The following is a 57,671-nucleotide window of genomic DNA, read 5'->3' as shown; positions in this document are numbered from 1 at the left end:
CCTTCCAAGTAAGCTTACACGATTTAGAAAATGCAATACACTGGTTAAAACAGAAAGGTATTTCAGCAAGAAAAGACTTCGGAATGGAACCAATTGAGCCTATCGTTTTTCCAGAATTGGCGCACGCTGCCGTGTATTTTAATGATCCTGATGGAAATAGTTTAGAATTAATTGCAAAGTTACCTGTTGGACTACCCAAGGCAGAGAAAATGTATTTAAGCGAATGGAAAAAACAAGTACAAGCATCGCTAATAGATAAGGTTTAATTTCTTATGTCAGTTTCTTATTCCACACTTCTAAAAACAAATAAAAACTTTGAAAAACTATTTTATGGTCAAACTTTAAGTGTACTTGGAGATTGGTTTCATACTGTCGCTTTATTAACACTCGTCTATAGCATAACAGAATCTTCATTTATGTTAGCACTCACCTTTATGAGCAAAGGGTTACCTCAACTTCTTCTGAGCCCATTCATAGGCGGAATTGCAGACCGTTTTTCAAAAAAGCAAATTATGATTTTTACCGATATTTTACGAGGAATTATCGTCCTCACTTATTTATTAGCATTCTACAAGATTGAAATTATTTTCGTTTCTAATATATGTTTATCAGTACTCTCTTGCTTATTCGAGCCTGCTAAGCAATCAATTCTAAAAAATATCGTACATCAAAAGCATTTAGTAACCGCTAACTCTCTTTCTAGTACAATCAATGGTTTTATGTCTATTATGGGAGCCTCTTTAGGTGGGCTCATTGCACAATCTTTAAGTATCGAGATTGCCTTTTTTATTAATAGCCTATCATACTTTATTTCAGCCTATATTATTTATAAAATAAAGATCCCTTCTCGTGACACTTTTAGCACGAAAAAAGCAATTTTTACCGATATAAAAGATGGTTATACATACATATTACAAAGAAAAATTATTTTAACATTAATTCTCGTCGGAATTTCATGGGGAATTATTGGAGGTGCTTATCAACTACTCTTAACAATCTATGCCGAAAGAATTTTCCACTCTAACATTGGAATTTTATATACGGTTCAAGGGGCTGGACTTATGATTGGTAGCCTTCTCGTTAACCTATATATATCTAAAAATGAAGACAAAATGAAAAGAGCATTTGGTTGGGCCTATTTACTACAAGGAATTTTCTTTCTCGGATTCATTCTATCCGATCAACTTATTATCGGTATCATTACATTACTCTGTATGCGTATAGCAGGAGGAATCATCGTTCCACTTGATACGACATTGCTACAAATGTATACAGAAGAAAACATGATTGGTAAAGTTTTTTCATTTCATTATTCCATTTACGGATCTCTTATTCAGTTATCTATGTTTTTTACAGGATGGCTTTTAGAAATTCTTTCTCCGCAAGTTATTGGTAGCCTGTTAGCTATATGCTGTATTTGTGTTAGTTTTATATGGCTTTTCTTGTTTTATCGTGGGGAACTTAGTGAAGAATCCATTGATAATTAATAACTCACCGTTAATTTTTATTTGATCTCATTCATTAGTGTTGAGTAACAATACAATCGTTTGAAAATGTTAGTTATGTTATTTCGTTAAAGCGCCATATACTTAAACACTATTTGAGAAGAAGCTAAATATTTATGTTAAAATATTTATTGAAGTTGATTAAATAGGAGGGCCAGTTTGGAGATTACATTAATTTTCATATGTATTATATTAGTGGCTTCTATTTTGCAAGCAAGTACAGGTTTTGGCTTTTCCATAATGGCGACACCTTTCTTACTAATGTTATTCCTACCACAAGAAGCCATACAAATAAATATTATTTTATCATTAGTTATTTCAATATCACTCATTTGGAAAATAAGAATGGACATTGACTTTATTCTACTGAAAAGGTTAACTATTGGAAGTATAGTTGGTGTACCTTTTGGTATTTTACTCTTCATTTCCATTAACATAAACGCTTTTAAATTAGCAATTAGCATCCTGCTCTTACTATTAACATTGATGCTAATATGCAACTTTAAGATTAAATCAACACCATTTAGAGATTTTATAGTTGGTGGCTTATCAGGCCTTTTAACGACAAGTATCGGTATGCCAGGGCCTCCCCTGTTACTTTACTTTACAGGAACGGATACTGAAAAAGAGAAGTTGAGAGCAACTACTTTAGCTTTTTATCTGTTTATATATTTCATTAGTCTCATAACTCAAATACTCTTTACTGGAACGAACAGAACAATTTGGGAATCAAGTTTTTATGCAATTCCAATCGTATTTCTAGGTTTGTTTATAGGTCAAATTATTTTCAAATGGCTTAATCAGCGGATTTTTAAAATTTTCACATATATCCTTTTGAGTTGTACTGGTATTTATCTTCTTATTGAAAGTTTGAATTTGTTATAGAAGGTGCTTTAGATTGTACAATAACAGATAGGTTCAAACGAAATTATTGTTATATTGTTAAGTACGATGGAGTGTTTCACTTCAAAAATCAAATAATAATTCTTTCATGAGTAGATTATTTAAAAACTACAAAATCCTTAGAATACTAACTAAACGATAAAAAAGCGGCTATTATGCCGCTTTTCAATTTCACTTTAAATATTGTAGAATTATAAGACCACCCATCGCTATTACAAATACATTGAAAAAAATCATCCAACCTTTTTCTAAATCTGTATACTTCCCTACTTTTACTCCGCGTTTTTTTAACTCCATAATAATCATTGCAATTTCATGTGCATACTCAATACTCCCAAATTGTATATAATTGTTATTATATTTAATCTCAAAGACATTTTTCATTTTTTTATGTTGCGAAATGGATTGTATATCCTCTATTGGCATGCTATGTTCATTTGTTTTTTTATAATAGCAATCTAACCCTTTCATGATCACCCTTCTATTTGTTAACACGATATAATAATAAAAAGTAGCTCCTGCGTAAAGTATATTGGGTATGACTTTACTATTTACCATACATCCTTCATCTACTAATAGTTCCTTCTCAATTTCTTCACCAGTTTGTAATTCGTTCCTAATTGATTCTTCTAACATTTGTAAAGTTAATTTTTTTAGTAGCTCTCCATTTCTCACATAATACTTATCTATATTTATAGAAGCATCCGCTTCTTGCTCTAAACGTTTAATTTCTTTATCTGAATATTGGAGCTCATTTAACATCGACAATAATCTTTTATCCATATTACACACTCCCCTTCCACAGTCTTTGAAGTTTTTTCATAGCTATAATTAAATCCTCTTCAGAATCGAAAATCATAAACATCTTCCTTCCTCAGTTCCCCTTTAGCAGCTGCTTTTACTTACTATTGGCATTTCATTCTCATTTTCTATCACTTTTGTAAAAAATTATTAATTTTTATTTCTAAGTATATGATAACAAACAAAATACCTAAGTTCAGAAAGAATAGACAGCTTTCTGAACTTAGGTATTAACAATATAGCTATTAACTTATACTAAAGTTTCATCACAAAACTCTGTTATATTTTTAAAGTATTGCAAGTTTTCATTCACTTCATCTTCATTAAACAAATTAAGCTGCTTCATTATTTCAGTAGCAAATTCAACGTACGCAGACCCTACTGCTGTTATGATTTTCCCATCCACCGTTACATCTTTATTTTGTTTATATTCCCATTCATGTAAATGCGCTAAGTGTTTTTCATCTGATGTTAATGATGTTGAGAATTTCTTCTTATTAAGCACCCCGGCTGCATGTAGTAAGGCTGTTCCTGCACAAATCCCCGCTATCCATTTATTTCGCTTATGTAATTCGTTCACGATAGATAAAAGTTGTTCATTTTCTAAATGGTGAAAAATATGCCCTCCTGGTACGATAAACACTTCATAGTCCACTACTTCAACATGTTCTATAGAGACATGTGGTTGACACAAAAAACCACCTTCTCCTGTAACGTTTTTTCCATCTACAGTTGATGTTATTATTTCAAATTCCTTACTTTTCAAAAACAAACTCGCTATATTCACTTCAAATTCTGCAAATCCATCAAATAAAAAGATTAAAGCTTTCTTCATGTTATCGCCTCCCTCTATACCTATTCGAAAACAATCACATTTTCCCTTCCAAAAAAAGACAAACCTACATCTCAGGTTTGTCTTTTTACTCATTTTTTATTTAATCCTTTCCCACTTAAAAACTCTTTCATATGCATTCTCTTCTCTTTTGACATAAATGTGCTCATTGATTCCGTCCATGTTACGTTTTTTTGATTTGACGATCTTTCTTTGTAATACGCACTCATCGTTTCATCATATTCGTTTAGTAATTCATCATATTTCTTTTCATCGTATCCATTTTCATGAAGAATGGCCGCTACCGGTAAACGTGGCTTAACTCCATGATCTTCATCTGGTACGCCAACTGTCATTCCGAATACCGGATATACTTTATCCGGTAAATGAAGCAATTCACTCACTTCTTTCGGGTTATTACGAATTCCGCCAATATAACAAATGCCGTATCCTAATGATTCAGCTGCAAGTGCTAAGTTTTGTGCAAATAATGAAGCATCTACCGTCGCAACGATAAAGTCTTCCACCCCTTCATGTTTTATCTCTGTACCATGTTTTTCACATGCAACTTCTAAACGTTTTAAATCCGCACAACAAACAAAGAATGCTGCGCAGTTTTTCACGTGACGATTTCCAGATAGCTCTGCTAGTTTAGCTTTTAATGCCTCATCTGTTACATATATAACAGAATACGCCTGTACAAAATGTGAGGAAGCCGCATGTTGCGCAGCTTGCACCATTTTTTCTACTATATCTTGCGGAATTGATTCTTCTTTATATTTACGAACTGAAACGTGTTGCTCAATTTTATGTATCATCTCATTCATAAAAACCACTCCTTTTTTCTCTTCATAATGAAAAATTAACATATCTTTTTCATTATTCACAACTTATAAGCACGAAAAGAGCAATTCTTTTTGAATTGCTCTTTTTTAAATACATATTAATGTGGTAAATGAAATTATATCGACTTTACACACATAACGACAACGTTAAGCTGCTTTCAATACTTTAATACCTTTAACAATATTCCAAATGAAGTAGTAAATCCCTACAAGAATAAACACTGCATACGTTATAACCATCCCAATTCCAACGCTCTCAGACTGATTGAAACTTAAACCGTATACTCCTGATAGTGCTAATCCTCCAAATAAAATTGCGTATGGGAAAACATGTGACCAAAATGCTTTTTTTGCATGATATTTCACTTCATCTTCCGCAACGAAGTAAACGATAATTGGCAGTAAAAATGGTGCAAAAAAGATACTAAAGTAACATAGCGAAGATAAAATATTATTTCCTTTCATACGATTCACCTCTAAAGTTTTTTGTTACCTTCATTATGTCAGTAAACCACTTTAGAAACTATCGCTTTACCTTTCATGAACATGACATCTTTGTAAGATTTTCCTCAAACTAAAACCCACCTGGAATCAGGTGGGTTTTAGTTTCATTATATTCGATTTAATAGCCAATATTGTGTAATCGCTAAATATTCTCGAACGTTCGATTGAATAATAATTGGCTTCGGTGTTTTTGCCGGAAGACCTTCTAATGTCAATCCTTGTTTTTCTGCAATCTTTTTCGCTCGAAACATATGAAAATCGTTCGTTACAATCATCCCTTTTTTCATATGTTCAGGGATAAGAGGTTTTGAGAATTTAATATTTTCATCTGTGCTCGTCGAACGGTCTTCCATTATGATGCGGTCTTCTGCAATATTTTGTTTCATTAATCCTTGTTTCATCGCTAATGCTTCTGTAATATCTTCACCTTTTCCTTGGCCTCCAGATACGATAGCAATTGTTTTATCATGTGATTTTAAATACTCAGCTGCTTTATCAATACGATATTGCAATGAATAAGATGGTTTCGTTCCATTTACTTTCGATCCTAGTACAATTATATAATCCGCATCGTAGGTAGCATTCATATGCCCATGCTTATAGATGTTATATTGTAAAAACCCTGCATACACGGCGAAGATCATTATAACAACTAAAATGTACTTAATTATTTTCTTCTTTCTCATATCCATATACTCCTATTCCCTTTACTTCCTTCATCATAATATCCATTTATTTGTTTGTATACAGCCAAATTCCAATTCACCCTAATTCATCCTATAAAAGGTAATATTTATATTACTTTCGGGAATAGTAAGTACAACTTTACACGAAGGAGTGTCCCTCTTGCTTCTCTTTTTATTTAATGTATCGTTCTTTTTTATCTTATTTTTACTATCACTTAAGCTACTTGGTAAATCTGCATTAGCACAACTAACCCCTCATGATTTTGGGGCTATTATTTTTTTATCTTATTTAGCTTTTCAAGCCATACCAGTCGCTGGTGCTTTACAAGCATTTCTCGGTATGGTCGTTATTACATGTTTGCATTTACTTCTTACCAAATTAAGCTTACTCAATAAACTAAATCGTTTCATTCTCGGACACCCCATTATTTTAATTAAACATGGTGATATTATTTTTGAGAACTTACAAAAAAGTAGATATCCTATCCCCGAATTGCTTTCTAATCTTCGCGTCGCCGGATATCCAAGTGTTCATGAAATTGAATACGCTATTTTAGAAGCGAATGGAGCCATTAGCATTTTACCAAAGCGAGAACTTGTACCATTGACTCCAAAAGATATGAATATAGATGTTAAGTATGCTGGATTACCAATCGCCCTTATTGTCGATTCACAAATTCAATACGATAACTTAAAGTTGATCCATAAAGACGAAAAGTGGTTATATAAAGAGTTAAAAGAAAAAGGCGTTACAAATATTAAAAACGTTGCTTTCGCTTCTGTGCAGGAAACAGATGGATCTTTTGCTATTAGTTTAAAGGAATGAAAAAATCCCCTTAATTGTTTTCTAGGGGATTTTTTCATTATATTGCTTCTTTCTTTCCTGCCAAGTTTAATGGAACAGGATGTTTCACACGATTCATCGTAAATACAATGATCGCTGTCAACATTTCCGCTACTGGCATAACGAGCCAAATTCCATTTACACCAAATAATTTCGGCATAATCCATAACAATGGAATAATAAATAGTAAACCACGGCTCAAAATAATAAGAACTGATTTTGTCGTTTGTCGCACTGATTGGAAATACTCTCCATACACAATGTTATAGCCTAAAAATACATATTGGATAAAGAATAAACTAATACCTGTTAACGTTAACTCCAATAGTTCTAGGGATTGAACATCAAACAAACCAATTATATATTTCCCGAAGAATAAACCGACAACAATTGCTACGCCTCCGAGTACAACTGCAATTTTTACAGCTAACCGTAATCCTTCACGCAGTCTTTCTGGTAAATTTGCACCGTAATGGAAACTAGCAATAGGTTGTAATGCGGCACCAACACCGAAGAATAATAGTAATGTCATTGCATGAATACTATTGACCATCGCATAAGAAGCGACACCTACTTCTCCTGCATATTGAACAAAAGCGATATTAAAACCAACCGTTACAATCGCTACTGTAATCTCAGTTGTAAAACTTGGGAAACCAATCACCATAATTTGTTTAACCGTATCCCATTCAAAATGGAATTTCGTCCACTTTAAAACACTATTTTTTCTAAAGAAGTGAGTTAATAACACTAGAAAACCAATTGCTGCTGAAAGAATAGTTGCTGCTGCTGCACCTGTTACGCCCCATCCAAAGATGAAAATAAAGATATAATCAAAAATAATGTTCAATACAGCTGTTACGACAAGACCTGCCATTGCTAAATTAGGATTTCCATCGTTACGTATAAATGTACTTAAAATATTTTCTAAAACATATATCATTCCAAATGTTAATAACACGTGTAAATAATCTAACGCATATGGTAAAATCACTTCATTTGCACCGAACAGATATGCTAAATCTTCTATTCTCCATAAGCAAATAGCCGCTAAAACGCCTACGATAATAACTGCCACTGTCATAGATTGAGTAAAAATAGATCTTGCTCTTTCTAATTTATTTTCACCTAGTGCAATGGAATATAGCGTTGCTCCGCCCATTCCAATCCATAATGAAATGGAGAAGAAAATTGAAAACGCTGGAACAGCCACGTTTACTCCTGCTAAACCGTTCGCTCCAACTCCTCTACTAATCATGACCGCATCAATCATAATATTCACTGACATTAATACCATCCCAAGAACTGCTGGTATTAAATACGAAATAAATAAACTTTTTATCGGTTTCTCTCTTAACTTTTCTGTTGTTTCCATCATATAAATGCTCCTTTTTCAATGCTCTGTTCACAGTTTAAACCTTCAAGTTACTTGAAGGTCAATAGAGAATCGAAAAATATATAAGCCTATTTTTTAACAACAGGTATTTGAATTTCCGTTACTTGCTCCTTCGGATTTTCTGTTACAGACCAATCAATTAACGCAATCTCAAGCGCATCTCCGCATACTTCGTATCCTTCGTTGTCAATATGCTTTAATAATTTCGTATACGTTGCGTCTGTTTCTTCATATGGTCCATGGTGATAAGAACAAGCAAATATCCCTTCTTTTATTTCATCTGAAGTATGCACTTGAAAAGGCATGTAATCCAATAAAATAAACACACTGTTATATGCTTGAAACTCATTTTGAAGTAATGCTTTTTTGGAAACTGTTACACCGATATCCCCTGAAAATAGACTATTATCAATTTGCTTCATATTTTTTTGCAACGAATGGATATAATATTCAAACATATCATCCGTTGTATTCGGTGCAACCGCAATCGCTGTTATTTTTCGCTTCGGTATCTTTTTATAAATAATTTGATTCGCTTCTGATTCCGTCGCTTTCTTCATTAAATGGATTTTATGTTCCATTTTTGCCAAAGCATACTCGATTTCTCTTTGCTTTTTCAGCATCATTTCCTGTTGTTTTTCGAGTAAATTCAGCGCATAAGACGGATTTCGTTCATCAATATATTTCTTTATTTCCTTTAACGGGATATTCAATTGGCGTAAAAATTTAATCGTATCTAAAAGTGAAAACTGATCGATTGTGTAATAGCGATAATTCGTTTGTGGGTCCACAATGGACGGATGAAAAATTCCTTTTTCATCATAATACCTTAATGTAGATTCCGCTATATTATGCATTTTTGCCATTTCTCCAATTGTAAAACGTTTATTTAATAACATATGCCCTTCTCCAATTCATTAAAAATGTAGCCTTATTTCTTCTTATTATATAGTGATTCCCTCCATACCTAAATCGAATCCTATCATGAAAATCTGCTATTTTTTCATTGATTTTTAGTAAATTTTATTATATATTAATTACAGGTTCAAATTACGAGTTCAAAAGAACTTGTAATAAGACCCTTTGTTTAATGGGTTTTACATATTTTCATTAGGCAAATTCCGAGAAATCGTTTAATAAAAATACAAAGTGATAAGGAGAGGATCAAATGGAATTCGAATTTTTCTTTCAAATTGCACTTATTTTATTAAGTACAAAGCTTGCTGGCGACCTTAGTGTAAGATTAGGTCAACCTTCTGTACTCGGTAAATTAATTGTCGGTATCGTTATCGGTCCAGCTATATTAGGTTGGATTGAGAATTCAGAACTTCTAACGCAATTAAGTAATGTCGGGGTTATTCTTTTAATGTTTATGGCTGGACTTGAAACAGACTTAGAAGAATTAAATGCAAATCGTAATTCTTCTTTAGCAGTTGCACTCGGAGGTATCGTTCTTCCATTCGTAGGTGGTTATGTTTCCGGTCTTGTTATGGGAATGGAACAAGGGAACGCTGTATTTTTAGGACTACTTCTATGTGCGACAAGTGTTAGTATTTCCGTTCAAACACTTCGCGATTTAGGTAAGATGAAAACACGTGAAAGTACGACGATGCTTGGAGCGGCTGTATTTGATGACATTCTTGTTGTTATTTTATTAGCATTCGCAATGAGCTTCTTAGGTACAGATGATGTTAACTTAACAATGGTTATCTTGAAGAAAGTAGTATTCTTCGCTTCTATTATTTTAATCGGATGGAAAGGTGTTCCAGCGATTATGCGTTGGTTATCGCCACTACGCGTATCGGAGTCTATCGTTAGCGCAGCACTTATCGTCTGTTTCTCATTCGCATATTTCGGCGAATTATTAGGAATTGCTGGTATTATCGGTGCTTTCGCAGCTGGTATCGCTATTTCCCAAACGAACTACAAACATGAAGTAGAAAAGAAAGTAGAGCCAATCGCTTACGCTATGTTCGTACCAGTCTTCTTCGTTAGTATCGGTATGAATATTACATTTGACGGTATTGGTAATCAAATTTGGTTCATCTTAGCATTAACAGTTATCGCTGTATTAACGAAACTAATCGGTTGTGGATTCGGTGCACGAATGACTGGATTTGATGCAAAGTCTTCTGCAATTATCGGTGCTGGAATGGTTTCTCGTGGTGAAGTTGCACTTATCATCGCAGGAACAGGACTTTCTTCTGGCCTATTAGCACAAGATTACTTTACAGCAATCGTTATTGTCGTTATTTTAACTACGATGATTACACCACCAATGTTAAAATACACTTTTGGTGCAAAAGATAAAGCAATGAAAGCAAGTAAATAAGTTTACTATAATAAAAGGAGATTGCTATCTTATAAGATAGCAATCTCCTTTTATGTTTTATCTTTAAACAACCTCGTTCTTTTTTAACCATTTTTCAAAAATAGTTCGTGCTTCTTCATCATCGATATCATCACGAAATGAATATACTTTTATGCCATAGTCGTCTATATATTCACCTAGCTTCATTTTCTCCACCTTTTTATAAAAATCGACTGCCTCATAACGTGGAATATAAGCATCCCACACTGGTTCATTGATTCTTTTGTAAGCTGTTATTTCTAAATCATATCCGTCTTCATAATAACCAATGTGATAATGTTGACTAGGATCATACTTCTTCATTAAAATCTCCCCCTATTGAATTATGACACAAAAAAGCGAGCTTTATAAATAGCTCGCTTTTTTCTTTTTATTAATTAAATACGTTCCATTGCTGTCTTCAACGTTCCAACAACAAAAGCAATTTCTTCACCTGAAATAACGAGCGGTGGCGCTAATGTTAATACGTTATTATACCCTGCTGTTGTCATACCGTTGCGTCCAATAATAAGCCCTTTTTCTTTACAAGCATTTACAACAGTTGCGATTTTGTCGTTATCAATTGGTTCTTTCGTCGCTTTATCATTTACTAGTTCGATTCCAACTAATAGCCCTTTCCCTCGAATATTCCCAACAAGTGGATGTTCTCCGATTTCTTCTTTTAATTGATTTAATAAAAGCGAACCCATTTGTGCAGAGCGCTCAATTAAATTTTCATTTTCCATAATCTCTAAGTTTTTAAGCGCTAATGCACAAGCCGCTGGATTTCCACCAAATGTATTAATATGGCGGAAGAATTCATATTCTCCTGTTCCTTTAAATGCCTCATAAATTTCTTTTTTCACAGCTGTTGCTGATAATGGTAAGTATGCGCTCGTAATACCTTTTGCCATCGTAACGATATCAGGCTTAACGTCATAGTTCATAAACCCAAATGCTTTTCCTGTACGCCCGAAACCACAAATAACTTCATCACTTATAAGTAGTGCACCGTGTTTTTGACACGTTTCGTGAACAGCTTTCATATAGTCTTGTGGCGGCATTAAAATACCTCCGCCTGTAATAATTGGCTCCATAATAAATGCTGCTATCGTTTCACTTAATTCCCATGTCATAACACGATCTACTTCTTTTACGCATTCTACATCATAAATATTTTGTGATTCCATTTCTGGCATGCGGTAACAATCTGGAGGCGTTACGTGTAAAAAACCTGAAGCAAATGGCTCATATTGGTATCTACGCTGTGCTTGTCCAGTCGCTGCCATCGTCGCCATTGTGTTTCCGTGATAACCACGATAACGTGACATAAATTTGTAACGATGCGGTTCACCTTTTTGAGCATAATATTGTCTTGCTATTTTAAAAGCTGTTTCATTCGCTTCTGATCCACTATTAGAGAAGAAAATAACATACTCTCCACCAAGCCACTCGTTTAACTTTTCAGCGAGCTTAATTGCTGGTTCATGTGATTGTGACATCGGAAAGTATGATAATGTTTGCAATTGTTTATAAGCTGCCTCTGCGAGCTCTTTTCTTCCGTATCCACTATTCACACACCAAAGACCACTCATACCGTCTAAATATCTTTTTCCTTGTATATCTTCAACCCAGCACCCTTCTGCTTTTGCCCCTACCATTGTACTACTTGGACTAAAGGGACGCATTCCGTGCCAAACATATTGCTCATCTTTTGCTAATAATTCATCGGTTTGTTTTGTCTTCATCATTTCTTCCACCTTCCATAACAACTTATTTTTCACAAAGCTGCGCTGGTGCCATGATGAGTTAAATTTCTCCCTGCTTATTTTCATTCCACAAAATTATGACAAATCCTACTTACAATACAGTAATATTTATAAGAAAATGACAAAAGAAAAAGAGCTTTTCTTTTAATTCGAAAAGCTCCTCTATTTTAATGTGAAGATGCGTCGCTAATACCATGACCAGTATTAGATTTCACAAGAATTTCATCAAACTTCGCTACATCTTCTTTCTTACTAGAGAAAACAGTTCCTAAATATGCTGCAAGGAATCCAAGCGGAATAGAAACAATTCCAGGTGTCGTATATGGGAATATCGCCTCTCCAACAAATATAGCTTTCCCTACCACAGGATTCCAAACGTTTGGACTTAACGCAACAAGAACAATTGCTGATACAAGACCAACGATCATTCCACAAATTGCACCCGTTGTATTAAAGCGTTTCCAATATATTGTAAATAATATAACTGGTAAATTTGCACTCGCTGCAACTGCAAATGCTAGTGATACTAAAAATGCTACGTTTAATGTTTGAGCAAATAAAGCGAGTATAATAGATACTATCGCTACTCCAATAGACGCATAACGAGCCATTGACACTTGCTCTTTTTCCGTTGATTTTCCTTTTCGAATAATCTCGTTATAAAAATCATGAGCAAATGCGGAAGCTGCCGTTAATACAAGACCTGCTACTACAGCTAAAATTGTTGCAAAAGCAATCGCCGATACGAATGCGAATAAGAAATCTCCACCTAATGCTTTAGCTAATAAAGGTGCCGCCATATTACCGGCTGGATTTGCTTTAATAATCGCCTCATTTCCTACAAACGCCGCTGCTCCAAACCCTAAGAAAATTGTCATAATATAAAACGCGCCAATTAACCACGTCGCATATACAACAGATTGACGTGCAGTTTTTGCATCACGTACTGTGAAAAAGCGGACAAGAATATGTGGTAATCCTGCCGTACCGAGAACTAGTCCTAAATTTAAAGAAAGTGTATCAAGACCATCTTTATACTTTACTCCTGGATTTAAAAATGAATCTTTTAATGGAGTAGCTGTTTTCATTTGAGCGAACATTTCAGTCACACTGAAATTAAATTTGGAGAAAACGATAACAGAAATAATAAATGTCCCTGCCATAAGTAGTACAGCCTTTACAATTTGAACCCAGCTCGTAGCTGTCATTCCTCCAAAAATAACATAAACAGTCATAAGTGTACCCACGATTAATACAGATGTTGTATATTCGATACCTAATAATAATTTAATAAGTGCACCCGCACCAACTAATTGTGCAATCATATAAAAAATTGAAATCGTCATCGTATTAAGCGCTGCTATACCACGAACCTTTTTCGCATCAAAACGTGCCGCAATCATGTCAGCGAGCGTATACTTCCCTAAATTTCTAAGCGGTTCTGCAACTAGATATAATACAACTAAGTAAGCAACTAAGAAACCTATACTATAAAAGAACCCATCAAATCCTGTTAACGCTATCGCTCCAGCGATACCAAGAAATGACGCAGCAGACATGTAATCCCCGGCAATAGCTAGACCATTTTGCCAACCAGTTAATCCCCCTCCAGCCGTATAAAATTCACTCGCATTTTTCGTTTTTTTCGATGCAAAATACGTGATAATGAGCGTACCAAGGACAATAATTAAAAATAGTGCAAACGCAGTAGTATTCAATTTCAGCCCCTCCCTTTTTGCATATCTTGTAGAATTTTTTGCGAGATTTCATCAAAGGATTCCGCCTTTTTGCTATAAATCATACATAATGCCCATGTCATTATAAATTGCGCCAAAGCAAATACCCATGCCCATGTCACATCACCAAATGCTGGTGTATTGAGCACCTTTGAATACGATGTTAAAATAGGTAGTGCAATAAAAAAGCTTAAAAAGAAAATACTCATCGGAACGATAAACTTCTTTTTCGTATTTAATAGCAATTGAAATTCTTTAGACTGAACAACTTCTGTATAATTCACCTCATTTTGTAACTTACGTGCTGACGTATCATCTCGTTTCATTCTCTGGTCCCCTCTCTTACTTAAAATACAATTCCCCCTTGTGCACCGAAAGACTAAATTTTATAAATATTCAGAAACTTATTTTCATTTTAGACAATCCATACATTCCTGCAAAGATTTTTCGATAGACATTTTTCGTCATTTTCTCCTAAATTTTCAATATACTTTTTCAACATAAAATTTGATTGATTCGATCAAACTTTTATTCCCGTTAAAACAGAATAAAGTGAAACTTTAATCAGTGGGGGTTTTACGAGCAGCCCGACTCCCACCTAACTTCCTCGTATTCGCCGAATTTTGAAGTGGGAGTCTTACCGCTCGCAAATAGCGGGATAAAAAAGTAGTGCTTATCGCACTACTTCTGTCTTTGTCTCCTTTTCTAAATTACGAGCTGTTTCACTTAATTCAACGTCTTTTCCATCTTTCAGCGTTCCAAATATAAAATCGAATACTGGATTTGAAACTCCGAACCAAAACTTTTCATTTTTATAATGGTGTAATATGTGCTGTTTTTTTAGCCATCTTCCAAACTTAGTGAAGGGACGAATCGGTTTATGTGCAATATAATGTTTCCATTCATAAACGAGGAGCATTATAATCATTCCGATTCCAAATGAAAGTGTAACAGTAACACTTTTTGTAATACCGTACGATATAAGTAAATATATAGTAAAGCTAGGTATACTAAACCATACAGGCAAAAATAAAAGTTTCAAATCATCTGGATATACGTGATGATCATAATGTAATCTTCTTAACATTTTTAATAAAAATGCGTTTTTAGGCGGCTTTAAATGGAATAAAAAACGATGTGTCATATATTCGTTAAAAGTATAAAAAGCAATCCCAAACACACACGCTAACATACCGATCCATGTAAAAAATTGCATTTTTAAAATAATGATGAAAATAAATAGAATACTATACATAATAACAATATCATGTTGTAAAAAGAACTCCTTTACCACTCTCTTCATCTTTCTTCCCCCTTTTCCCAAAAAACAGCCGTAACATATCGTTACGACCATTTCTTTTCTATTTTATTTTTATTCTATTCACTTTACAAATTTGCCTGCTGTTCTATTGTCGAGAAAAAAGTATTCGGACCAAATATATTTTGCTTCGGGATAATGTGTTCTACTGCAAACACCGTTACTTCACCCCTTTGTACTTCTCCAATAATAAGCCCAAATACTTCATGATTTACCGCAAACGTTGGTTGTTTCGTTTGCAGCAACCTTGCTGTATTATTAAATACCGCTTCATACAGTGGGTTCCTATCAGTAATTTCTTTTCGGATTTTTGGTGCTAATGTGATGATAATTTCTTTCCCGTCAATAGTGGTTCGATACATAAAAATCTCCCCTTCAATCTTATGTGAACAACTGTAAAGCTTTGTATGCAAAATGGATAGAGTATCCTACTAAAATAATACCTGCTCCGGCTGTAATATAGCCAAGTGCTTTTTGTTTTAATAAAGTCCTTCCAAAATGTACAGAAAAAGCAATATTTAAGTTCCACAAAATAATACCAATAATAATGCAAAGACTGTACAAAAAAGCTTCTTGCTTTGTTACCTTTGTAAGCAATGAGCTAAGTGTACTTCCGTATATACCAAACCAAAAAACAAGATTTAATGGATTGGATATCGCAATTAAAAATCCTGCCATAAAAGATTGTTTAAGTCCACCTACCTCTTCTTTGTTATATTCCATATTCGAGTGGGAGATTCCTTGTTTTACACTTTGAAATCCTAAATAAAATAACAGGAAAAACCCAGTGCAGTACATAAAAGCTTGTACATATGTATACATAAACACAGAAGATAAACCAAAATAAATAAGAAGCATAAACAAAATATCAGCAGTCATTCCTCCGATTCCAACAACCCACGCATGCCAAAATCCACGTTCAATTCCCCTTTTTAACATTTCAATATTAATTGGACCTACCGGTGCAGCTAATGAAATACCCAATACTATTTGTTGTATAATTGCTCCAAACATCGCCCTATCCTTTCTACTTCCTTTACTATTAAGTAATGATGTAATCTTTAAAAATAGACTAGCTTTCATAATAAAATACCCTTTTTTATCCAAAATATGCAAAAGAGCCATCTAGATGATGGCTCTTATTTCTCCACCTTATGATGAAAAGGACATTTACCTTTAATCGGCTCAATATCATCCCCTATGAAATATTGTTTCCATTCACGATGATTAGGATCGCCGTAGTGACTAATGTTAGGGTGCTTCGGCAACTGATCCCATTTTTCAACTCGTTCACGGACCATTTGTCTTGAATACGACCCTTTAGGACGATCTCCTTCTAATCCATCGAAAATAGTTCGTGGCTGGAATCCAATAACGAGAGAATTTCCTAAATGCCTAGTCTTTCTCTGTTTATAAGCTGGCGAATTCCCAAATGCAAATATTGGTTCACCACCAAATGAAAATTCCCATAAATAATGCTCTGGATTTTTCGGGATTTGCTTTGGCCATAATTGATTATCTTGTTCATGCAAATATTGTAGTACTTTCCAAAAATAATCTCGATAATATTCGATTGATTTTTCTTCACATTCCGGTTCCACAAAAAGAAAAAATCCTCTTCTTACAATCGGCCTCTCTCTCATTAACTCTAAAAAAGATAACATTGTATTGGGTAAATGCCCCCAATCATTATGAGAGAGAAATGAATAACGAAGTTCATTCTTTTTCAAAGCTGTTAAACCGAAATAACACGGAAAAGTTGGTTCTAACACGACACTCGAAAAATTTTGAAATTCTTTTGCAACCCAATTCGGTATATCGACTCTATTTTTCATTCCTTCATTATCTAATAAATAAGACTCATCCATTCTTTCACCTCATTATGTACAGCATTCACTTTAGAATATTACATACTCGGCTTGTCCTATACCTTTTTAAAAATTCGAGAAAAAGTTATTTAAAAATACAAAACTTTAAAAACGCTTACTTGACTAAATTCTACCAATTCGTGTATATTTAAATTAATCATTTAGCAGAATATTCGATAATATAGCATTTTTTATTTTTTTTTAATGAATTTCACTAAATGAAAAAAGGAATCGTTTTTAGGAGGAATTGTGACATGCAAGGAAAAGTAAAATGGTTTAACAATGAAAAAGGTTTTGGATTTATCGAAATGGAAGGCTCTGAAGATGTATTCGTACATTTCTCTGCTATTCAAGGCGACGGCTACAAAGCTTTAGAGGAAGGCCAAGAAGTATCTTTCGACATTACTGAAGGAAACCGTGGACCTCAAGCTGCTAACGTAGCAAAACTTTAATCCCACATATGACAGGAGGTTACCTTACTTGGTAACCTCCTTTGTTATTCCTTTGTATATTTCCGTTTTACAGAGCAAAAACTATGTGAAATGCGCAAAATACAAAGGAGGCAATAACAATGGGATCACATGTAAATGATTTTGAAGAAGTAAAATTCCGTGTAGAAACTGCACAAAAAATGGTAGGTTCTGCAACAATTTCAATGGATCCAGACACATTAGAGCATGCCACTACTGCAGTAGAATCGGCTCGTTCTCAGCTTGAAATCATGAAATCCGTTGCAACGGATTTAGATGAGCCATTTCTAATGAATGAAGAAAAAAAATTAAGTAAATGCGAGCATCAATTACACGAAGCGAAGCACTAAAAAAACATCCAGAGAAAATTCTCTGGATGTTTTTTTATGACAATTGCTCCCCATACTTTTTCAACTTCTCTCCAACCGTACATTGTCGTATACAAAAAGAATGGGCATAGTATTTACTATGATTTTTCCGATTATGTTCCTGCAGGAAACACCCTCCGCAATACGTTTCTAATAAGTCATTTACCTCTGTAATGAGTTGCTTTTTATTCACCTTTGCACCTCTCTATTCGGTTATTTCTTTATGACTATCAATTACCGTCCCCTCTAATGCTTGCGTTGCTAATTGATGCGCCTCTTTATTTTGTTTTCTAGATATCGGTTCACAAACAAGCTTTAATTTCATTTGCTTCGCTTTTTTTTCAATTTGATCTAAGTAATGATTTAAATGTTCATCATAGCAAGGCCATTCACCAGCTAATTGTTGCAGTACAACTTGAGAATCCCCCCGAAGTGTAACCGGTTCATATTTAATTCCTAATTCCTCGAGTGTATTCATCCCGTATAATAATGCTGCATACTCCGCTTCGTTATTATCATATATGCCTTCTATGTATGCATTGCGACGAATTCGGTAATTTGTATTTCCTTTTTTATAGTATACACATATACCAACCCCAGCTTCTTTCGTCTGTACATCATAACCACCATCAAAATAAACTTGAATTTCTTGAGGATCTTCCTCCACTTGCTTACTCAGTTTTTTCATTTCTTTTAATGACCATTCCGCGTCCATTTCATCGAAAAATAAAAGTTCTTTCACCCTACCTGTTTTCTCAAAATCCTCCGCAAATTGAAGCACTTCTTCTATGTTCAAATAATCTGTTGTTAATTCAGTTTGTAAACCACGCTTCGTTTTATACAACCAATGTATTTTATATTTCATACTAGATTCCCCTTTTATAAGACTTCTTATATTTATCCCGCATTAACGGTCAGTAAGACTCCCACCTTAAAATTTAGCGAAAGCGAAGAAGTTAGGTGGAAGATCAACTGTCCGTAAATGCCCGATTGGTTCAACTAATAATCAGTGGGTCCCCCCACTGATTAAAGTTTCACTTTATTTTATTATATTTTATCAAGAGTCACAGTATTATATTCAATATAATCACATACAAAAAGAGCCATCCTATATAAGGAACGGCTCTTTCATCTATTACATAAATCTTTCAAATTGTACTCGCTTATTAATCCAGTACATTACAGGCATACCAATCGCCATTACAACAAATTCACCGACTGCACATGTTAACCAAGTCAACATAAATGGTAAATCAAATGCAAGATGAAGTTCAATTGCTATCATAAACATTGTAATTGTAAAGATAACTGTATTAAAAATCATACGAGCCCAAACACCTTTAATAAAGCGCATAGAAATAATAGTTGCAAGTAGTGCAAGAATTGATTGCCCTACTCCAAATACTAAATCATAAGCGATCATAGGTGAGAAAAAGAGATTCGTTAAAAATACACCTAATACAATCCCGTAAATTGCTTTCTAATTGAAGACAACGAGATGATTAAACATCTCTGAAATACGAAACTGTACATTCGTAAAGCCAAATGGCTGAATAAGCATAGAAACAGCAATATATAATGCCGCTAAAATACCATTACCGACTAATGTTCTTATATTCATGACAAAATCTCCTTAGTTTTTTTACGTGGGATGGTTTCGAACCACGTTATTCGTTTTTAAGTAACAAGATTATATTTTACGCAATTGGCACTCTTTCGTCAATAGATTCCTATCATTTACTACCTTTTTTCTTTTGGACAACGTATAATAAAACATATGAAAGATTTAGGAGGTTTCACTTCATGACAGCAACAATTCAAAATGAAAAAGTGATCGTTTCCATCTCTGACAAAGGTGCAGAATTACAAAGCGTTCGCTTAAAAGAAGACAACACAGAATATTTATGGCAAGGTGATTCTACTTATTGGGGACGTCGTGCACCAATCTTGTTTCCAATCGTCGGTCGATTAGTAGAAAATACATACTACGTAGACGGTAAACCTTATTCATTAACACAGCATGGTTTTGCCCGTGACCTTTCGTTCTCTGTTAAAGAACAAAGTGAAACAAAAATCACTTATGTCGTTACTAGTAATGAAGAGACGTTACAAAAATATCCATATGAATTTGAATTACTCGTTTCTTATGAAGTAGACGAACAAAATATACATGTTACATATGAAGTAAACAATCCTTCTTCAAAAGAGATGTTCTTTTCAATCGGAGCACATCCTGGATTCAACTGTCCTTTATTAGAAGGCGAATCATTTACAGATTATCATCTATCATTTAATGGGGCCGAACGCTTAGAAACAAGCTTATTAGAAGGACCTTATCTTTCAAGTAAAAAGCAACTAATTGCTGAAAATACGAAAGAATTGCCACTTACATATGATTTATTCAAAAATGACGCACTTATTTTTGAAAATATGAATACGAATGAAATTTCTATTCGTTCTCATAAACATAATAAATTTGTAAAAGTATCATTTGATGGTTTCCCATTTGTCGGCGTTTGGACACCAGGGGATAACGCACCTTTCCTATGTATTGAACCTTGGTATGGAATCGCTGATGAAATAAATCCAGCAAAAGATTTTAAAGAAAAAAAAGGAATTCAATCGTTACAAGCGAATGAAACATTTACATGTCGTTATAGCATTACAATTGGATAAGTACTCTATCCCCTACTTCTAAAAAATTTTGAAGTAGGGGATAACCTTATAAATGGAGGTTTCTCATTTTGATTGAAGTATATATCGATGGTGCATCAAAAGGAAATCCTGGACCTTCTGGTGCCGGGGTTTTTATTAAAGGGGTACAGCCACCTGTACAATTGTCATTACCACTTGGGACAATGTCAAATCATGAAGCAGAATACCACGCTTTACTTGCAGCATTAAAGTATTGCGCAGCGCATAATTATAGCATTGTATCTTTTCGTACAGATTCCCAACTTGTTGAGCGGGCTGTTGAAAAAGAATACGCAAAAAATAAAATGTTTGCACCGCTTCTAGAAGAAGCACTGCAGTACATAAAAAGTTTCGATCTCTTTTTTATTAAGTGGATTCCAAGTAGTCAAAATAAAGTAGCTGATGAATTAGCTAGAAAAGCTATCTTACAAAATTAACGGGGGTATGAGTGTGAAAAAAGAGTGGATTGCTCCTCTTGCTTTATTATTTGTCTCTTTTATTTGGGGAGCTACGTTTGTTGTCGTTCAAAATGCTATGTCTTTTGTCGGACCATTTACTTTCAATGGCATTCGCTTTTTATTCGCTGGAATTATTTTATTATTCGTTCAAATGATTTTCTCTCAAAAAACTTCAAAACAAGATATAAAACAGAGTAGTCTCGCTGGATTGATTGTTGGATTCTTTTTATGTGTTGGCTATTTATTACAAACATTCGGTTTACTTTATACAACCTCTTCAAAAGCTGGTTTCTTAACTGGACTTAGCATCGTTATGGTTCCAATCCTGTCTTTTATCTTTTTAAAACAGCGAGCTACAATTTTTATCGTGCTTGGTATTGCTGTTGCAACAGCAGGTTTATACTTATTAACGGCTGGCGATTCTTTTCAATTAAACATTGGAGATATACTCGTTCTCGGTTGCGCAGTCGCTTTCGCTGCCCATATTCTTGTTAACGGTTTCTTTTCTAAGAAAATATCACCTTTATTACTAAGCACCTCTCAAGTATTAGCTGTTGGTATCTTTTCTTCTATTTGTGCTTTTTTGTTTGAAGATTGGGAAAAATTATTTTCAGTTTCACTATGGACGAATCAATCCTTTTTATTCGCTCTATTTCTAACTTCCCTATTTGCGACATCAATTGCCTTTTTCATTCAAACATCTGCACAAAAACACACTTCTCCAACGAGAGTAGCAATAATCTTCGCAATGGAGCCTGTTTTTGCTGCATTAACTGGTGTTCTAGTAGCAAATGAACAGCTTTCTATTTCTGCTATTATTGGATGTCTATGTATTTTCCTAGGTATGGTTTTTGTTGAACTACCTTCCAAAACAAAAAAAGAAGCGCGGGCTGCGTGAAGTTACGCTTGTAACTTCCGCATAAAAGCCTTAGCGCTTTTTTTATCTGTAATCTCTTCTTCTTTCAATCGTTCTAATAACGCAACAAAATAACTGCCATCAAACTGTAACTGATGTTTAATCGTCGCTTCTATTGCTACGTTCACAATCCCATCAGATGCACCAGTATATCCTTGTCCGAACATAATAAATCCTTGTGCTTCCTCTGATAATTTAAATCCTTTCGTATGTAAGAATGAAAGATAATCTTCTACTGTTTGCATGATATTCCCACCTACTCAAAAATTCTCCACTTCCTATCATACATGTTTTTATACGCTATGAGAATGAAATTTCTTTGACAACTTTGTAAATCAATCGTCTACTTTGCTCGCAATGGAGGATTTCCTTACAATATAAAAGAATATGTAAATTGAAACTTATTCTATATTAAAGGGGATACCGAATGAAACAAGCACTATTAATTATCGATGCGCAGCAAGAATTAATTGATGGGAATGAACAAGAAAATGAAGTTTTTCGTAAAACCGAGCTATTATCTACACTAAATATAGCCGTACAGAAAGCAATAGATTCAAATGCCCTTATTGTTTTCGTAAGAGATATCGATGTTACTTCTGGTAGTGGTGTAGGATTTGAAGTACATAATCAAATTAAAGTACCTCAGTCTGCAATCCTTATTAATAAAGCGGCAACAAACTCATTCTATGGCACTTCTTTACTTGAACTTTTAAAAGAAGAAAAAATTAATCATATTGTTATAGGTGGATGTAAAACAGAACATTGCATTGACACCGCAGTTAGAACAGCTACTGTACAAGGATTTGACGTTACATTAATTAAAAATGGTCATTCCACAACTGATTCTGACGTATTGTCTGCAGAGCAAATAATTGGTCATCATAATAAAACTCTACACGGTCATTATAATGTTGATCATTTTTCTATGGTGAGAGATATCGAGGAAGATCTCTTTCAACCAACCCATGACCAATACCGCGATTAAATTTACCATAAAAAAGAATCCTTTCGTGAAAGGATTCTTTTTTATCCAAAAATTTGTGCTGCAATACTATATAGTTCACTATTTCTTTTTAATAATTGATCGATATTTTTCATCATAATTGGTGGTGTATTAACCTTTTTAAAACCAGTAATCTCTAATTCTTTCATGAAATCTTTCTTTCCTTCTGATACATCAATTCTTAACTTTCCATTATGCCCTTTTGCTAAAGAATGCACAATTTCCATTGCCATTGTGTCATTTTTAGCAACGATTGGTCCTATTATTTTATTTTCTGGTGTTTGTATACTCATACCATATCCTAGTACATTTTGTTCTTTATCCTTCACAACGATACACCGTTCACTTTGCATAATTCTTTTCTTTAAAAACTCTTTTCTATTTGTTCCAAACGCATCTTCATCTATTTGTATTATTTCTTCTAAATCACACTCTTCATAATTCATCATATACTCTTCATTTCCTACACATGTATAATTCACATTGTACGATTTACATATGTATTTAGAAACATAACTAACAGCCCTAAATCCTAGTTTTTCATATAAAGGCTTCCCCTCATCCGTAGCAATAAGCATAATTGGAGTTTGAGTTGATACGCTTTTAACGCATGAATCCGTTATCGCCTTTCCAATCCCTCTTCCTTTATAATCTGGATGTACAATCACCATTCCGATAGACGCTAATGTCTCCCCGTATAATATAATTGCCGCGCTAGCAATAAGCTCATTTCTCTCATTCCGCACACCGTATACAATACCTGAGTTAAAAATTGTCTCAATTTCTTCTGTATTATAATCCCAACCAATATAAGAAGATAATGCAACAATATCCTCTATATTTTCTTTTTTAAGACGCTCCACTCTAATTTCCACTTCAATCATTCTCCACCTCTTTATCTAGACAATTAAATCATTCTTACCAAATCAACTTGTACATGTTTCCCTTTCTCTGTCAGACACATATCCTATTTTGACCAAGACTATATTGTAAATGAGGTGACAACATGCCCATTACGAATCGATTTTCTACCACCACTAACGGCGCACTCGCTATTACAGGAAACACACTCGGTTTAAGTAAAATTAGTAATCAAAACCGTGCTGGTACAATCGGGGCAATTGGTGCATTCGTAACTACAAATACCGCTTTACAAGTAACTACTTTTCCTGCTGGTACAACATTAAACTATACACAAAATAGTTCTACCGCTATTTTAAATATCCCTGCTGGTAGTACTATTCTTTACGCAGAACTTGTTTGGGGTGGAAACTATTTATCTCGTGATCAAAACATTACGAGTGTATTAGGGAACCCCGTTTCTTTCACAACACCTGTGTCAACATACTCGATTACCCCTTCAGCTGTTACAGCTTCAAATCAAACATTCGTTTCTGGATCTGTCACATTTGGATTTTATACACGATCAGCAGATGTAACGTCACTCGTTCAAGCTGCTGGATCTGGATCTTATACAACAGGTTCTGTTCCCGGACTTGTAGATCCTTTAGACGCTTCTAATGGAGCGATTAATTCTGCAGGATGGACGCTCATTGTCGCTTATCAAAACGGTTCCTTACCCGCAAGAAATTTAACAATTTACGTAGCTGGTAACCGCGTTTCTGTAGAAACTGGTAGTGCCGATGTATCTGTCTCAGGATTTTCAACTCCTGCAGGAGGACCTGTAAGCGGGCGATTATTTTTAAGTTCTACTGAAGGAGATGCTGATTTAACCGGGGATCAGGCTTTATTTGGACCAAACTTCAGCTCATTAAACGCATTGTCTGGGCCAAACAATGCTGTAAATAATTTCTTCGGTTCTCAAATTAATAATGCTGCAGGAAACTTAGATACAACTGGTACATTTGGAACGCGAAATCAAAGTGCTTCTACAAGTACAAACATCTCCGCAGGAAGGCAAGGTTGGGATATTACTTCCATCGATATTTCTCCTTATTTAACAAACTCACAAGTTTCCGCCGCAATCCGTTTAACTACTAACGGAGATGCATATATGTTAAATACAGTCGGCTTACAAATTAATATAAACTCCCCTAACATACAAGCAACGAAAAGTGTGAACAAAAGTGTTGCTGCCATTGGAGATATTCTCACTTATACCGTTACTATCCCTAACACCGGGCTTCTTCCCGCCAATAACGTTATTTTTATAGATAGTCTCCCTAATGGTACTTCCTTTATACCTGGCACTGTAACCGTAGATAACGTACCACAAACAAATGCAAATCCTGCCGCTGGTATATCTCTTGGAACAATTAACAATAGTGCCTCTCGTACAGTAACTTTCCAAGCAACTGTCGTTTCTCTTCCAAATCAAAATCCGATTTCTAACACTGCGAATATTACATTTCAATATACACCAATTGCCGGGGGAACGACTTTTAACGGTCTTGCAACAAGTAACTCTGCAGGAACACAAATTAACCTCGCAGATATTAATGGCACAAAATCAGTTAACAAACTTTTTACCGATATTGGTGAAACATTAACTTACATTATTGCCTTAGCTAATATAGGAAATATCGCTGCAACGAACGTTATATATACGGATCCGATTCCTAGCGGTACTACTTTCATTCCAGGGAGCGTAACTGTTAACGGGGTTACTCAAGCTGGAGCAAATCCAGCTAATGGTATATCAATTGGATCGATTGCTGCAAATTCTACTATTACCATTTCATTCCAAGTATTCGTTCCTTCTATCCCTCAAACAAATCCAATATTAAATAGTGGTACAACAACATATCAATACATTCCTGTACCAAATCAGCCGGCAGTAAGCGGGACTGATACGACGAATATTGTCTCCACCCAAGTAAATAATGCTACTGTAACTATGGCAAAAGCAGTGGATAAAAATTTTGCAGATATTGGTGATACACTAACGTACACCGTTTCCTTTACAGGTACAGGGAATACGAATGCGAACAATGTTATTTTTACGGATATCATTCCTACAGGAACAACTTTTGTCCTAAACAGTTTAACAATCGATGGCACGACACAAGTTGGAGCAAATCCGGCTAATGGCGTGAACATAGGATCCATCCCAACTGCCACAACCAAAAATGTTTCATTTCAAGTAATAGTAAACACAATACCTCCAGGAAATATCGTATCTAATGGATCAAGCGCTTCTTATCAGTACACCGTCAACCCTAGCCAATCACCCGTTACAAAAAACATTTCTTCTAATCTCGTTTCCACTCAAATTAACAATGCGAATTTATCATTAACAAAATCTACAAACAAACAATTTGCCACAATTGGAGAAACTATAAGTTATACAATCCTTATTACAAACAGTGGAAATACGGCCGCTAATAACGTTCAACTAACAGATCCACTTCCAAATGGAACGATATTAACACTTGGTTCTGTAACGCTTAACGGAGTTTTACAAAATGTAGATTCTCTCGTTGCATTGCCTATTGGCACAATTCCTGGCGGAGCTACTTTCACTCTTTCTTTCCAAGTAACAGTCATCAATATTACTGCTCAAAATCCTATCGTTAATAACGCTTTCGCCTCTTATATTTACACTGTAAATCCAAGCCTACCACCAACTTCAAAAACAGCAAATTCTAATTCTGTTACATCAACAATTAGACTAGCAAATCTTCATGCTATTAAATCTGTAGATAAAACATTTGCGGAAGTTGGAGATGTATTAACTTACACCTTTGCTCTTACAAACGACGGAAATGTTGCGGCGAACAATGTATTACTATCCGATTCCATTACGAATGGTACTTCCTTTGTACCGAACAGTGTTATAGTTAACGGTGTTACTCAGCCGGGCGCAACACCAGCTAGCATCAATATTGGTAGCATTAATGCTAATACTACAATTACAGCTTCATTCCAAGTATTAATAACTAGTATTCCAAACCCAAATCCTATTTCAAATAGCGCTTCCATCTCCTATAACTTTATTGTTGATCCAAATACTTCACCTGTAAGTAAAAATACAACTTCAACTACTACATTTACTCAAGTAAACGATGCAAATGTCATTTCAGCCAAAACAGTGGATCGAGCGTTCGCTACCGTAGGGGATATATTAACTTATACCGTTATTTTAACGAATGCAGGAAGTGTTTCTGCTGATAGTCCTACTTTCGTAGATACGAATCCAGACGGTACTACCTTTATCCCAAACACTTTCCTTATTAATGGTGTACTCCAAAATAACGCAGATCCAAATATAGGTGTTCCACTACCTTCCATTCCTGCTAACGGCTCACTTACAGTCTCTTATCAAGTAACTGTCACCTCTTTACCAGCCCAAAACCCAACAATAAATTCTTCCAGTACCCAGTATGAATTCACTCTAAATCCAGGCGATCCACCAATTATAGAAACATCTTTAAGTAACACTGTAAGTACACAAATTAATTTAGCAAATGTAGTTATTGTCAAGCAGGTAGATTTAACTATTGCTGATGTTGGGCAACCAATCACATATACAATTGCCTTAGCTAACCCTGGAAATACTCCAGCGAATAATGTAGTTGTTACCGACATACTGCCTTCTGGTACTAGTCTCGTACCAAATAGTATTTTTATAGGTGGTGCTTTACAGCTAGGCGCAGATCCAAGTACCGGTCTTCAAGTCGGCACAATTCCAGCAGGCGGAATTACAACAATTGTCTTTCAAATTAGTGCAAATGGTATACCTTCACCAAATCCAATTCAAAACAGCGCTGCACTCCAATATAATTTTATTGCTGATCCTAATTTACCTGCTGTTGTTAAAAACGCTACTAGCAATATAGTAACTACACAAATTAATACTGCTAATATTGTTGCTTCAAAACTAACAAGCACAAACTTTGCTGATGTTGGTGATTTCATAACCTATACAACTACTTTAACTAACAACGGAAATATCTCCGCTTCTAATGTAACGTTTACAGATATCATTCCAACGGGTACCATCTTCATTCCTAATAGTGTAACGATTAACAATGTCCCGATAGCCAATGCAAATCCTGCTAACGGCATTTTTATCGGTACGATAGGAGCGAATTCATCACGAACCGTCGCATTCCAGGTTTTTGTACCAACTATCCCTGCTGTAAATCCGATTACAAATCAATCAGGCACAACATTCCAATATACGTACGATCCCTCCAAACCAGCTGTAATGCAGATGGTGGCTTCTAACACGGTACAGACAACTATTAATAACGCCTCAATTGCCGCTACTAAATCTGCAGATAAACAGTTCGCTAACGTAAATGATATTATTACGTACACGACTACTTTAACGAATAGTGGGAACACACTTGCATCAAATATAGTATTTACAGATGCCATTCCAAGCGGGACGTCTTTTATTCCAAATAGTGTAACAGTAAATGGTACTACACTCTCTAATGCAAATCCAGCAAATGGCGTAGCAATTGATCCAATAAATCCTAATACGAATACGATAATCTCATTTCAAGTAATAGTAAATTCTATCCCTAGTCCAAATCCAATTCCGAACCAAAGCAATACAACGTACCAATATGTCGTAAATCCTAGCTTACCTCTAGCATCCGCCAATGCGTTAAGTAACGTAATAACAACTCAAATTAATAACGCTACAATCGTCGCTACTAAGTCAGTAAATACACCGACAGCTGCAATTGGAGATATCGTCACCTATACGATTGCAGTTACAAATACAGGAAATATCCCTGCTAGTGCTACAGTTTTAACAGATGGACTTGGACCAGGTGCATCCTTCGTCCCAGATTCAGTTACGATAAATAACGTTTCACAACCTGGGTTAGATCCTTCACTAGGAATTCCGTTAAACAATATTTCACCAGCAAATACTATATTCATTACATTCCAAGTAAAAATACTCGCAATTCCCCCTAGTGGTACTTTAACGAATAACACCCTTGTAAATTATGAATATACAGTTAATCCAAACCAATCACCTGCTGTTGGTAGCACTGTAACAAACACGACCGCTACTCCAATTGTTGATGCTACTTTAGTTTTAAATAAAAATGCGAGTACAACTTTCGCTACGATTGGTGATACGATTACATTCACCTCATCTGTTACAAACACAGGAAATACAACTGCTAACAACATTGTTTTTACAGATACGATTCCAAATGGTACTACCTTTGTCCCAAATAGCTTTAAAATAAATGGTGTAACCGTCCCGAATGCAAATCCACAAAACGGTATCAATATTGGTAACATAAATTCAAATGCATCGGTTACACTTAGTTTTCAAGTAAACATTACAACACTTCCAAATCCTAATCCCATCCCTAACAAATCATCGCTTCAATATAGTTTTATTGTAGATATAAATGAACCACCTGTTTCACGAACAGTTAAATCCAATAAAACTTTTACACAAGTAAATACGGCTTCCGTTATCGCAACAAAAACTGCGAGTAGTGCATTTGCTGCTGTTGGCGATACAATTACGTATACAACTACTCTCACTAATAACGGAAATACTACTGCAAACGTACCTGTTTTTATAGATATATTACCACCTGAACTTTCATTCGTTCCTGATAGCGTACAAATTAATACCATCCCACAACTCGGATTTAGGCCAGATAGCGGGGTTCCTTTAGACCCAATTCCAGTTGGAGGAACAACAACAATTAGCTTCCAAGCTATTGTCGGTTCAATACCAGCTTCAAACCCTACTATGAATCAATCTAGCACAACATACTCTATCATTGTTGACCCTACTGAGCCGCCTGTTACAGAAACAGCTACTAGTAATCCGGTCTTAGTTCAAATAAATGAAGCAATTATTCAAGCAACGAAAAGTGTGGATCGTCTATTTTCTGACATAGCACCCGGAAATTCATTTTTAACGTATACAGTTTTATTAGAAAATATCGGAAACACGACTGCGACTAATATCATTTTTACAGATTTGATTCCAAATAATACAGTATTTATAGAAGATAGTGTTCGAGTAGGAGGAGTTTTATTACCTGGGGTAAATCCAGCGAACGGGATACCAATTGGGGATATTATCGCAGAGGACTTTATAAACGTCACCTTCCGCGTGCAAGTAGTTAGTATTCCAAATCCAATTTTTACAATCGGACCTGGGGGACCAAACTCACCGGTTGTAAACGGTGCTTCTATTAATTATCAATTTATGATAGGACCTAATTTACCACTTGCTTCACGAAGTACAACATCCAATTCTGTTTCGACACAAATAAATTCTGGGGAAGTTGCACTAGTTAAATCAGTTGATAAAACTTTTGCAACGATTGGGGATACAATTTCTTATACAATTACATTAAGTAATCCAGGAAATGTCACTTCACAAAATATAATTTTCACGGATACTTTACCTGACGGAACGACATTTATATCCGGAACTCTTACAAATGATTCTGGTACACAGCAAATTGGAAATCCTGGAAGCGGGATACAGATCGGAAATATGAATCCAGGTGGTACGGCTACTATTACGATAAACGTAATTGTGACAAACATTCCAAGTATAAATCCAATCTCTAATTTTAGTTCTGTACAATTTCAGCATATTGTCGATCCAAGTCAACCCGCTGTATCACAAACCGTTTCATCTAATACCGTGACTACGACAATAAATAGCGCAATATTAACTACAACAAAAAGTGCTGATAAATCTATTATTTCTGTTGGAGATACAATTACGTATACAACCACAATTACAAATACAGGAAATACAAGCGCAACAAATATCACATTTACGAGTGCTATTCCAGCTAGCACCACATTTATACCAAATTCAGTCACAATAAATGGAGTTCAGCAGTCTGGTGCGCAGCCAGCACTTGGAGTAAATATACCAAATATCGCTCCTGGTGAAACAGTAACTGTTACTTTCCAAGTAAATGTTATTTCTGTTCCCCCTTCAAGCTCAATTATGGGTAATGACACAATTTTATATTCTTATACTGTTGATCCAAACGGAACTCCTGTTACAACTTCTACTTCAACGAATATTGTTACAAATCCTGTACTAGATGCTATGTTAACGATTGTAAAATCGGTCGATCAAACGCTTGTAACACTAGGTGATACCATTACCTATACGACGATTTTGACGAATAACGGTAACACAAATGCAACTAATATTACTTTCACCGACCTTATACCAGATGGTACAACGTTTATTACTGATAGCGTTACAATAGATGGTATCACACAAATCGGACTCAACCCTAATACAGGTATAACAATTGGATCAATTGCTCCTAACAGCTCAATATCTATAGCATTCCAAGTTACCGCTACTTCTACCCCTGTTCAAAATCCTATTGCCAATTCCGCTACTGCTTCTTACACATTTATCGCTGATCCAAATGCACCAATTGTTTCAAGAAATGTTACTTCAAACACAGTGTTTACTACAATTAATACAGCTAACATTCTTTCATCGAAACAAGTTGATAAAGCATTTAGCCACATCGGAGATACACTCACTTATACTGTCGCTTTAACAAACAACGGAAATTCCTCTGCACAAAATGTTATATTCACAGATACCGTGCCGAGCGGAACTACATTTATTACAAACACATTTTCTATTAATGGAATTCCTCAAAGTGGTGCGAATCCAACGAACGGTGTAAATATTGGGCCTATAACAGCTGGGACTACAGTAAATGTTTCATTCCAAGTAAACGTGACCTCATTACCAACCGCAAATCCAATTGTAAATTTCTCATCGACATCGTATCAATTAGTCTCACCACCTGATGCAGAAACTTCAATTAGTAATCCCGTTTCAACACAAATTAGAGAAACAATATTATCCATGACGAAAAATGAAAGTGTATCCTATGCAGATATCGGGCAAACTGCTTTTTACACTACTTCTATTGCGAATGTAGGGAATACTGATGCTACTAACATTGTATTCACAGATGTATTACCATCTGGGCTTACATTTATCCCTAACACATTAACTGTCGATGGCATTTTACAAACTGATGCGAATCCAAATACAGGGGTAGTACTTGCAACACTTCCACCAAATGAAATATATAGTATTGTCTTTCAAGTTACAGCTAACAGTATTCCACCTATTAATCCAGTACCGAATACAGCATCCACGAATTATGGGTTTACTGTTGATCCAAATAATCCTCCGGTTTCAAGTACAGCTAATTCTAACACTACGCTTCTTCAAATAAACAACGCAAATATTATTAGCACAAAAACAGCAAATCTTACTTTTGCAGATGTTGGTGATACAATAACATTTACACTTAATCTTCCTAATACAGGGAATACAACTGCAACTGATGTAACCATTATCGATATTCTTGATAGCAATTTAACTTTCGTTCCAAATAGTTTCACAGTTAATGGGCAAACCATTCCTAATGCTGATTTATCTACTGGTGTAAATATAGGTTCAATTAATGGTGGTAATGCGGCAATCGTTACATTCCAAGCAACTGTTACTACACTTCCAACACTTAATCCAATTTCTAATTCTGCTTCTACCACATATCATTATGTCGTTGATCCTAACCAGCCACCTATTACAACTTCGAATCAATCTAATACAACGACAACACAAATTAATACCGCTATTCTTACAGCACAAAAAAGCACAAATGTATCTACGGTGGATATCGGGCAGGATATCGTCTACACCGTTACAATTACAAATAGCGGAAATGTTAGTGCAACTAATGTTATTTTCACCGACCTTATTCCAGACGGAACTTCCTTTGAACCAAATAGTTTTACACTTAACGGAACTATCATCCAAAATGCAAACATAATTACAGGCGTTCCAATTGGTGATATCGCGCCAAACGAATCTGTCATTGTAGCATTTCATATTACTGCAAATGAAATCCCGCCTATAAATCCAATTACCAATCAAGCTAGCGTTAGCTTTCAACATATCGTTAATCCAGCAAATCCTCCAGTTTCAAAAAATATTACTTCTAACAACGTTACAACAAAAATTGAAAGTGCTATTTTAACTACTATTAAAATAGGAGATAAAGCTTTTGCAACTATTGGTGATACGATTACGTATACAACCACAATTACAAATACAGGAAATATTCCTGCTAACAACGTTATTTTCTCAGACCCTTTACCGACGTGGACACAATTTGTTGCAGGATCAGTCATTGTTGATGGCACTTCATTGCCATCCGCTTCTATCATTGACGGTGTTGGCATAAATACAATAAATCCAAATCAAATCGTAACAATCGTATTCCAAGTACAAATCGTAAGCAATCCAACAACATTCACACCTGAACTCCAAAACTTAGGATTTGTTAACTTCCAATATAACGTAGGCAATGCATTACAGGCTCAACCTGGCAATGTGGAAACGAACGTCTTCGTTACTTCTATTAATTCAGCGATACTTTCAGCTGGAAAAACTGCTAATACAGCCTTTGCAAATATCGGAGACACAATCACTTATACAGTTTTGATTCAAAATAGTGGAAATACAAACGCTACGAATCTAAATTTCTCAGACCTTATTCCAGCTGGAACGACCTTTGTCGAAAATAGTTTTTCTGTGAATGGAAGTATCATTCCAGGGGCAAACCCAAATAACGGAGTTAATATCGGAACCGTTAGCGCAGACAGTTCATTAACTGTTACTTTCCAAGTCATAGTTACATCTACTCCACCGTCAAACCCAATTACAAACGTTGCATCTATTCAATACGAATTTATTGTTGACCCGACTGCTCCTCCTGTTACAGGCACAATAAATTCAAATAGCGCTTCAACACAAATTAATAACGCTACCGTTACAACTGTTTTAGAAGCAAATCGTTCAATTGTATCCATCGGAGATGTAATTACGTATACAACAACTTTAACGAATACAGGAAACTTCCCTGCGAATTCTGTATTACTCATAAACGGAGTTCCTGAAGGTGCTACATTCGTTCTAAATAGTGTGACGCTAAATGGCGTGTCACTTCCAGATGCAAATCCAACTCTCGGTATTCCCGTTGGTATTATCCCGCCAGGTAATTCTGCTACGATTACGTTCCAATTTCTTGCTAGTTCTATTCCACCGCAAGGCGCGATTATAAATCAAGCCATTACAAGTTACACGTATATTGTAGATCCAAGTCAATCTCCAGTTACAGCAACATCATCCTCTAATACCGTTAGTACAACTGTCATTGATGCATCACTATCCGCAATTAAAACGACAGATTCTCTTATACAATCTACTGGTGGTACAATCACTTATACAATTGTCGTTCAAAACAATGGAAACCAAACTGCAAATACAGTTACTTTAACGGATTTAGTGCCAGAAGGAACTTCATTTCTTCCTAATAGCGTGACCATTAATACCGTTTCAGTTCCAGGTGCAAATCCAAACGTAGGGATACCATTAAACTCCATAGCACCGTCAGAAATTGTCACCGTCACATTCCAAGTTATCGTTCAATCCATTCCAAGTGTGAATCCAATCTCAAATACAGCCCGTATTGACTATACTTTTATCGCCGATCCAACCGCTCCTATCATCTCTCGAACAATTACTTCGAATCCAGCGTTTACACAAATTTCGGATGCGACTGTCCTTTCTTTAAAAGCCGTCAATGCACAACAAGCAACAACTGGTGACATTTTAACCTACACGATAACACTAGAAAATACCGGAAATATTCCAGCTACTAATCTTATATTTTCAGACACTATCCCTCAGGGGACTACATTCGTAGAAAATAGTTTTACACTTAACGGAACAGCTATACTTGGTGCCAATCCAAATGTAGGTGTTACTTTGCCTAACCTAGCAGCAAACGCTACTCACCTTATTTCGTTCCAAATTCTAATTAACGATCCATTCTCACAAGAATCGATTACAAATCAATCCAATACAACGTATACAATTCAACCAGATCCAGGGCAACCGCCTATTACTGAAACATCTACAAGTAATATCGTCATTACAACTTTCGTGCAAGCACAATTGATAATTACAAAAACATCCAATCCAATAACTGTAGATATCGGGGGAACTATACTTTATATTTCTGAAGTGAAAAACATCGGCAATGTTGATGCAATAAATATTATTTTCACAGATTCTATTCCAGCTGGGACTACATTCGTTCCCGATAGTGTCACAATTAACGGTGTACTTCAGCCAGGTGTAAATCCAGAAAACGGAATACCGATTGGAACGATTCCAGCAAACAGTTCCAAAACGATACTATTTCAAGTGCAAACAAACAATCCACCTACTGAAACCGAAATTATAAATCAATCTTCAGCAACTTATCAATATGTAAGTATTCCTACAGCTCCACCGGTGAATCACTCTGCAAATTCTAACATTGTTACAACATCACTTCAAAATGCAAATATTATTTCTGTTAAAAGCGCGGATGTAACTTTCGTATCAATTGGGCAAATTATTACCTACACAAATACACTACAAAACATAGGGACCGTTCCAGCTAACAATACTGTGTTCATTGATAACATTCCAGAAGGTACTATATTCATTGAAGATAGCTTATCAATAAATAATGTGATTCAGCCTGGCGTGAATCCAGAAAACGGAGTAACTCTCGGCACGATACAGCCAAATGAAACAGTCACTATTTCATTCCAAGTACAACTTACAAGTATACCAGAGGGCAATACAGTCATTAATATTTCAGACACTTCGTATGAATACCAAATTGATCCTAGTTCTCCCATTATTCAGCGTAGATCGTTATCAAATGCAGTAAACACTGAAGTACGGACGGCAAATGTTAGTGCAATTAAATCCGCCAATAGATCCATTACGCGCATCGGTCAAATCATCACATATACAGTCGCAGTTACAAACGCTGGTACAGTACCTATTACAAATACTCTCCTAATTGACGCAATTGCAGCTGGGACCACATTCGTTCCAAATAGCATCCTCGTAGATGGCATACCAAGACCTGACGAAAATCCAATTACTGGAATCTCTCTTGATATAATTCTTCCAAATAATACGATTATTGTTACGTTCCAAGTAAATGTAGTATCTATACCCTCTCAAAATAATATTAATAATATCGCTGTCATTCACTATGAATATCAACCGGAACCAAGCGCACCACCAATTTCAGAAACGACCTCTTCCAATAGTACAAATGTACAATTTATTGATGCTATTCTTATCGCTACAAAATCTGCTAATAAAGTAATAGCTAATATTGATGAAACCATTGAATATACAGTATTAATTCAAAATAACGGATCCACTACAACTAACTCCATCTTTTTTACAGATACTATAGAGGATGGAACAGTATTTATTCCAGGAAGTGTAATAGTTAACAATACTGTACTTCCTGCAGCAGATCCCAATATTGGCTTTTCCATCCCTAATATTGCATCAGGTCAAACAGAAACAATTACATTCCAAGTTTCTGTTACGAATTTACCAGTTGTAAATCCAACACCTAATACTGCAAACATCACCTATGATTTTATTTTCAATCCTGACTTTGCACCAATTCAAAAGTCTACTACTTCAAATACTACTTTCGTTCAAATTAACGACGCTGAAATCGCTTCACTTAAAACTGTTGATTTCGCCTCTGTAACAATTGGTGACATTTTAACTTATACAACAACTTTAATGAATACAGGGAATACGGATGCTACTGCTGTTATATTTACAGACAATATTCCAGACGGAACAACCTTTATAGACGGTAGCGTTTTATTAAATAATATTCCTCAGCTTAACGCAAACCCAAGTGCCGGTATACTTGTAGGAACGATTGCTCCTGACATTTCTATCCCAGTCACATTTTCTGTTACCGTGGTAGCTCTTCCAGTTAACGACTTGATTCAAAACCAATCCACTTCTCGTTATACAATAAATGGGGAAGAACAAATATCGACTAGTAATATTACCTTCACTGAAGTAATTTCTGCAAATGTAATTGCTACAAAAACAACGCCTATCCAATACGCTGACCTACAAACTATTATCCCTTACACAATTTCCATCATAAATAACGGGAATATACAAGTAGAAAACATTATTGTTACAGATATCATTCCAGCAAATACGATTTTTATAGAGAATAGTGTTATTGTGAATGGCAACGCTCGTCCAAATGACAATCCACTTAGCGGTATACCAATTGATAACGTTCCGCCTAATACGACAGCAACTATTCTATTCCAAGTCCAGGTTACTTCGATTCCGCAAACAAATCCAATCTCTAACACGAGTACAATTGAATATGAATATACGTTACCAGATCAACCACCTATTACCGAAACTATTATTTCATCAGCTGCCGTAACAGAAATTCATCACGCGAATTTGAATAGTAATAAAACTGTTGACCTTGCATTTGCAACAGTCGGTGATACGTTGACGTATACGATTACACTAAATCAAACTGGTAATGTTTCAGCAAATGATGTAATCATTCAAGATATTATTCCTCAAGGTACTACGTTTATAGAAAACAGCGTCATTGTAAACGGAGAAACTCTTCCGGGAGTTAATCCAGTAAGCGGCATACCAATTGGCACTATAATTGTAGGTGGCGATGCTATCGCTTCCTTCCAAGTAACTGTGGCTTCTATTCCAACACCAAATGAACTCAACAACCAAGCAATTACTACTTTTAACTATATAGTCAACCCAAATAACTTACCTGTTACAAATACGACTACAACAAATACTGTCACAACAACTGTCCAAAATGATAATGTCGTTGCCATAAAATCTGTTAATGCCACGAATGCATTACCTAGTCAAACTTTAACGTATACAATTACAATTACTAATAGCGGTAATGTAACGATTGAAGACCTTCTTGCCATAGACACCGTACCAGTAGATACAACTTTCATTACTGGCAGTGTTACGATTAACGGGATCAATCAGCCTAATGCGAATCCTGAAAATGGTATTACGTTAGGAAACCTTGCTCCTAATGAATCTGTTGTCATTACGTTCCAAGTAACAATATCTTCTTCGACTCTTCAAACTGCTATCAATAACGACGCTTCTGTTTCCTATACTGTTACCATTGATCCGAATGAACCACCTATTACAATTACAAAGCAAACAAATACCGTTACAACAACAGTAGTCGATCCAATGGTTAGCATTCAAAAAACAGCCGACAAATCTATTGTCGTTACAGGAGATATTATTACATTCACATTAGAGATATTTAATCATTCTCCAATTCCTACAGTAAATACTTCCGTTTTAGATATGATTCCAGCTGGCACAACATTTATAGAAAACAGCGTAACAATTAACACCACTCCAGTTCCAAATATTCGTCCAGACACTGGTATTAATATTGGTTCTTTGTCTGCAGATGAAGTAGCAACTATAACATTTAAAGTTCTCGTAACTTCTATTCCTTCAAACAGTACGATTATCAATTCTGCAACAGTTACAGCTGCTTTCCAATTAACACCACAGGATCCGATTATTACTTTCATTGTTAATTCAAATATTGTTCGTATACCAGTTCAATTTATAACTGCGACAGTAATGAAAGATGCTTCCGTCAGTTCAGCTTCTTTAAACCAATATTTTGACTATACGGTGCATATTACGAATACCTCGGAATTTTCAATTACAAACACTTCTTTACAAGACACCATTCCTGCAGGTTTACGATTTATTGGCAGATCCGTTATAGTTGACGGCATATCACTTCCTTTAGCTGATCCAAATTTCGGATTCCTAGTTGCAACTAACTTTGAACCAAATGAAGTAATTGTTGTGTCATTCACAGTACAAGTAATGGATCAGCCAGTAAACAATAAATTTATAAACACCGCTAATATTTCCTTACAACTTCAAACATCTCCTGCCGAACCACCTATAACAATAACAATTGTAAGTAACGAAAACATCGTCTCTTTCCTCCCACCAAATATAGATCGTGTTTTACCAAACTTAAGTTGCTTCTTTGATGGTGAACGCTTTATACGAATTACCCCTCGGAACATACGAAAATATTTCGGGCCTTGGATTTGGTGGCGGTAATTATAAACAATAAAAAGCTTGTAGTTTGATTTATTCAGACTACAAGCTTTTTCACTTCCTAAATTACATTTTATTTAATTATTAGCACCACTATACGACACATGCCGTTTCTCAATCCGTTCTTCGATTTCTTTCATATTTTCTTTATTACTTAATAGTGATTGTTTATTTTCTATTAATAATTGTTTGAAAGATTTTCTCACTTTTTTTCTCATTGTTAGTTTCCTCCTTAACGATTACAAATAACTTATCAAAGGATGGTTTATTTAAAAGATAAGTAATTATCTGTGTAGACTTATAATAATTGATTGTTGTGAACTCCATTTGAACTTCATATGAAAACTAAGTTTATATTCTGACAACTTTGTGAACAAAAAAAGAAAGATAGATCAAAAATATATTTGATCTATCTTTCCATACCCTTTAAAGCATATTAATCAATATTTCAGGTCTTCCCCAATTCATTTCGTCGCAAACGAATCGTAGTTTTTCTTCGTTCATTGTGTGTAACCCTTCTTCTAACAAGCATGAAATTGGAACTTCACAATGAATTTGCGCTAATTGTAAAGAGATATTTAAGTTCTCTAAATCACTTTCAATTTTTGTACGCTGTGCTTTCGTTAATGATGCTATATTTTCTAGTACTGCCGATACTGTACCATGTTCTTGAATAAGCTTATACGCTGTTTTTTCACCAATACCTTTTACACCTGGATAATTATCACTTGTATCTCCCATGAATGCTTTTGCATGGACAATTTGCCAAGGTTCTACACCTTTCTCTTCCATGATTTTCTCCGGTGTATAATACTCATAATTTCCAATTCCTTTACGAAGAAGCATAACTGTAACGTTCTTTTCAACAAGTTGAAGTAGATCTGTATCTCCAGTTAAAATATAAACTTCCGCTTCGTTACAATATTGTTTTGCAAGTGTACCGATACAATCATCCGCTTCATAACCTTTCATACCGATGACTGGAATAGATAATTTCGCAGTCATTTCTTGCACTAAATCAAATTGTGGAATTAATTCTTCCGGCGGTGCTGCACGATTTGCTTTATAATTCGAGAACGATTCTGTTCTAAATGTCGTACTTCCCATATCCCAGCACGTTACAATGTGTGTTGGCTCAATTGCTTGTGTTGCCGTTAATAAATGCTTCATATAACCATGAATCCCATTCGTTGGGGTACCATCTTGTCTCTTCATAAATTGTCCGTAGACACTTGTTGCGTAAAAAGCACGAAATAATAGTGCCATACCATCAACTAATAATACTTTTTTCATAATACCTCTCCTACTAACAAAAAATAATAACCTCACGTTATCACGTAAGGTTATATATAGATTACCATTCTACGTTTTTGTTCAACTTTGTCTATTATACATTGTTTTTGTATATTTAGCATCATTAACACATTAAGACATTCTACCGCAACAAGTATGAAGTATTCCTGAATACGTATTTTTACCTGTCGAAACAACTACAGCCTTTGCAGTTCCGCCAACAATATACGTACCTTTGAAACATACATTTTCAAGTTCAAGTGGATTATAGTCTTTCATCCGTTTTAATGGAATAAATCGTTTACGTTCTAGATGATAGCAGCTTTCAAATTTCTCAATACTAGCATCGTTTCCTGTCAGCATAGATTCATTCACTAATAAATCATTTGCATAAATAATACGTACATCTGCTGGTACTGTATCGCCCTCTGAAAGAAAAATCATATCCCCAGGTACAAGCTCTTGTACTGGTAGCTTCATCATTTTCAATTCATGGTTTAGCCCTGTTAGGCTAGATACTTCTACTCTAGAAACAGTAACTGTTTCACATTGTAATTCATCACTCACATTTTGTTTTGACAGACCTGGGATCATTTCACTTAGCTTCATCATTACTTCCGCAATACGTGCTCTTTTTGAAGTTAATTCATTTCGCCCATATACTTGAATACGTTTTTGTGCCTCTTTCATAGATAGCCCGTCTCTTGTTGTTTTAAAATACGCAAATACAGATTTTACATCTCTTGTTGCGATTTCAATTAATAGATCTTTATTCTTTTGAAGCATTGTTTGTTCTTTCATTGCTTTTTTACTTAATTTATAAGTAGTGTTACCCACACTTTTATTTACATATAACATATTATCGTCTCCTCCTTTAAACATAGGAAGAAACGCTTTGTTTCTCAATTTATCCACTTTACCGTTAAAGTGTCTAGCGCTTAAATACTCGAATAAACGCTACATTATGATAAATATAGAGGGAGGAACAAGTCGTTTCCTGCCTATATCATATATTTTTGATTTAAAGCATATGGGTAACGGAACCGAGTCAGAATTTGACATGCTCCTCACCTCCTCTTTTATTTTTTAGTTATAATCTATACTATGAAATTACTCATAGCTTGGTAACAAAAAAGACCTTTACTCATAAGAGAGCAAAGGTCATTGCATACACAAATAAACGATTCCTAATATAATTAGAAATCTATGGACCTCTCCCTCACCGAGTTTTAGCACTGTATAGCATAGGTTCATTACCAGCTACGTTAAGAAAAACCTTAATTCGATCATTCCTGTTGACCCATTGGCGTCTCTCGACATTTTTGGGCAGTAGCATTTCTCTATACAGGAGCCTCACCTAACAGAGACTTATTTTATTACATAGAAAATGTTACTCTTATTTAAAATAGATGTCAACACTTTGTATGGAAACTTTTCCTTATTACAACAACTATCTCTAGTGCAGTACACTAATACGCATCCCGCTCAGCATTCGGCTACATAAATTAATTGAGCACATATTGCAAAAAAATTAGCACATGAAAAATAAAACCCTTACGTTAAAATGTAAGGGTTTTAATATGTTACACAACCAGCAATTACAATTCCGATGGAAAGTGATAAAAACATAAGGAAAAGACCAACTGCTTGATTATCTTCTTCAAGGCTTTTATTAATATTAAAACGTGGTGTGAGCCATTCTGCTAAATAAAAGACAATAATTTGAGCTAATATCCCAACAGCTCCCCATGAAACCATATCAAGAATTGAAATAGAATTAGCAGCCGTTGAATATAAAACAATAGCAAGACCAAGTAGTCTTCCTCCAAGTACATAGCTTACCGCTTTATTCCCTTGAGCCATTAACTTAAATTCCTTAACTTTCGTTGTCACTTCCATAAGAAAAAGACCGATACATAAAAGTGCAAGTGATACTGCTAAATATAGTAAAAAATTAATCATTTATTTTCCTCCTTCTTAATACCTACCGGTAAATAATACGATTCATTTCCCGTAATTTTTTCTCCGGCACGTATACCGATGCTGCTCGCTTTTCCAGCAATTAAAAACGCCCCAAACACGTACGACAACTTCTCAATTCCTTTTTCAGTTTCCAAAAATACAACTGGAAGCTCTGTATATTTCTGAAATATAGGAAGTGACGATTTATACGTTTCATGTGCATTTCGAATCATAATGTTTGTATCTTTATCACGAATCGTAATCGTGTCACCTTCTCTACCGAACGAAGGTTTTTGAACGAAAGGACTTTTCCCAAAAAACAAATCTGGCTCTAAATATGTAGGGAGCATGTATTCTTTAATCCACTTTTGTTCCTCACTTGTGTAATAAGCACCTTCTTCTGCTAATCCCCAAATAAGACATTGAATTGATTTTGGCTGAAGTAAAAAGGCTGATAAAGGATTTAAAATAAAAAGCTTTCCTTCCTTTACAAGTTGCAAAAGTTCTACTCCGACCATATCCCCCGTGTCAGGATCTTGATCCTCAATCAAATCTTCAATCGGATATGTTTGACGATACAAAACATCAATTGGTACACCCTCTCCGTCCACTAAAGCATCGTCTGTAATTCTAAGCTCTGACATTGGCATCACTTTATTTTTAATGTGACATAACTGACTCAAATACATTGTCGTATTCCAATCTTCTATATGTTCATGGTGAGCTGTGAAAACGACATTTGGATCCTCTATTCCTTTTGCAGCCTCTATTACGGCTTTTGTAATACCAGAAGAAAGTAAGCGCTCTTGATTTGCATTTGGATTATCATAATCAAGTTCTTTACAAACTTTTCCATTCATTTGAAAGCATTCCACAATAAAAGTTGGAGTGTCACTATTAAACTCAAGCATTTTAATATGATTATCACCTGTTAAAGCAAAATCAAATCGTGAAATAACAGATTCAGGATACATTCCTTTCAGTCTAATAAAAGGCAAGCTTGCAGTTGGAAAACCGAGTTCAAGAAGCTGTTCATTAGATAAATTCCGAAGAATTCTAGCAGTCTTAAAAAATATTTTCCCCATTCTTTCAGTTGCTAATTGCAATTGTTTCATCGTTTGCTCTGTTATTGGAAAAACATGAAACAAACTATACTCACATTCATATAAATCCGACCAGAAATGAGGATAATTCGAATAAAATTCTTTTCGTTTCTTTATGTATTGCGACATATTTTAACCTCCAAATCCACCTTTTGAACCGCTTCCAATTCCACCTTTAAATTCGGCCGAAGATTGATAAGTTTTAAACTCTGATGAATTTTTGAAAGTAGATTTATTTTGATAGTATTTACCACCATAAAAGTAATGTCCACGATAACCTGAACTACTATCATCACACTGCCAAACACCAAGTTCATCATCCCAATCCCAATCAGAACAACTATTATCATTCGGTTCGGGGGGAATATCTTGCGCGCAGCCAAATAAAGTGCCCGTCATTAAAGATGTCAGGACACCACCTACTAGCCATTTCGTTTTTGTCACCTTTGCACTCCCCTTTTTAAATTATATTTCTATTATATAAGATGTCATGATAAAGTAGAAGAAAAAGGAAGAAGAGGGATAAAATGCGATTGGAATATCGGCTCAATGATGAAACTAACGGGTATCCAGCTTTATGGAACTACGCAAATATTTCTAATTCTGAAATTGTCGCGCGCATGACTTGTGAATATTTTATAAAAGATGGAAATACATATATCGTTACTGCAACTTCAGTAGATCCAGACGGGACAGCAGTTTTATATATACAAAAAGAAGTTTTTTTCAACGACCCTTCAGATCCTACATACTCGCACATAGGTTTTGAAATTAGGGAACTAAAGGAAGCAAGCTCAATTATGATAGAAAGTAAAGATGTTTGGAATTACGAGGACATCTTACCCTCTCTCCATTCAGATATTATATATATTCAACGGGATGGAATACATTTGGAATTCACCCTAGATTCAAGAGAAATTGATGAAGACCGCAAATGCTATATTTATTATGGGAACTTTACAGGTAAATCTAGATAACATGAGCATATTTATTCAACAAAAAAACCTTACGTATAAAACGTAAGGTTTTTTATATAGTCCCACATATGCCGTTATCTATAGATGTCCATAAACCTGCTCTCACAGGTGGATGTTCTCACAAATGTTTGTAACTTCCTTCTTAAAAAGATGGCCTGCTATCTACATTTAAATATTGAACTTCCATATTATACTTATTGGTTTAAGACATACACAAGCTACGTACACCGTAGGAATTTTATACACTGTTAGTTGAAATAAGACCCCCGCAAGTGCCGTCTCTCGTAAATGTCCAAAAACCCGCTACTCGCAGGTGGATGCCCTCACAGCTACCGTATATCTTCCTCCACAAGGAAGGCTTGATAATGGTCACTAAATATTGAGCTTCCGTAAAACTAACATCGGTTTTAGACATAAATAAGTTACGCACACCGCAGGATGTATTATTTACTTGTCGTTATATTATCACATTGTTTCCAATGTGTAAAATATAATATTTTTGAAGCAATCTCTTGCTTGTGACCTTATTTTAATACAAATTATTTTTGCATGCAAGTGATTAATCTTCTTCTTTTGCAATTTGATTTTCTGGATAAGAAATCCAATCACTCCAGCTACCTGTATACAATTTAACATTTTGAAAACCAGCTAATGTTAATGCAACTATGTTCGGACACGCTGTAACACCAGAACCACAATATACGATTGTTTCCTTCTCTTTATCAAGATTTTGGAAACGCCCTTGCTGTTCCTCTTCGTTTTTAAAGTGTCCCGATTCTAAAATCCCATCTTTCCAAAAATAGTTTACTGCCGTCGGAATATGCCCTGCCTTCGAATCAACGAGCTCTTCCACACCAGCATAACGTTTTGGTTCCCTAGAATCAATTAATGTCATATTTGCACCTGCACGAATTTTCCCTCTCACATCTTCCATCGTTACAAGCATATTTTCTTGTATTTCCGGTATAAAAGGTTTTCGTGCAATAACTGGGATATTCGGCGTTGTGTGTAATCCATTCTCTTTCCAAGCTGGAAATCCACCGTCTAATATATACACTTTCTCATGTCCTACATAGTTTAATAACCACCATAAACGAGAAGCCATTGCACCAGCTTGACTGTCATACGCAATCACTGTCGTATGTTCATCAATCCCGGCCTGTGAAAGCTTGTCTGCAAACTGCTCTATATTTGGTAATGGATGGCGACCACCATGCTCTATTACAGAACTTGATAAATCTAAATTTAAATCAAAATATAACGCATGAGGAATATGTTCTTCCTCATACTTCTCTCTACCCCAATTAGGATTCGCTAAATCAAATCGACAATCGATTATACGGACATTCTCATCTTCTATATGCTCACGTAACCATTCGACTGTAACAACCATCTTTAACGACCTTCTTTCTCTTGCAAACGACCTACATACTCCATAACCATATCTTTTGTAACAAGTTTACGCTGCAGTGCAACGCCATTTTTTGCAAGATCATTAATTTGCTTTGTTACAACATTAATAACATCAACCGAAAATTCTTTCCCATTTGATGCAAGTGATACCGCCGATTCAATAGCTGCTTCACGCTGCGCATCTAATTGTAAAAATGCTTTTACAATTTCGTTTTGTTTACGAGAATGTGCTGTAATTGCTTTATGTACTTCCATCTTCTCTTCCCCCTAAATAATTTATACTTATTTGTTTAATTTCATTGCAAGCCGAATCATATCACGACATACAATTCCATTTTCAATAATCTCTTCTTCATAATGCTTCGAAAAGTAATCAAAATCAATAGAAAAAATACGAAATCCACATTTTTGATATAACGCAAGTTGTGAAATGCTAGAATTACCTGTACCAACTTCAAGCTTATACATATTATATTCTTTAGCTTTTTCTATTGCATGCAACAATAACCCCTTACCAATACCTTTTCCTTGCATATGTTCTACAACCGCAATATTCATAATTTCCATTGTCCTTGGTCTTGTTTCCAAAAGCACATATACACCGATTATTCTTTCTTCTTGTTTAGCTATATACGTAAACCCTCTCTGTACATATGCATCAATTTGGCTTTCACTTGGATCAGCAAGGAGCAATAAAGATTTCGGTATAGCTTCTTTCGAAATACGCTCAATTACAACAGACATAAAAATTCCCCCTTCCCTATTGTTCTAAACCCCCCTTGTCTACCATAGATAATAGAAAGGAGGGATTCACCTTGGACAACAATGAGAAAAAATGCAACGTCATCTCTATTGATGGAAAGAAAAAGAAGAGCGACACATATTCCTATCCAAAATTAGTAGTAGAAAACAAAACGTATGAATTTTCTTCATTCGTCTTATGCGGTGAAACACCAGACGGCAGACGCTTAGTTCTTACCCATATGATTTCTACTGATGAGTTTGCAGGGTTTGTAAAATCTTTAGATACTGTACTACAAAAGAAAATTGAACGAATCTTTTTTTCATAACGGCTATTTAATATAAATTTCTTTTTCAATTTCTACTAACTGCTTTTGTAGCTCTTCTTTACTTTGTTCATATAGTGATACATCAATTGTTTCAGCTAACGCGAATAATATACTTTCATAATAATTCTCAACATCTTGCTGCATCACTTTTTGGAATAGGTTCCATTTTGCATCCCACTCTTGCTTATAATGATGAACGAATAAATCTTCTTCATCAGCTACATAGTTTGATACGAAAGGTTCTAACACTCCTTTAGCGTCTTCTTGCATAAAAGCTTTATCATTTTTTTCAAAAAAGCTTTTTTCATTTTTAAAATGTGCTAGTGCCTTTTTAAAATCTTTTATTTCTATTGAAGGAAACGGCTCTTTATGTGTAATAACTTTATATTCATAATCCACTGTTCCACCCATAGAAATCGATTCATTTTCCACTTTGCAATTCACAACAATTTCATCCTTTGCACGCTTCATCGCTTCATCTATCCATTTTTCAAGACGTAATGATGTCGCACGCATTTCTTGTAATAAATCATGTTGAATAAATGAAACTAATTCCATTACACATTGTTGCAACTGCATTTTCACATTCCCATCTGTTCGTAACGACGCCGGATTAATAAATTCAGTAAACACATCGTTATAGCGTAAAAATAGACGTTGGTGTACATAGTAAAGCAATTCTTTCACTTCATTTTGCATTGCTTGCTCTTCAGCAAGTACACTATATGATGAAATAATATGAAGTAGCTGATTACGCTCTGCTTCATATTTTTTTGTTTGCTTCTCTTTCTCATCATTTCCCTGCTTTGCGCCGTTTATCATATTTACAAGAAGCTGATTCACTCCTTGCAGTGCACCATACAAAGCATGCACAGATACAAGCATTAAATCCCTCATCATAAAGGACGTAAATGATTCTTCAAACTTAGCAATCCCAGAGTTTTGTAAAATACCATACTTTTCTTTATCAATACTTTTCCCTTGCTTTTCTTCAAGCGCACATAAACTTGAAATTGCAAATAAACGTGGATTTCTAATACCGTATTGCAAGAGCTGATCCGCAATATAACCTTTTACCATTTCAAGTTCTTCTTCGGATTGTGCTAAATCGGCAGCATTTATTAAGAAGAACATTTTATCAAGTGCAAATGTATCCTTTACACGACCGAGCTGAATTAAAAACTCACGATCTGCACGAGAGAAAACATGATTATAGTATGTTACGAATAAAATAGCATCTGCGTTTTTAATATACTGGAATGCAACATCCGTATGGCGAGCGTTAATAGAATCCGCCCCTGGTGTATCTACAAGAGCTACTCCTTGCCTTGTTAAAGCACAATCATAATAAAGCTCCATATACTCAACAAAGCATGATTTTTCTTCATTAGCTACATAATCAGAGAACTCCTCTAACGTAACTTGTACTTGTTCCCCTAAATGATTAGCAACTGCCTCATATCCTTTTTGTACCGCTCGTAAAAAGCTAAATGTTGTTTTTTGCTTCCCGCTTGGTGAAGGGTATTTCATAATTTGATCAATTTTCGTTAACGCTTCTTCCAATGTAGCAATTTCATAGTGAAACATTTTATAAACAGCTTTCATATCTTCTAACAGTGCTTGCTCTGACTTAAACTGAACCATTACCGTTCCATGTGGTCTCTCTTCTGTAACTGGCAAAATTTGATTTATTGTTGCTGTCGTTGGGTTTGGCGATACAGGAAGTACCTTTTCACCGAGCAATGCGTTAGCAAATGATGATTTCCCAGCACTAAAAGCTCCAAATAACGCTACTGTAAATTGCTTCGTTTCTACACGCTGTCTTTTTCCAACTACTTCTTGCTGTAAATGTTTCAGTGTAGGTAATGGATCTAATATCGTTTCAGCTTTCTTCACTTTTTCTAATATACGCTGAATATTTAAAGCTTTCGTTCCTTTAATCTCTTCTTCACTAGCCGCTACGTTATCATTTACAATTTCTTGCTCTTGTAGTGTAAACTTCTCACTAACAACTTGTTTTTTACTTTGTAATATTTCGTCTATTTGCAATCCATCTGGTATAGAAACATGTTCATTCCAAATATCTCCTAAATAGCTCTCATATTCCTCATACGTCTTAATATATTGTAATTTCGTTTCTTTTGCTGTTTGTAACATCGTGTATTTTTCAAGTTCTTCTTCAATACGAGCAATCTCTATCTTCACTTTCTTCTGCAATATATCCGTACTTTTCCCAAAGATTTGCTGAGATTTCATAAAGTATCTTTTCTTTAACTCATTTGCAACGTCAGCAGTATAAAGAAGTAAGTAATCACCGGTAAATCCAGCTCCTTGTTTAATTGTTTCAGCCAACACTTCCGGTCCGAAAGCAATCTCTAACGCATATATGTCTTTCCCTATTTCCTCTGTAAATAACCCTTCTTCTTTTAAGAAGGCTACAATAAATTCTTTCACATGAAAATCAAGTTGCGTTTCAACAGTCTTTTGAAGAGCAGAATAAAAAGCATCTACACGTCTCTGTTTTTCTTGTTCCGTCTTTCCTTTCGCAAATAACAAACCAACTTTAAACTTCGTTAATTTCGTCTCTAAATATTCATTTGCCAATTCTCTCATTTCAAATGGCATTAAATACGCGTTATCTAATATGGCTTGTAAACCTTTTATAAATTCATTTCTCACATCAGATTCTTTACTAGCCGCGCTATTTTTATTTTCAGTTAACTCTTCCTTTTTTTCAACTATCTCTGAAAGTGACAATGGTGATGTTAATTCTTCTTCATATTTCATGAGATGTTTTTCATTTTCAGAAAGAATAAACGAACAATGTTCTTGCAGTAAATATTCTGTTTCTCGCTCCATTCCCTTTCTTACATACTGCTCTTTTTCTTCCATAATAGAAGAAATTAATGCTTCTAATCTTTGAATTTCATTGTACGGATGGTTCATCATTCGTAACGATGTATAAAAAATACCATCTACCTCGATATCCCAGTTAGAAAAAGACTGTTTTACACTTTCTCTATATTCTTCAAACGATAACTCATTTGCTTTATGTTTATCTATTTGGTTTACAACGAGATAAACCGTTTTATTACGTTGTTTCAATTCTTTAACAAATTGTAAGTTAACCTCCGATTGGACATGGTTATAATCCATCATATAGAAAATAACATCTGCTAGATGCAGTGTTGATTCTGTCGCTAATTGGTGAGCATCATCCGTAGAATCAATTCCGGGCGTATCAACTAACATAACCCCATCAGGAATTGGCGCATCATTTCGATAAATATGAACACCAATTACTTCCTCACCATCTTTACAAATTTGTTTTAATTCTTCTGCTGAATATGCACCGTCATATTCATACTGTTCTCCAGACTTAATCGTTACAACAACTCGATCAGATCCTCTTTCAATTTTAACGACGTTAGCACTCGTTGGAATCGGACTTGTCGGTAATAATTGCGCTTTATATAGGTGATTCATCATTGTCGATTTCCCCGCAGAAAAATGACCACAAAAAGCTAGCATAAGCTGCTCTTGTTTATATTTTTGAATCACTTCAAACAACTTCAAACTATTCTCTGCATCGCCGTTTTTTTGCCACTCTTCATAAAAACAAACAAGTTTTTTCATACCGTTTGTCTGTACTATGTTTGTCATCCCCTTGTTCCCCTTTATCCAAGATGTATATACTTTATCCCGCTATTTGTGGGCAGTAACAGCCCGTTTCGTGTGGGCTAATAATCAGCGAGGGATAGACCTCCCCACTGATTAAAGTTTCACTTTATTATCATACTAAATTTTCAGCATATTCACATCAAAAATAAAAAATCCCTTTCATTCTTTTTACAGATGAAAGGGATTTTATGTAATATTATTCATTTTGTTGTTCCTACTCCATTTAATACATACTTTGTAACACCAACATATATAGCAATCGTTCCTGCAACAAGTGCATACACCATATTAACACACCAACCTTTTTTGATAATGATTATCACTTTTGAATACATTTTATCATTAAAGAGAATCATTATCAACAATTTTCTAAAAAAGAAAGCTCCTTCGGGAAAAGGAGCTTTACTGCCTGTTTTAAAGAAGTTTAAAACTTGCTGTGCACTCTTATTATATCTCATAACACACATCTTAACAGTTTTAAAAATTGGAAATAACCTATATACCCTCCCCTTTACATTTTGTATAATAAAAGGGAATTACTTAATAAGGAGGAAAATAATGACACAAAATTTTTCACAAGGCGAGAGGGTACACTCTATCGATATTATTAGAGGAATAGCTGTACTCGGTATTTTTCTTGTTAACTGGCCAGTTATTGCCGGAGTTGACTCAAGTGAAATTTCAGGAATTTACGAAGGAGTAGACAGCTACATCCGCCTATTTTACGATATGTTTATTCAAACGAAATTTTATACTATTTTTTCGTTTTTATTCGGATTAGGTTTTTATATCTTTATGAATCGTGCTGAGGCGAAAACAGATCGTCCAAAAACTTTGTTTGTTCGCCGTCTTCTCATTTTATTATTATTTGGTTTCTTGCATTACGTTCTTTTATGGGATGGAGACATCTTACATACTTATGCAATCACTGGGTTTTTCTTATTGTTATTTTATAAGAGAGAACCTCGTACTATTTTGATTTGGGCATTAGTTTTACTAAGCATTTTTCAATTTTTAATGCTAATTACTAGCATCGGAATTGCCTTAATGCCAAGAGATGAGCTAGGACTCTCCTTACCAATCATGCCATTAGAGGACTGGATGTTACAAATACAAAATCGTTTCCATGCGTTTTATTCTGAAGCAATTGGGCTAAGTGCATTCATGCTTCCAGAAACAGTTGGATTATTTTTGCTTGGTTTATATGCTGGCAAAAAAGATATTTTCCGCCGCTCAAAAGAATTAGATCCAAAACTAAAAAAATGGCAAATTATTATGTTCGTTTTAACATTACCAATGTGGTTCTTTATGGTTCGTTATTTCTTGTCAAAACAACCTTATGATCCGATTTACATGAGTGCCTTTACAATGTTTAGCGGAAAAACATTATTCATCTTCTACATTTTCACACTCATGCGCTTATTACAAAAAGAAAGATGGCAAAAATTATTACGCCCATTCCAATATGTCGGACGAATGGCGTTAACAAATTACATCACGCATACAATTGTTACGTTACTTGTATTCGGTCTATTTTTCAAAAATTATTATCCCGCTCCATTATGGGTCGGACCACTATTTTGCATCGGTTTCTACACGCTACAAATCTTCATTAGCCGCTGTTGGCTTTCTCGTTATCAATACGGGCCACTTGAATACATTTGGCGCCTTGGTACGTACGGTAAGATGATGCCACTTAAAAAGAAAAGCAAGGTCTCGTAATGAGACCTTGCTTTTTTACGCTTCTCTTACTGCACTTTGCATCGGAACTGGCTCTTCTTTTACTTTCACTTTACGCTGCGGCACCATATTAAATACAATATTTAAAAGTACTGCTGATGCACTTCCAAGTACAATTCCGTTATCAGTTAAAATACGAATGTTTTCCGGAAGCTGTGAGAATAATGTTGGAACGACTGTAACACCAAGTCCGATTCCGACAGAACATGCAACGATTAGTAAATTCTCTTGTTTTCCAAAATCAACACTGCTTAACATTTTAATGCCATACGCCATGACCATGCCGAACATTGCTAACATCGCACCGCCAAGTACTGATTTCGGAATAATTGTTGTAATGGCTGCGATTTTAGGAATAAACCCAAGAGCAATTAACATACCACCACAAGTATAGATAATAACGCGATTTCTTACTCCAGTTAATTGAACAAGGCCTACGTTTTGAGAATATGTTGTGTATGGAAATGCGTTAAAAATACCACCTAGAACCATTGCTAATCCTTCTGCGCGATAACCTTTTGTTAATTCTTTTTCACCGATCTTTTTATTGCAAATATCAGATAATGCAAAATATACACCTGTTGCTTCCACAATTCCTACGCAAGCAACGAGAATCATCGTAATAATTGGCGTTAATTCAAATGTTGGTGTACCGAAGTAAAACGGCTGAATACCGTGGAACCAATCTGCCTCTCCAACCGCTTGCAAGCTTACTTTCCCCATAAATGCTGCAACGATTGTACCGAACAAAAGACCAAGTAATATAGAGATTGAACGGATAAATCCGTCAAAGAAACGATACATAATAATGATAAATAATAAAACACCAAATGCTAAAGCTAAATTTTCTAAACTTCCAAAATCTTTGCTTCCAACTCCTCCAGCCATATCATTAATAGCTGCCGGAACAAGTGTAACCCCAATGACTGTAACGACAGATCCTGTTACAACAGGAGGAAACAGTTTTACAAGCTTCCCAAATAATTTCGCGAAAATAACAACAAATAATCCTGCAGCAATAATTGCTCCATATATAGAGGACACGCCGTATTGTTTACCAATTGCAATCATCGGTCCCACCGCTGTAAATGTACAACCAAGTACAACTGGAAGCCCAATACCGAAGAAGCGATTTGATAATGCTTGTAAAATCGTTGCAACGCCGCACATTAATAAATCAATGGATACTAAATACGTTAATTCTTGTTGATTTAAACCAAGTCCCCCGCCGACAATAAGCGGAACAATAATTGCTCCAGCGTACATTGCAAGCATGTGCTGAATGCCGAGCGATGCGATTTTAAATGGGTGCTGCTTCATCGTTAGTTCACCTCCGCAGTTTCTTGCTGTACAAATGTAACTGTGCCGTTATCAAGTGATGCAATTTCTGCTAGTGATTCAACACGAACTCCCTGTTCACGCAGTTTCTTTCCTCCATCTTGAAATGCTTTTTCAATAACAATGCCAATTCCCGCAATACTTGCCTCGGCTTGCTCTACTAAACTCATTAAACCTAAAGCAGCCTGACCATTTGCTAAAAAGTCATCAATAATTAATACATGATCATTTTCATCAATATGATTTCGAGATAATGAAATCTCGTTCGTTTCTTGTTTTGTAAATGAGTATACTTTCGCAACATACATATTATCTTGTAACGTTAACGATTTACGCTTTCTTGCAAAAACTACTTTTACACCAAGCTCTAAAGCAGCCATAACCGCTGGCGCAATGCCTGAAGATTCAATCGTCACGATTTTTGTAATGTTCTCTTCTTTAAAACGCTTAGCAAATTCTTTTCCGATTTCTTGCATAAGTACTGGATCAATTTGATGATTTAAAAATGCATCTACCTTTAATACATCACCAGATAAAACCTTTCCTTCGTTCAAAATCTTTTCTTGTAATACTTTCATGTTAGTTCCTCCTCTTATGCAAATAAAAAACTCCAAAAGCCGCCACCACTCGTTACAAGTGAGAGACGTGCTTTTGGAGTTTCGCAAAAAAGAATGCTAAACAAGCAAATATATTCGTCCTCACTCATAGTCAAAGTATTTAAGGTACTTCGGTAGAAACTTGCAGGCCATATCCCCGCGATTATATGAGTGTAGCTAACTTATTTATTTATAGAAGGATTATAACGCACTTTTTTCACTTTGAAAAGCATTTATCGAAAAAACACGTACGAATTTTATGAAAACACCGTTTTCGTTCGAGTTTTCCCAACTTTCACATTTCATATTACAACGTCGTTAATATGATAGGACCATCCTTCGTAATCGCAATTGTATGCTCATATTGTGCAGATAATTTCCCATCCATCGTCCGTGCAGTCCATCCGTTTAAATCTACTTTAGAATATCGCATACCGGCATTTACAATAGGTTCAATTGTAATTACCATTCCTTCTTGTAGCTTAGGCCCTTGCCCTGGTTTACCAAAATGAAAAATTGCTGGTTCTTCATGAATCTCTTTACCAATTCCATGTCCCGTAAAATCTCTTGCGACAGAAAAACCTTCAGCATTTGCATAACTTTCAATTGCATGGCCAATATCTCCTACATGATTACCGATTACCGCTTGATCAATCCCTTTGTACAATGCACTCTCAGCTACTAACAATAACCTTTTTGCTTCATTAGAAATATCGCCAACTGTATATGTCCATGCCGAATCCGAAAGCGCACCATTTAAGTTTACTACCATGTCAATCGTCACAATATCTCCTTCACTTAAAGGAACATCTGTTGGAAACCCATGACACATTTCATTGTTCACAGATGCACATATTGCGTATGGATAATCGTTATACCCTTTCTGTTCGGATCTGGCACCATGCTCTTCTAAATATACTTCAACAAACGTATCAATTTCTTGTGTAGTGATACCTGGTTTCAGCATTTTTGCAATTTCTCTATGACAAGAAGCTAGTAACTTCCCAGATTCATGCATCAAATCTATTTCATTTTTCGTTTTAATTGTAATCATACTACCTCTCCTTACTAAACTTGCTATTTGCTACTAAACTTCAATCATACACATCCTCTTCCAAAATTTCAAAACTTCTAATTACAACAAGTACAAAAACAAACATCATTTATTTCTACATCAAAATAAAAAAAACAGAAGCCCCCTTCTGTTTCTTAATCATTTTTACATATATAGTTCATTTTCAAAAACTCAAAACAACTGCCATTCGTTTTTTGAATAAACGTTCCAACTGCTTCGAACCCTGCTTTTTTATATACTTTGATTGCCCTTTCATTAAATGTCGCTACTGATAGTGTTATATAGTTACAACCATATTTTTCTTCACTAAAATCTAGTCCAGCTTTTACGAACTTTAAACCGAATCCATTTCCAGTTATATTAGGTCTCATTCCTAGTCCGATATCAACCGTTCGACTATTTATTCTGCAAAAGCTAAAAAAGCCAATAAGAGTACCATTTTCCTTCACAGCAAATGTGTCGTCCCCTCTACTCTCATCATGTAAAAATTCAGCTAAATCCTCTTGATCTGCCTCTATATCATAAAAAGAATACTCCCCTTCATAATGCCAGTTGTATGCAATTTCTTCTGCTTCCGCTTGCGACATTACTGTAAACATATAGCCCATTTCTCTCACTCCCTCATAAAAAAGAGCTGCAATTAAGCAGCTCCTGTTTTATAACTCATAAATCTCTTTATATTTAGCTTCTAAATAATCAGCTAAGTAGTTTGCATTTAAACCTTCACCTGTCACATCTTTTAAAATTTCAAGTGGTTTTTTCGTTTTGCCGTATTGGTGAATATTCTCTGTTAACCATTCACGAATTGGTGTCACGTTTCCTTCTTCTAATAATGCATCAAAGTTTGGAATATCCTTTAGCATCCTATGTTTAAATTGCGCTGCATACATATAACCAAGCGCATAAGATGGGAAATATCCAAATGAACCACCAGCCCAGTGAACGTCTTGTAATACACCTTGTGCATCATTCTCTGGACGAATACCTAAATAAGTTTCCATCTTATCATTCCATGCCGCTGGTAAGTCCTTTACTTGTAGTGTGCCATCAAATAATTCTTTCTCCAGCTCATAGCGAACCATAACATGAAGCGGATATGTAAGTTCATCGGCTTCTATACGGATAAAGGATGGTTTTGATTCATTAATCGCATCATAAAACTCGTCTACTGATACGCCGTCAAATTGACCGTCGCTATATCGTTTTAACAAACCATAGTTTTTCTTCCAAAACGACTTATTACGGCCAATGAAGTTTTCAAAGAATAACGATTGTGACTCGTGAATTCCCATTGATGTTCCACTGCAAAGCGGTGTTCCTTCTAGTTCCTCTGCAACATTTTGCTCATATACAGCATGACCACATTCATGAATCGTGCCGAAAACAGCCATACGGAAGTCCTTCTCATCGTAACGAGTCGTAATACGAACATCCCCTCTATTTAATGTAATTTCAAAAGGATGTACCGTTTCATCAAGACGACCCGCTTCAAAGTTATAGTTCAATTGTTTTAATAACTCTAAAGTAAAATTCTTTTGTTTTTCTTTTGAAAAATGTTCGGATAAAGCATTTGTTTTTAATTCTTTTTTAGACTCAGAAATTTCTTTCACAAGCGGAACGATACGTTCACGTAGTTGACCAAATACGTGATCTAACACTTCTACTGTGATCCCCGGCTCATACATGTCTAATAGCGTGTTATATTTGTACGTTTCGTAACCCCAATATGTAATAAACTTCTTTTTGAATTCAACAATTTTTTCTAAATACGGACGGAACATTTCGAAGTCAGATTTTTCGCGAGCTTCTTCCCATACACTTTCCGCTTTCGCTTCTAATTTCACATACGCTTCATATTCTGCTTGTGGAATTTTCTTATTTCTATCATATTCTTTACGACACTCTTCAACCATTTTCTTTGTCGTTTCAGAAAGTTTATTTTCAACAATTAAAGATTCTAGTTCAGTTAAATAGTTCCCCATCTCATCTGAAGTCGACATCGCAAACACTTCGGATGAAAGCATTCCAATTACTTCTGAACGCTGGTCTACTCCTTGCTTTGGTGCACCTGTTCTTAAATCCCAAAACATTAAGCTCAATGCTTCTCCATAATTCTCT

At 35.2% G+C, this 57,671-nt stretch carries 50 protein-coding genes, 2 other RNA genes, 1 pseudogene and 3 riboswitches (2 of these 56 only partly in view); of the genes and pseudogenes, 15 read left to right on the top strand and 38 right to left on the bottom strand.

Annotation, left to right across the window (positions count from 1 at the left end):
• The 3 genes from BWGOE10_RS07955 to BWGOE10_RS07945 form a co-directional block, all read left to right on the top strand.
• Positions 1-266: the 3' portion of a VOC family protein gene (locus tag BWGOE10_RS07955; RefSeq protein WP_070141596.1), read on the top strand. 202 nt of this gene lie to the left of the window's left edge; the window shows 266 of its 468 coding nt (coding positions 203-468); its start codon lies off the left edge, out of view; it ends in the stop codon at positions 264-266.
• Between the two features lie 6 nt (positions 267-272).
• Positions 273-1,487 carry an MFS transporter gene (locus tag BWGOE10_RS07950; protein WP_070141595.1) on the top strand — a complete coding sequence of 405 codons (1,215 nt, stop codon included), beginning with the start codon at positions 273-275 and terminating at the stop codon, positions 1,485-1,487.
• Between the two features lie 177 nt (positions 1,488-1,664).
• Positions 1,665-2,390 carry a sulfite exporter TauE/SafE family protein gene (locus BWGOE10_RS07945; protein ID WP_070141594.1) on the top strand — a complete coding sequence of 242 codons (726 nt, stop codon included), beginning with the start codon at positions 1,665-1,667 and terminating at the stop codon, positions 2,388-2,390.
• 189 nt (positions 2,391-2,579) lie between these two features.
• On the opposite strand, the gene BWGOE10_RS07940 is transcribed toward BWGOE10_RS07945, so the two are convergent.
• From BWGOE10_RS07940 to BWGOE10_RS07920, 5 genes are all read right to left on the bottom strand, one after another.
• The gene (locus BWGOE10_RS07940; RefSeq protein ID WP_070141593.1) at positions 2,580-3,191 is read right to left on the bottom strand and encodes a PH domain-containing protein; all 612 of its coding nucleotides are present in this window, start codon (positions 3,189-3,191) and stop codon (positions 2,580-2,582) included.
• 268 nt (positions 3,192-3,459) lie between these two features.
• A complete protein-coding gene (locus BWGOE10_RS07935; protein WP_070141592.1) occupies positions 3,460-4,044 on the bottom strand; it encodes a DJ-1/PfpI family protein in 585 nt (194 codons plus the stop codon).
• Between the two features lie 89 nt (positions 4,045-4,133).
• Entirely contained in the window at positions 4,134-4,868 is a 735-nt protein-coding gene (gene nfsA, locus BWGOE10_RS07930) for an oxygen-insensitive NADPH nitroreductase (protein ID WP_070141591.1), read from the bottom strand.
• Between the two features lie 165 nt (positions 4,869-5,033).
• Positions 5,034-5,351, bottom strand: a complete 318-nt coding sequence (locus BWGOE10_RS07925; protein ID WP_002011879.1) for a DUF4870 domain-containing protein — start codon at positions 5,349-5,351, stop codon at positions 5,034-5,036.
• Positions 5,352-5,497: 146 nt separating this feature from the next.
• On the bottom strand, positions 5,498-6,076 hold the full coding sequence (locus tag BWGOE10_RS07920; protein WP_070141590.1) for a YdcF family protein: 579 nt from the start codon (positions 6,074-6,076) through the stop codon (positions 5,498-5,500).
• A 160-nt stretch (positions 6,077-6,236) separates the two neighbouring features.
• On the opposite strand from BWGOE10_RS07920, the gene BWGOE10_RS07915 reads away from it, so the two are divergent.
• On the top strand, positions 6,237-6,902 hold the full coding sequence (locus BWGOE10_RS07915; RefSeq protein ID WP_070141589.1) for a DUF421 domain-containing protein: 666 nt from the start codon (positions 6,237-6,239) through the stop codon (positions 6,900-6,902).
• 37 nt (positions 6,903-6,939) lie between these two features.
• Here BWGOE10_RS07915 and BWGOE10_RS07910 read toward each other — a convergent pair whose 3' ends face one another.
• Both BWGOE10_RS07910 and BWGOE10_RS07905 read right to left on the bottom strand, forming a co-directional pair.
• Entirely contained in the window at positions 6,940-8,295 is a 1,356-nt protein-coding gene (locus BWGOE10_RS07910; protein ID WP_070141604.1) for an MATE family efflux transporter, read from the bottom strand.
• 89 nt (positions 8,296-8,384) lie between these two features.
• A complete protein-coding gene (locus tag BWGOE10_RS07905) occupies positions 8,385-9,215 on the bottom strand; it encodes a MerR family transcriptional regulator (protein ID WP_070141588.1) in 831 nt (276 codons plus the stop codon).
• A 269-nt stretch (positions 9,216-9,484) separates the two neighbouring features.
• Between BWGOE10_RS07905 and BWGOE10_RS07900 the strand changes: the two genes are divergently transcribed.
• Positions 9,485-10,648: a cation:proton antiporter gene (locus BWGOE10_RS07900; RefSeq protein ID WP_070141587.1), complete on the top strand. Its 1,164-nt coding sequence runs from the start codon at positions 9,485-9,487 to the stop codon at positions 10,646-10,648.
• 63 nt (positions 10,649-10,711) lie between these two features.
• On the opposite strand, the gene BWGOE10_RS07895 is transcribed toward BWGOE10_RS07900, so the two are convergent.
• The 8 genes from BWGOE10_RS07895 to BWGOE10_RS07860 all read right to left on the bottom strand — a co-directional run bounded on the left by BWGOE10_RS07895 (position 10,712) and on the right by BWGOE10_RS07860 (position 17,357).
• Positions 10,712-10,990, bottom strand: coding sequence for a DUF3986 family protein (locus BWGOE10_RS07895; RefSeq protein WP_070141586.1), 279 nt, complete (start codon positions 10,988-10,990; stop codon positions 10,712-10,714).
• A 74-nt stretch (positions 10,991-11,064) separates the two neighbouring features.
• Positions 11,065-12,414: an aspartate aminotransferase family protein gene (locus BWGOE10_RS07890; RefSeq protein WP_070141585.1), complete on the bottom strand. Its 1,350-nt coding sequence runs from the start codon at positions 12,412-12,414 to the stop codon at positions 11,065-11,067.
• A 188-nt stretch (positions 12,415-12,602) separates the two neighbouring features.
• Complete coding sequence (locus BWGOE10_RS07885; protein WP_070141584.1) at positions 12,603-14,153, bottom strand: cation acetate symporter; 1,551 nt, start codon at positions 14,151-14,153, stop codon at positions 12,603-12,605.
• 2 nt (positions 14,154-14,155) lie between these two features.
• Positions 14,156-14,497, bottom strand: coding sequence for a DUF485 domain-containing protein (locus BWGOE10_RS07880; RefSeq protein WP_070141583.1), 342 nt, complete (start codon positions 14,495-14,497; stop codon positions 14,156-14,158).
• 347 nt (positions 14,498-14,844) lie between these two features.
• A complete protein-coding gene (locus BWGOE10_RS07875; protein WP_070141582.1) occupies positions 14,845-15,474 on the bottom strand; it encodes a sterol desaturase family protein in 630 nt (209 codons plus the stop codon).
• A gap of 83 nt (positions 15,475-15,557) precedes the next feature.
• Positions 15,558-15,851, bottom strand: coding sequence for a cytoplasmic protein (locus BWGOE10_RS07870; RefSeq protein WP_070141581.1), 294 nt, complete (start codon positions 15,849-15,851; stop codon positions 15,558-15,560).
• Positions 15,852-15,870: 19 nt separating this feature from the next.
• Positions 15,871-16,503 (bottom strand): LysE family transporter, encoded by a 633-nt coding sequence (locus tag BWGOE10_RS07865; RefSeq protein WP_070141603.1) that lies wholly within the window; start codon positions 16,501-16,503, stop codon positions 15,871-15,873.
• 125 nt (positions 16,504-16,628) lie between these two features.
• A complete protein-coding gene (locus BWGOE10_RS07860) occupies positions 16,629-17,357 on the bottom strand; it encodes a YqcI/YcgG family protein (RefSeq protein ID WP_070141580.1) in 729 nt (242 codons plus the stop codon).
• Between the two features lie 254 nt (positions 17,358-17,611).
• Here BWGOE10_RS07860 and cspB point away from each other — a divergent pair, with 254 nt between their 5' ends.
• Positions 17,612-17,809 carry a cold shock-like protein CspB gene (cspB, locus tag BWGOE10_RS07855; RefSeq protein WP_070141579.1) on the top strand — a complete coding sequence of 66 codons (198 nt, stop codon included), beginning with the start codon at positions 17,612-17,614 and terminating at the stop codon, positions 17,807-17,809.
• 119 nt (positions 17,810-17,928) lie between these two features.
• Positions 17,929-18,177 (top strand): DUF2564 family protein, encoded by a 249-nt coding sequence (locus tag BWGOE10_RS07850; protein WP_002011905.1) that lies wholly within the window; start codon positions 17,929-17,931, stop codon positions 18,175-18,177.
• Between the two features lie 34 nt (positions 18,178-18,211).
• Here BWGOE10_RS07850 and BWGOE10_RS29650 read toward each other — a convergent pair whose 3' ends face one another.
• The 3 genes and pseudogenes from BWGOE10_RS29650 to BWGOE10_RS07840 form a co-directional block, all read right to left on the bottom strand.
• Positions 18,212-18,388: a zinc-finger domain-containing protein gene (locus tag BWGOE10_RS29650; protein WP_081338087.1), complete on the bottom strand. Its 177-nt coding sequence runs from the start codon at positions 18,386-18,388 to the stop codon at positions 18,212-18,214.
• A 12-nt stretch (positions 18,389-18,400) separates the two neighbouring features.
• Positions 18,401-19,060, bottom strand: a complete 660-nt coding sequence (locus tag BWGOE10_RS07845) for a ribonuclease H family protein (RefSeq protein WP_070141578.1) — start codon at positions 19,058-19,060, stop codon at positions 18,401-18,403.
• 270 nt (positions 19,061-19,330) lie between these two features.
• Positions 19,331-19,816: pseudogene (locus tag BWGOE10_RS07840) on the bottom strand (QueT transporter family protein).
• A 6-nt stretch (positions 19,817-19,822) separates the two neighbouring features.
• Positions 19,823-19,867, bottom strand: a riboswitch (PreQ1 riboswitch).
• A 131-nt stretch (positions 19,868-19,998) separates the two neighbouring features.
• On the opposite strand from BWGOE10_RS07840, the gene BWGOE10_RS07835 reads away from it, so the two are divergent.
• The 3 genes from BWGOE10_RS07835 (at position 19,999) to BWGOE10_RS07825 (ending at position 22,245) form a co-directional block, all read left to right on the top strand.
• Positions 19,999-20,871: an aldose 1-epimerase family protein gene (locus BWGOE10_RS07835; RefSeq protein WP_070141577.1), complete on the top strand. Its 873-nt coding sequence runs from the start codon at positions 19,999-20,001 to the stop codon at positions 20,869-20,871.
• Positions 20,872-20,939: 68 nt separating this feature from the next.
• A complete protein-coding gene (locus tag BWGOE10_RS07830) occupies positions 20,940-21,326 on the top strand; it encodes a reverse transcriptase-like protein (protein WP_070141576.1) in 387 nt (128 codons plus the stop codon).
• Between the two features lie 13 nt (positions 21,327-21,339).
• Positions 21,340-22,245 carry a DMT family transporter gene (locus tag BWGOE10_RS07825; RefSeq protein WP_070141575.1) on the top strand — a complete coding sequence of 302 codons (906 nt, stop codon included), beginning with the start codon at positions 21,340-21,342 and terminating at the stop codon, positions 22,243-22,245.
• A 2-nt stretch (positions 22,246-22,247) separates the two neighbouring features.
• On the opposite strand, the gene BWGOE10_RS07820 is transcribed toward BWGOE10_RS07825, so the two are convergent.
• On the bottom strand, positions 22,248-22,508 hold the full coding sequence (locus BWGOE10_RS07820; RefSeq protein WP_001195213.1) for a DUF6123 family protein: 261 nt from the start codon (positions 22,506-22,508) through the stop codon (positions 22,248-22,250).
• A gap of 182 nt (positions 22,509-22,690) precedes the next feature.
• Here BWGOE10_RS07820 and BWGOE10_RS07815 point away from each other — a divergent pair, with 182 nt between their 5' ends.
• Positions 22,691-23,251, top strand: coding sequence for an isochorismatase family protein (locus BWGOE10_RS07815; protein ID WP_070141574.1), 561 nt, complete (start codon positions 22,691-22,693; stop codon positions 23,249-23,251).
• Between the two features lie 41 nt (positions 23,252-23,292).
• Here the strand turns inward: BWGOE10_RS07815 and BWGOE10_RS07810 are convergent, their stop codons facing one another.
• Positions 23,293-24,153 carry a GNAT family N-acetyltransferase gene (locus tag BWGOE10_RS07810; RefSeq protein WP_070141573.1) on the bottom strand — a complete coding sequence of 287 codons (861 nt, stop codon included), beginning with the start codon at positions 24,151-24,153 and terminating at the stop codon, positions 23,293-23,295.
• Between the two features lie 122 nt (positions 24,154-24,275).
• Between BWGOE10_RS07810 and BWGOE10_RS07805 the strand changes: the two genes are divergently transcribed.
• Positions 24,276-39,308 (top strand): DUF11 domain-containing protein, encoded by a 15,033-nt coding sequence (locus tag BWGOE10_RS07805; protein ID WP_070141572.1) that lies wholly within the window; start codon positions 24,276-24,278, stop codon positions 39,306-39,308.
• 74 nt (positions 39,309-39,382) lie between these two features.
• Here BWGOE10_RS07805 and BWGOE10_RS07800 read toward each other — a convergent pair whose 3' ends face one another.
• The 6 genes from BWGOE10_RS07800 to BWGOE10_RS07775 form a co-directional block, all read right to left on the bottom strand.
• Positions 39,383-39,523, bottom strand: a complete 141-nt coding sequence (locus BWGOE10_RS07800) for an FbpB family small basic protein (RefSeq protein WP_002158534.1) — start codon at positions 39,521-39,523, stop codon at positions 39,383-39,385.
• A gap of 208 nt (positions 39,524-39,731) precedes the next feature.
• Positions 39,732-40,598, bottom strand: a complete 867-nt coding sequence (locus BWGOE10_RS07795; RefSeq protein ID WP_070141571.1) for a 5'-3' exonuclease — start codon at positions 40,596-40,598, stop codon at positions 39,732-39,734.
• 132 nt (positions 40,599-40,730) lie between these two features.
• The gene (locus BWGOE10_RS07790; protein ID WP_070141570.1) at positions 40,731-41,456 is read right to left on the bottom strand and encodes a cation-transporting P-type ATPase; all 726 of its coding nucleotides are present in this window, start codon (positions 41,454-41,456) and stop codon (positions 40,731-40,733) included.
• 348 nt (positions 41,457-41,804) lie between these two features.
• Positions 41,805-41,970, bottom strand: a riboswitch (M-box (ykoK) riboswitch).
• A gap of 203 nt (positions 41,971-42,173) precedes the next feature.
• Entirely contained in the window at positions 42,174-42,560 is a 387-nt protein-coding gene (locus tag BWGOE10_RS07785) for a DUF350 domain-containing protein (protein WP_002117799.1), read from the bottom strand.
• Positions 42,557-43,792, bottom strand: a complete 1,236-nt coding sequence (locus BWGOE10_RS07780) for a glutathionylspermidine synthase family protein (protein WP_070141569.1) — start codon at positions 43,790-43,792, stop codon at positions 42,557-42,559. Before BWGOE10_RS07780 ends, BWGOE10_RS07785 begins: the two co-directional genes overlap by 4 nt.
• Positions 43,793-43,795: 3 nt before the next feature.
• Positions 43,796-44,107, bottom strand: coding sequence for a hypothetical protein (locus BWGOE10_RS07775; RefSeq protein WP_070141568.1), 312 nt, complete (start codon positions 44,105-44,107; stop codon positions 43,796-43,798).
• Between the two features lie 83 nt (positions 44,108-44,190).
• On the opposite strand from BWGOE10_RS07775, the gene BWGOE10_RS07770 reads away from it, so the two are divergent.
• On the top strand, positions 44,191-44,640 hold the full coding sequence (locus BWGOE10_RS07770; RefSeq protein WP_070141567.1) for a hypothetical protein: 450 nt from the start codon (positions 44,191-44,193) through the stop codon (positions 44,638-44,640).
• A gap of 55 nt (positions 44,641-44,695) precedes the next feature.
• Here BWGOE10_RS07770 and ssrS (BWGOE10_RS07765) read toward each other — a convergent pair.
• The 5 genes from ssrS (BWGOE10_RS07765) to BWGOE10_RS07745 all read right to left on the bottom strand — a co-directional run bounded on the left by ssrS (BWGOE10_RS07765) (position 44,696) and on the right by BWGOE10_RS07745 (position 46,797).
• A non-coding RNA gene (gene ssrS / locus BWGOE10_RS07765) (6S RNA) lies at positions 44,696-44,879 on the bottom strand.
• Between the two features lie 21 nt (positions 44,880-44,900).
• Positions 44,901-45,083, bottom strand: a non-coding RNA gene (gene ssrS / locus BWGOE10_RS07760) — 6S RNA.
• Positions 45,084-45,199: 116 nt separating this feature from the next.
• A complete protein-coding gene (locus BWGOE10_RS07755; protein WP_070141566.1) occupies positions 45,200-46,033 on the bottom strand; it encodes a sulfurtransferase in 834 nt (277 codons plus the stop codon).
• A gap of 2 nt (positions 46,034-46,035) precedes the next feature.
• The gene (locus BWGOE10_RS07750; RefSeq protein ID WP_070141565.1) at positions 46,036-46,308 is read right to left on the bottom strand and encodes a YpbS family protein; all 273 of its coding nucleotides are present in this window, start codon (positions 46,306-46,308) and stop codon (positions 46,036-46,038) included.
• 27 nt (positions 46,309-46,335) lie between these two features.
• Positions 46,336-46,797, bottom strand: coding sequence for a GNAT family N-acetyltransferase (locus BWGOE10_RS07745; protein ID WP_070141564.1), 462 nt, complete (start codon positions 46,795-46,797; stop codon positions 46,336-46,338).
• 71 nt (positions 46,798-46,868) lie between these two features.
• Here BWGOE10_RS07745 and BWGOE10_RS07740 point away from each other — a divergent pair, with 71 nt between their 5' ends.
• Entirely contained in the window at positions 46,869-47,123 is a 255-nt protein-coding gene (locus tag BWGOE10_RS07740) for a DUF3931 domain-containing protein (RefSeq protein ID WP_000369740.1), read from the top strand.
• Between the two features lie 3 nt (positions 47,124-47,126).
• Here BWGOE10_RS07740 and BWGOE10_RS07735 read toward each other — a convergent pair whose 3' ends face one another.
• The gene (locus tag BWGOE10_RS07735) at positions 47,127-50,786 is read right to left on the bottom strand and encodes a dynamin family protein (protein ID WP_070141563.1); all 3,660 of its coding nucleotides are present in this window, start codon (positions 50,784-50,786) and stop codon (positions 47,127-47,129) included.
• A 218-nt stretch (positions 50,787-51,004) separates the two neighbouring features.
• Positions 51,005-51,262, bottom strand: a complete 258-nt coding sequence (locus BWGOE10_RS07730; RefSeq protein WP_002149265.1) for a hypothetical protein — start codon at positions 51,260-51,262, stop codon at positions 51,005-51,007.
• Positions 51,263-51,362: 100 nt separating this feature from the next.
• Here BWGOE10_RS07730 and BWGOE10_RS07725 point away from each other — a divergent pair, with 100 nt between their 5' ends.
• Positions 51,363-52,526: a DUF418 domain-containing protein gene (locus BWGOE10_RS07725; protein ID WP_070141562.1), complete on the top strand. Its 1,164-nt coding sequence runs from the start codon at positions 51,363-51,365 to the stop codon at positions 52,524-52,526.
• 15 nt (positions 52,527-52,541) lie between these two features.
• Here BWGOE10_RS07725 and pbuX read toward each other — a convergent pair whose 3' ends face one another.
• From pbuX to ypwA, 5 genes are all read right to left on the bottom strand, one after another.
• The gene (gene pbuX, locus BWGOE10_RS07720) at positions 52,542-53,864 is read right to left on the bottom strand and encodes a xanthine permease PbuX (RefSeq protein ID WP_002135328.1); all 1,323 of its coding nucleotides are present in this window, start codon (positions 53,862-53,864) and stop codon (positions 52,542-52,544) included.
• Positions 53,865-53,866: 2 nt separating this feature from the next.
• Positions 53,867-54,460: a xanthine phosphoribosyltransferase gene (locus BWGOE10_RS07715; RefSeq protein ID WP_070141561.1), complete on the bottom strand. Its 594-nt coding sequence runs from the start codon at positions 54,458-54,460 to the stop codon at positions 53,867-53,869.
• Between the two features lie 107 nt (positions 54,461-54,567).
• A riboswitch (purine riboswitch) is annotated at positions 54,568-54,669 on the bottom strand.
• Positions 54,670-54,785: 116 nt separating this feature from the next.
• Positions 54,786-55,532 (bottom strand): type I methionyl aminopeptidase, encoded by a 747-nt coding sequence (locus BWGOE10_RS07710; RefSeq protein ID WP_070141560.1) that lies wholly within the window; start codon positions 55,530-55,532, stop codon positions 54,786-54,788.
• A gap of 155 nt (positions 55,533-55,687) precedes the next feature.
• A complete protein-coding gene (locus tag BWGOE10_RS07705) occupies positions 55,688-56,161 on the bottom strand; it encodes a GNAT family N-acetyltransferase (protein ID WP_070141559.1) in 474 nt (157 codons plus the stop codon).
• A gap of 48 nt (positions 56,162-56,209) precedes the next feature.
• A protein-coding gene (gene ypwA, locus BWGOE10_RS07700) for a carboxypeptidase (protein WP_070141558.1) crosses the window boundary here: on the bottom strand, positions 56,210-57,671 show its 3' portion. It continues 56 nt past the right edge of the window; the window shows 1,462 of its 1,518 coding nt (coding positions 57-1,518); the start codon falls outside the window, past its right edge — the gene reads right to left on this strand; the stop codon is at positions 56,210-56,212.

This window comes from Bacillus mycoides, from assembly GCF_001757995.1.
Lineage (GTDB): Bacteria > Bacillota > Bacilli > Bacillales > Bacillaceae_G > Bacillus_A > Bacillus_A mycoides_B.
This window is presented reverse-complemented; position numbering and strand designations above follow the sequence as displayed.

Excerpts from the sequence above, each read along its gene's own strand:
- BWGOE10_RS07950 (WP_070141595.1), top strand. The coding sequence starts at position 273 with ATGTCAGTTTCTTATTCCACACTTCTAAAAACAAATAAAAACTTTGAA.
- BWGOE10_RS07940 (WP_070141593.1), bottom strand. The coding sequence starts at position 3,191 with ATGGATAAAAGATTATTGTCGATGTTAAATGAGCTCCAATATTCAGAT.
- BWGOE10_RS07935 (WP_070141592.1), bottom strand. The coding sequence starts at position 4,044 with ATGAAGAAAGCTTTAATCTTTTTATTTGATGGATTTGCAGAATTTGAA.
- nfsA (WP_070141591.1), bottom strand. The coding sequence starts at position 4,868 with ATGAATGAGATGATACATAAAATTGAGCAACACGTTTCAGTTCGTAAA.
- BWGOE10_RS07925 (WP_002011879.1), bottom strand. The coding sequence starts at position 5,351 with ATGAAAGGAAATAATATTTTATCTTCGCTATGTTACTTTAGTATCTTT.
- BWGOE10_RS07920 (WP_070141590.1), bottom strand. The coding sequence starts at position 6,076 with ATGAGAAAGAAGAAAATAATTAAGTACATTTTAGTTGTTATAATGATC.
- BWGOE10_RS07910 (WP_070141604.1), bottom strand. The coding sequence starts at position 8,295 with ATGGAAACAACAGAAAAGTTAAGAGAGAAACCGATAAAAAGTTTATTT.
- BWGOE10_RS07905 (WP_070141588.1), bottom strand. The coding sequence starts at position 9,215 with ATGTTATTAAATAAACGTTTTACAATTGGAGAAATGGCAAAAATGCAT.
- BWGOE10_RS07900 (WP_070141587.1), top strand. The coding sequence starts at position 9,485 with ATGGAATTCGAATTTTTCTTTCAAATTGCACTTATTTTATTAAGTACA.
- BWGOE10_RS07895 (WP_070141586.1), bottom strand. The coding sequence starts at position 10,990 with ATGAAGAAGTATGATCCTAGTCAACATTATCACATTGGTTATTATGAA.
- BWGOE10_RS07890 (WP_070141585.1), bottom strand. The coding sequence starts at position 12,414 with ATGAAGACAAAACAAACCGATGAATTATTAGCAAAAGATGAGCAATAT.
- BWGOE10_RS07880 (WP_070141583.1), bottom strand. The coding sequence starts at position 14,497 with ATGAAACGAGATGATACGTCAGCACGTAAGTTACAAAATGAGGTGAAT.
- BWGOE10_RS07875 (WP_070141582.1), bottom strand. The coding sequence starts at position 15,474 with ATGAAGAGAGTGGTAAAGGAGTTCTTTTTACAACATGATATTGTTATT.
- BWGOE10_RS07870 (WP_070141581.1), bottom strand. The coding sequence starts at position 15,851 with ATGTATCGAACCACTATTGACGGGAAAGAAATTATCATCACATTAGCA.
- BWGOE10_RS07865 (WP_070141603.1), bottom strand. The coding sequence starts at position 16,503 with ATGTTTGGAGCAATTATACAACAAATAGTATTGGGTATTTCATTAGCT.
- BWGOE10_RS07860 (WP_070141580.1), bottom strand. The coding sequence starts at position 17,357 with ATGGATGAGTCTTATTTATTAGATAATGAAGGAATGAAAAATAGAGTC.
- cspB (WP_070141579.1), top strand. The coding sequence starts at position 17,612 with ATGCAAGGAAAAGTAAAATGGTTTAACAATGAAAAAGGTTTTGGATTT.
- BWGOE10_RS07850 (WP_002011905.1), top strand. The coding sequence starts at position 17,929 with ATGGGATCACATGTAAATGATTTTGAAGAAGTAAAATTCCGTGTAGAA.
- BWGOE10_RS07845 (WP_070141578.1), bottom strand. The coding sequence starts at position 19,060 with ATGAAATATAAAATACATTGGTTGTATAAAACGAAGCGTGGTTTACAA.
- BWGOE10_RS07835 (WP_070141577.1), top strand. The coding sequence starts at position 19,999 with ATGACAGCAACAATTCAAAATGAAAAAGTGATCGTTTCCATCTCTGAC.
- BWGOE10_RS07820 (WP_001195213.1), bottom strand. The coding sequence starts at position 22,508 with ATGCAAACAGTAGAAGATTATCTTTCATTCTTACATACGAAAGGATTT.
- BWGOE10_RS07815 (WP_070141574.1), top strand. The coding sequence starts at position 22,691 with ATGAAACAAGCACTATTAATTATCGATGCGCAGCAAGAATTAATTGAT.
- BWGOE10_RS07810 (WP_070141573.1), bottom strand. The coding sequence starts at position 24,153 with ATGATTGAAGTGGAAATTAGAGTGGAGCGTCTTAAAAAAGAAAATATA.
- BWGOE10_RS07805 (WP_070141572.1), top strand. The coding sequence starts at position 24,276 with ATGCCCATTACGAATCGATTTTCTACCACCACTAACGGCGCACTCGCT.
- BWGOE10_RS07800 (WP_002158534.1), bottom strand. The coding sequence starts at position 39,523 with ATGAGAAAAAAAGTGAGAAAATCTTTCAAACAATTATTAATAGAAAAT.
- BWGOE10_RS07795 (WP_070141571.1), bottom strand. The coding sequence starts at position 40,598 with ATGAAAAAAGTATTATTAGTTGATGGTATGGCACTATTATTTCGTGCT.
- BWGOE10_RS07790 (WP_070141570.1), bottom strand. The coding sequence starts at position 41,456 with ATGTTATATGTAAATAAAAGTGTGGGTAACACTACTTATAAATTAAGT.
- BWGOE10_RS07785 (WP_002117799.1), bottom strand. The coding sequence starts at position 42,560 with ATGATTAATTTTTTACTATATTTAGCAGTATCACTTGCACTTTTATGT.
- BWGOE10_RS07780 (WP_070141569.1), bottom strand. The coding sequence starts at position 43,792 with ATGTCGCAATACATAAAGAAACGAAAAGAATTTTATTCGAATTATCCT.
- BWGOE10_RS07770 (WP_070141567.1), top strand. The coding sequence starts at position 44,191 with ATGCGATTGGAATATCGGCTCAATGATGAAACTAACGGGTATCCAGCT.
- BWGOE10_RS07755 (WP_070141566.1), bottom strand. The coding sequence starts at position 46,033 with ATGGTTGTTACAGTCGAATGGTTACGTGAGCATATAGAAGATGAGAAT.
- BWGOE10_RS07750 (WP_070141565.1), bottom strand. The coding sequence starts at position 46,308 with ATGGAAGTACATAAAGCAATTACAGCACATTCTCGTAAACAAAACGAA.
- BWGOE10_RS07745 (WP_070141564.1), bottom strand. The coding sequence starts at position 46,797 with ATGTCTGTTGTAATTGAGCGTATTTCGAAAGAAGCTATACCGAAATCT.
- BWGOE10_RS07735 (WP_070141563.1), bottom strand. The coding sequence starts at position 50,786 with ATGACAAACATAGTACAGACAAACGGTATGAAAAAACTTGTTTGTTTT.
- BWGOE10_RS07730 (WP_002149265.1), bottom strand. The coding sequence starts at position 51,262 with ATGAGATATAATAAGAGTGCACAGCAAGTTTTAAACTTCTTTAAAACA.
- BWGOE10_RS07725 (WP_070141562.1), top strand. The coding sequence starts at position 51,363 with ATGACACAAAATTTTTCACAAGGCGAGAGGGTACACTCTATCGATATT.
- pbuX (WP_002135328.1), bottom strand. The coding sequence starts at position 53,864 with ATGAAGCAGCACCCATTTAAAATCGCATCGCTCGGCATTCAGCACATG.
- BWGOE10_RS07715 (WP_070141561.1), bottom strand. The coding sequence starts at position 54,460 with ATGAAAGTATTACAAGAAAAGATTTTGAACGAAGGAAAGGTTTTATCT.
- BWGOE10_RS07710 (WP_070141560.1), bottom strand. The coding sequence starts at position 55,532 with ATGATTACAATTAAAACGAAAAATGAAATAGATTTGATGCATGAATCT.
- BWGOE10_RS07705 (WP_070141559.1), bottom strand. The coding sequence starts at position 56,161 with ATGGGCTATATGTTTACAGTAATGTCGCAAGCGGAAGCAGAAGAAATT.